The sequence below is a fragment of the Paenibacillus sp. JT31N11 genome (assembly GCF_056269285.1).
Genome location: NZ_JBWDNQ010000020.1, coordinates 57,672 through 102,864 on the forward strand (window position 1 = coordinate 57,672; position 45,193 = coordinate 102,864).

At 52.0% G+C, this 45,193-nt stretch carries 39 protein-coding genes (1 of these 39 running past the window's edge); 3 read left to right on the forward strand and 36 right to left on the reverse strand.

Features of this window, described 5'->3' with window-relative positions; genetic code table 11:
* From AC0YNV_RS35925 to AC0YNV_RS35965, 9 genes are all read right to left on the reverse strand, one after another.
* Positions 1-301, reverse strand: the start of a protein-coding gene (locus AC0YNV_RS35925) for an MGH1-like glycoside hydrolase domain-containing protein (protein ID WP_475772342.1). The gene continues 1,355 nt to the left of window position 1, outside the view; 301 of the gene's 1,656 nt are visible here — the first part of the coding sequence; it begins with the start codon at positions 299-301; its stop codon lies off the left edge, out of view.
* A gap of 95 nt (positions 302-396) precedes the next feature.
* Entirely contained in the window at positions 397-1,773 is a 1,377-nt protein-coding gene (locus AC0YNV_RS35930; RefSeq protein WP_475772343.1) for an extracellular solute-binding protein, read from the reverse strand.
* 108 nt (positions 1,774-1,881) lie between these two features.
* Positions 1,882-2,721 (reverse strand): carbohydrate ABC transporter permease, encoded by an 840-nt coding sequence (locus AC0YNV_RS35935; RefSeq protein ID WP_210045796.1) that lies wholly within the window; start codon positions 2,719-2,721, stop codon positions 1,882-1,884.
* A 13-nt stretch (positions 2,722-2,734) separates the two neighbouring features.
* Entirely contained in the window at positions 2,735-3,646 is a 912-nt protein-coding gene (locus AC0YNV_RS35940) for a carbohydrate ABC transporter permease (RefSeq protein WP_475772344.1), read from the reverse strand.
* A gap of 202 nt (positions 3,647-3,848) precedes the next feature.
* Positions 3,849-4,259: a MerR family transcriptional regulator gene (locus AC0YNV_RS35945; RefSeq protein WP_475772345.1), complete on the reverse strand. Its 411-nt coding sequence runs from the start codon at positions 4,257-4,259 to the stop codon at positions 3,849-3,851.
* 268 nt (positions 4,260-4,527) lie between these two features.
* Positions 4,528-4,695 (reverse strand): hypothetical protein, encoded by a 168-nt coding sequence (locus AC0YNV_RS35950; protein ID WP_475772346.1) that lies wholly within the window; start codon positions 4,693-4,695, stop codon positions 4,528-4,530.
* A complete protein-coding gene (locus tag AC0YNV_RS35955) occupies positions 4,676-5,005 on the reverse strand; it encodes a hypothetical protein (protein ID WP_475772347.1) in 330 nt (109 codons plus the stop codon). The genes AC0YNV_RS35950 and AC0YNV_RS35955 overlap by 20 nt, the downstream gene beginning before the upstream one ends.
* 314 nt (positions 5,006-5,319) lie before the next feature.
* Positions 5,320-6,909, reverse strand: coding sequence for a response regulator (locus AC0YNV_RS35960; protein ID WP_475772348.1), 1,590 nt, complete (start codon positions 6,907-6,909; stop codon positions 5,320-5,322).
* Positions 6,884-8,704, reverse strand: a complete 1,821-nt coding sequence (locus tag AC0YNV_RS35965) for a sensor histidine kinase (RefSeq protein WP_475772349.1) — start codon at positions 8,702-8,704, stop codon at positions 6,884-6,886. Before AC0YNV_RS35965 ends, AC0YNV_RS35960 begins: the two co-directional genes overlap by 26 nt.
* A gap of 220 nt (positions 8,705-8,924) precedes the next feature.
* Between AC0YNV_RS35965 and AC0YNV_RS35970 the strand changes: the two genes are divergently transcribed.
* Positions 8,925-9,350 carry an SRPBCC family protein gene (locus AC0YNV_RS35970; RefSeq protein ID WP_475772350.1) on the forward strand — a complete coding sequence of 142 codons (426 nt, stop codon included), beginning with the start codon at positions 8,925-8,927 and terminating at the stop codon, positions 9,348-9,350.
* Complete coding sequence (locus tag AC0YNV_RS35975) at positions 9,337-9,720, forward strand: ArsR/SmtB family transcription factor (protein ID WP_475772351.1); 384 nt, start codon at positions 9,337-9,339, stop codon at positions 9,718-9,720. Before AC0YNV_RS35970 ends, AC0YNV_RS35975 begins: the two co-directional genes overlap by 14 nt.
* 200 nt (positions 9,721-9,920) lie before the next feature.
* Here the strand turns inward: AC0YNV_RS35975 and AC0YNV_RS35980 are convergent, their stop codons facing one another.
* From AC0YNV_RS35980 to AC0YNV_RS36055, 16 genes are all read right to left on the reverse strand, one after another.
* Positions 9,921-10,796 carry a sugar phosphate isomerase/epimerase family protein gene (locus AC0YNV_RS35980; RefSeq protein ID WP_475772352.1) on the reverse strand — a complete coding sequence of 292 codons (876 nt, stop codon included), beginning with the start codon at positions 10,794-10,796 and terminating at the stop codon, positions 9,921-9,923.
* Between the two features lie 78 nt (positions 10,797-10,874).
* The gene (locus tag AC0YNV_RS35985; RefSeq protein ID WP_475772353.1) at positions 10,875-12,611 is read right to left on the reverse strand and encodes a cache domain-containing sensor histidine kinase; all 1,737 of its coding nucleotides are present in this window, start codon (positions 12,609-12,611) and stop codon (positions 10,875-10,877) included.
* Complete coding sequence (locus tag AC0YNV_RS35990; RefSeq protein WP_475772354.1) at positions 12,608-13,987, reverse strand: response regulator transcription factor; 1,380 nt, start codon at positions 13,985-13,987, stop codon at positions 12,608-12,610. The genes AC0YNV_RS35985 and AC0YNV_RS35990 overlap by 4 nt, the downstream gene beginning before the upstream one ends.
* A gap of 102 nt (positions 13,988-14,089) precedes the next feature.
* A complete protein-coding gene (locus tag AC0YNV_RS35995; RefSeq protein WP_475772355.1) occupies positions 14,090-14,983 on the reverse strand; it encodes a carbohydrate ABC transporter permease in 894 nt (297 codons plus the stop codon).
* Between the two features lie 17 nt (positions 14,984-15,000).
* Complete coding sequence (locus AC0YNV_RS36000) at positions 15,001-15,891, reverse strand: ABC transporter permease (RefSeq protein WP_475772356.1); 891 nt, start codon at positions 15,889-15,891, stop codon at positions 15,001-15,003.
* Positions 15,892-15,963: 72 nt separating this feature from the next.
* Positions 15,964-17,607: an extracellular solute-binding protein gene (locus AC0YNV_RS36005; protein WP_475772357.1), complete on the reverse strand. Its 1,644-nt coding sequence runs from the start codon at positions 17,605-17,607 to the stop codon at positions 15,964-15,966.
* Positions 17,608-18,118: 511 nt separating this feature from the next.
* Positions 18,119-19,090 carry an ABC transporter ATP-binding protein gene (locus AC0YNV_RS36010; protein WP_475772358.1) on the reverse strand — a complete coding sequence of 324 codons (972 nt, stop codon included), beginning with the start codon at positions 19,088-19,090 and terminating at the stop codon, positions 18,119-18,121.
* Complete coding sequence (locus tag AC0YNV_RS36015) at positions 19,087-20,148, reverse strand: ABC transporter ATP-binding protein (RefSeq protein WP_475772359.1); 1,062 nt, start codon at positions 20,146-20,148, stop codon at positions 19,087-19,089. Before AC0YNV_RS36015 ends, AC0YNV_RS36010 begins: the two co-directional genes overlap by 4 nt.
* Positions 20,115-21,113, reverse strand: a complete 999-nt coding sequence (locus AC0YNV_RS36020) for an ABC transporter permease (RefSeq protein WP_475772360.1) — start codon at positions 21,111-21,113, stop codon at positions 20,115-20,117. The genes AC0YNV_RS36015 and AC0YNV_RS36020 overlap by 34 nt, the downstream gene beginning before the upstream one ends.
* Positions 21,110-22,081, reverse strand: coding sequence for an ABC transporter permease (locus AC0YNV_RS36025; protein WP_210045812.1), 972 nt, complete (start codon positions 22,079-22,081; stop codon positions 21,110-21,112). The genes AC0YNV_RS36020 and AC0YNV_RS36025 overlap by 4 nt, the downstream gene beginning before the upstream one ends.
* A gap of 75 nt (positions 22,082-22,156) precedes the next feature.
* Positions 22,157-23,917 carry a peptide-binding protein gene (locus AC0YNV_RS36030; protein WP_475772361.1) on the reverse strand — a complete coding sequence of 587 codons (1,761 nt, stop codon included), beginning with the start codon at positions 23,915-23,917 and terminating at the stop codon, positions 22,157-22,159.
* Between the two features lie 596 nt (positions 23,918-24,513).
* Positions 24,514-25,422, reverse strand: coding sequence for a sensor histidine kinase (locus tag AC0YNV_RS36035; RefSeq protein WP_475772362.1), 909 nt, complete (start codon positions 25,420-25,422; stop codon positions 24,514-24,516).
* A gap of 14 nt (positions 25,423-25,436) precedes the next feature.
* Positions 25,437-26,195: an ABC transporter permease gene (locus AC0YNV_RS36040; protein ID WP_475772363.1), complete on the reverse strand. Its 759-nt coding sequence runs from the start codon at positions 26,193-26,195 to the stop codon at positions 25,437-25,439.
* Positions 26,192-27,112 (reverse strand): ABC transporter ATP-binding protein, encoded by a 921-nt coding sequence (locus AC0YNV_RS36045; protein WP_475772364.1) that lies wholly within the window; start codon positions 27,110-27,112, stop codon positions 26,192-26,194. The genes AC0YNV_RS36040 and AC0YNV_RS36045 overlap by 4 nt, the downstream gene beginning before the upstream one ends.
* A gap of 107 nt (positions 27,113-27,219) precedes the next feature.
* Positions 27,220-27,915, reverse strand: coding sequence for a response regulator transcription factor (locus tag AC0YNV_RS36050; protein WP_475772365.1), 696 nt, complete (start codon positions 27,913-27,915; stop codon positions 27,220-27,222).
* A gap of 83 nt (positions 27,916-27,998) precedes the next feature.
* Positions 27,999-28,676, reverse strand: a complete 678-nt coding sequence (locus AC0YNV_RS36055) for a MarR family transcriptional regulator (protein WP_475772366.1) — start codon at positions 28,674-28,676, stop codon at positions 27,999-28,001.
* A gap of 165 nt (positions 28,677-28,841) precedes the next feature.
* On the opposite strand from AC0YNV_RS36055, the gene AC0YNV_RS36060 reads away from it, so the two are divergent.
* The gene (locus tag AC0YNV_RS36060; RefSeq protein WP_475772367.1) at positions 28,842-29,459 is read left to right on the forward strand and encodes an NAD(P)H-dependent oxidoreductase; all 618 of its coding nucleotides are present in this window, start codon (positions 28,842-28,844) and stop codon (positions 29,457-29,459) included.
* Between the two features lie 212 nt (positions 29,460-29,671).
* On the opposite strand, the gene AC0YNV_RS36065 is transcribed toward AC0YNV_RS36060, so the two are convergent.
* The 11 genes from AC0YNV_RS36065 to AC0YNV_RS36115 all read right to left on the reverse strand — a co-directional run bounded on the left by AC0YNV_RS36065 (position 29,672) and on the right by AC0YNV_RS36115 (position 44,738).
* Positions 29,672-30,079, reverse strand: coding sequence for a hypothetical protein (locus AC0YNV_RS36065; protein ID WP_475772368.1), 408 nt, complete (start codon positions 30,077-30,079; stop codon positions 29,672-29,674).
* 261 nt (positions 30,080-30,340) lie between these two features.
* Positions 30,341-30,970 carry an RraA family protein gene (locus tag AC0YNV_RS36070; protein ID WP_475772369.1) on the reverse strand — a complete coding sequence of 210 codons (630 nt, stop codon included), beginning with the start codon at positions 30,968-30,970 and terminating at the stop codon, positions 30,341-30,343.
* Between the two features lie 57 nt (positions 30,971-31,027).
* Positions 31,028-32,659 carry an AraC family transcriptional regulator gene (locus AC0YNV_RS36075; protein ID WP_475772370.1) on the reverse strand — a complete coding sequence of 544 codons (1,632 nt, stop codon included), beginning with the start codon at positions 32,657-32,659 and terminating at the stop codon, positions 31,028-31,030.
* Positions 32,660-32,701: 42 nt separating this feature from the next.
* Positions 32,702-34,678 (reverse strand): IucA/IucC family protein, encoded by a 1,977-nt coding sequence (locus tag AC0YNV_RS36080; RefSeq protein WP_475772371.1) that lies wholly within the window; start codon positions 34,676-34,678, stop codon positions 32,702-32,704.
* Positions 34,675-35,913 (reverse strand): type III PLP-dependent enzyme, encoded by a 1,239-nt coding sequence (locus tag AC0YNV_RS36085; protein ID WP_475772372.1) that lies wholly within the window; start codon positions 35,911-35,913, stop codon positions 34,675-34,677. Before AC0YNV_RS36085 ends, AC0YNV_RS36080 begins: the two co-directional genes overlap by 4 nt.
* The gene (locus AC0YNV_RS36090; protein WP_475772373.1) at positions 35,910-36,710 is read right to left on the reverse strand and encodes an HpcH/HpaI aldolase family protein; all 801 of its coding nucleotides are present in this window, start codon (positions 36,708-36,710) and stop codon (positions 35,910-35,912) included. Before AC0YNV_RS36090 ends, AC0YNV_RS36085 begins: the two co-directional genes overlap by 4 nt.
* Positions 36,704-38,575: an IucA/IucC family protein gene (locus AC0YNV_RS36095; protein WP_475772374.1), complete on the reverse strand. Its 1,872-nt coding sequence runs from the start codon at positions 38,573-38,575 to the stop codon at positions 36,704-36,706. Before AC0YNV_RS36095 ends, AC0YNV_RS36090 begins: the two co-directional genes overlap by 7 nt.
* On the reverse strand, positions 38,572-40,398 hold the full coding sequence (locus AC0YNV_RS36100; protein WP_475772375.1) for an IucA/IucC family protein: 1,827 nt from the start codon (positions 40,396-40,398) through the stop codon (positions 38,572-38,574). The genes AC0YNV_RS36095 and AC0YNV_RS36100 overlap by 4 nt, the downstream gene beginning before the upstream one ends.
* A 21-nt stretch (positions 40,399-40,419) precedes the next feature.
* Positions 40,420-41,853, reverse strand: a complete 1,434-nt coding sequence (locus AC0YNV_RS36105) for an MDR family MFS transporter (RefSeq protein ID WP_475772376.1) — start codon at positions 41,851-41,853, stop codon at positions 40,420-40,422.
* A gap of 15 nt (positions 41,854-41,868) precedes the next feature.
* Complete coding sequence (locus AC0YNV_RS36110) at positions 41,869-43,242, reverse strand: diaminobutyrate--2-oxoglutarate transaminase (RefSeq protein WP_475772377.1); 1,374 nt, start codon at positions 43,240-43,242, stop codon at positions 41,869-41,871.
* Positions 43,243-43,619: 377 nt separating this feature from the next.
* Entirely contained in the window at positions 43,620-44,738 is a 1,119-nt protein-coding gene (locus tag AC0YNV_RS36115) for a sensor histidine kinase (RefSeq protein WP_475772378.1), read from the reverse strand.
* Between the last annotated feature and the right edge of the window lie 455 nt (positions 44,739-45,193).

Sequence of the window (45,193 nt, forward strand, 5' to 3'; positions counted from 1 at the left end):
ATGGGATAAATCGCGACAACAGCTCCGCATTGATGGTTCCCGTGCTCTCCAGCCAGCAGCCCAAATATATGCCGCCCTCATGCAGAACGGGATCAGCCCCGCCGGTTGGCACAATACAGTCCATAAGCTTGCGCAGAGCGGAGTAATAGACATCCTCGAAGCCTTGCGACGATGCGGCGAATTTCACGCCGCTGCGGGTCCATTCCTCCATTACCGGTTGATCCGATGCCTTGCCAAGCTCCCCTGCCCGCTCCTTGGGACTGGTTGTGCGAAGCCGTTCCAGCAGCAACTCATTGTCCACGATCCAACACCTCATTTCTTTCATTGATTTGTCCGGCTTTTTCACCGGTCTCCATAAAAAGAAAAGGCTGCAGCGCAGCAGCCCTTATCTTCTTATTATTCCGTGTTGCTGTTGAAAATTTTAACGACGCCGGTATAGAAGTCATTCACGGCTTCCTCGACCTTTTTCCGGCCGAAGCCGATCTCCAGCATAGTGGAATCCGCAAGCTTGGAATATTCCGTGAAGCCAGGAGGGTTATAGCTGACCTTAACCTGCTCCTCTGCAGCCGTTACGGAAACCTTGCTCGTATAGTCATACACGATTTGATCGATCGGCGTAGCATCCTTCGAGAGCAGATCGCGCATTTTCGACGTAACCGGCACGCCGCGGTCATTGCCCAGAATGGCAGCCGCATCAGGATCATTGATCCAGAAATCCATCAGCTTCGCCACTTCCTCAGGGTGCTTGGTTTTGGCATAGCCGGACATCCCCTGGCTGGATTCGAATACGATCGCTCTGCCCTTGTCGCCTTTTGGAACCTGCAGCAGCGTCAGCGGATCCTGGATCAAATTCTGATGGGCCGCAAATTGGTTAGAGGGAATCAGACCCATGGCAACCTTGCCGGTAACAATCAAGGATTTACTGGTATCGCCCGGAGGATTGGATACATGAAGCTCCGCCGGCACAACGCCGCCTGTCTGATGAGCCTTGTTCCAGAAAGAGAACCAGCCTTCGGCATCCTTCTCCTCAAAGCCGAGCGTGCCGGCTTCCATATCGTACAGCTGCTTGCCTTTTTGCTTCAAAGCGATGTCCATGCCGTCAACGGTGAAATCATACGTGCCGTAATATCCCTTGCCCAGCTTATCCGACAGCTCTTTGCTGATTGCGATATATTGATCCCAGGTCCAATCATCCGTTGGAACCGGCATTCCGGCTTTCTTGAACATTTCGGTATTGACGACCACACCGCGGGCATTCGCCCCTGCCGAGATATGGATAAGCTTGCCGTTAATCGTGCCGTACTCCACCATCGCTTTATCCATGTCGTCCAGGTTCAGCTGCTTGCCGACATAGGGCTGAAGATCGAGCAGCACATTCTTGTTGGCATAATCCACGACATTGCCGCCGAGGAAGAATACGTCCGGTGCCGTTCCCGATGCGAGCTGGGTATTGAGCTTGTCGAAGTAACCGGAGGATGGGGAGAATTCGCCGACAACCTTAATGCCGGGATTCTTCTCTTCAAACTTGCGGAGCGCCTCATTGGTACGGTCGGCACGCTTCTGGTCGCCCCACCACATGATGCGCAGCTCGACCTGCTTGCCTGCAGCAGCTCCGTTGTCTGCCGCATTGTCCTCACCTGTATTCGCGGCATTTCCGGTATTTCCGGTGTTACCCGCATTCCCCGTGTTGGGACCGCCTCCCGTACCGCCGGAGCAGGCCGTCAGCACGACCACCAGCAGCGCAAGCATCAATACCGATAATTGCTTCTTCATTTTGTTTTTCCCCCTTCATTTGTTTAACGCTTACATTTTCATCGTAATGCAAGTTCCGGAATGAATACATGCTATTTCGTTGGCTCTTGGCATCTATTATATTTGGGTTTATTTCAGACCGGTCGTCGCGATCCCATCGACAAAATGGCGCTGGAATGACAGGAATATGGTCATGATCGGAATTAAGGAGAGCACCGACATCGCCAGCAGCGCGCCCCAATCCGATGATCCGGACGGGTCAAACATGGAGCGGATACCGAGCTGAACGGTAAACAGCTTGACCTGGTTCAAATAGATCATCTGGCTGAAGAAGTCATCCCATGTCCAGATGAAGGTGAAGATCGCGGTTGTGATGAGCGCCGGCACCAGCAGCGGCAGAATGATTTTGAAATAAATCTGTGCCGGACCGCAGCCGTCGATGGTCGCGCTCTCATCCAGCTCAGCGGGAATGCCCCGGATGAATTGAATCATGAGCAGGATGAAGAAGGAATCCGTTGCCAGCCATTTTGGAACAATCAGCGGGAAGAACGTATTAATCCATTCAAATTGATTATACAAAACATATTGAGGTACAAGTGTAACATGATAGGGAAGCATGATGGTTACGAGCATCAGACTGAACCAGAGACGCTTGCCCTTGAAGTGAAGCCGGCCGAATGCAAAGGCAGCCAGCGAGCAGGTAACGACGTTGCCCAAGACCGACAGGACGGATATAATCGCCGAATTGGCGAAAAACCGACCGAACGAAATCCCCTGCAGACCTTTCCACCCGTTGATGTAATTATCCAGTGTGAACTGCTTGGGCCAGATGCCGGGGTCAGAAAAGATCAGCTGATTAGGCTTGAAGGAGCTGCTCAGCAGCCACAGCACGGGATACATCATAATCAGTCCCAGCGCAATGATCAGAACATGCCGGCTCATGCTTCCATATATTTTTTTCATTGCCATATGTGATCACCTCCTATTTTCCCTTATCGTCTCCATAAAATACCCAATACTTCGAGGTCACGAATACGATTGCCGTGAATGCCCCGATAATGACCAGCATGATCCAGGCCAGTGCCGAAGCATAACCCATTTCGAAGAACGAAAAGCCTTTCAGGTATAGATAAAGCGTGTAATACAATGTCGAGTCGATCGGACCTCCCCGTCCGTCCCCGATCACATAACCAGGCGTGAACACCTGGAAGGAATTGATGAGCCCCATCACCAGATTAAAGAAAATAACCGGCGAGAGCATGGGCAGCGTGATCTGGAAGAACTGCCGGGTCTTGCCCGCGCCATCCACCTCGGACGCTTCGTACAAATCACCGGGAATCTGCTTCAGGCCGGCCATAAAGATGACCATCGCCGATCCGAACTGCCATACCGAGAGCGTAATAATCGTGTACATGATCGTATCCGGATTGGATATCCAGGAAGGTCCCTGAATCCCGAACCAGCCGAGAAAATGATTGAACAGCCCGTCTCCTTCGAAGATTCGCCTCCATACAATCGCAATGGCCACACTGCCGCCAAGCAGCGAAGGAATGTAGTAGACGGTCCGGTAAATGCCCAATGCCCGGATTCCTTTGTTGAGCGCCATTGCGACCAGAAGAGCAAAAATCAGCTTGAGCGGCACCGAGAAGAGCACATACTTGAAGGTCAGCGATAAGGAGTTGTAGAAAGAATCGTCTTTCGTGAAAATTTCCTGATAGTTCCCGAATCCCAGCCACCTGGGAGGCGTGAGCAGATTGAACTTGGTCAAGGACAAAAACAAGGAGCCCAGCATGGGACCAAGCGTGAGACAGAAGAAGCCGATCAGCCATGGGAGCAAAAATAGATATGCGGTCCTGTTCTGACGCCAAAGGGCTGATTTACGAGTTTTTTGCATGAAAAAAGCCTCCTCCTTGCGCAACATGGATCGAACGGGCGATCCGATGATTCAAGCATACGGATTATGGCTTCGGGATTGAATTCTAATTCTTCGGCATATCGCTATCGTTTTTTTCAGGTTGCTGCCGCAGCACAAGAAAAAGCCCTGAACGTTGGATTGTCCGGGGCTGCTTGCTCTGTTCCATATTTTCGCTTCGCGGTCAACGATGGTGAACCTGCTCTTCAGTCACATCTGCGCTTAATCCTGAACGCTTCATCATATCTTGAAAGTGATCCATTTTGTATTTCATGATTTCTAAAGTAGCGTTCATTTCCGCCAATTCCGACTCTATTCTGAGTTTGTGCTCACAGAGCACGCTGTAGCAGCTTGAGTATTTTTGATCGGATGCCATCGTCATATACCGTTCAATTTCCTTCAGCGGCATATGAGTCCGTTTTAGATGGGTAATGAAGACGAAACGGTCGAGATCTCGCTTGTCGTATTCCCGCTGCCCGTTTTCCTTGCGCTTTGCAGGCGGCAGCAGCCCGATTTTCTCATAATAACGGATCGTGTCGTAACTGAGACCCGTATTTTTGGAAATATCTGCGATTGTAAATGTAGGCTCCTCCATCACTGGGCCCCCTCCTTTGCCTATTGACGCTTCCGGCTAACTTGTTCGTTTTCCCATCTGCATCTTACCCCATGGAGCTTACTCCATGTCAAGTTATTATATATTCTCCAATGGCGGTTAATTTGAGTCCACTCGCCTCTAGGACGACAGTTTATCTACTTGAGAATTCCATTATTCCCACTGAGCAAAACAAATGCCAGAGTTACCAACTTTTCTTATATTTGATTAATGTGTAGTCCGGGAACATTTCGTTACTTGTTATTTTGATTTAAGAAGTAAATGGAATTTCTTCTTTCGTTATGATTTCAATGATGTAATTAATAATTTCTCCGTTGTATCCAGTATATGGTTTGATTTTGAAAGTTCCTGCAACATCAGTTGATTCAACAGATGAACTATTCACAAAGGGTTCACTATCAACGCTTATAGAAATCACTTAAATAATCCTCCAGTTTAAATGCTTCATTTGAGAATTCTTGATTTATGACCATGCGTACTTTAAAAATCACATTACCTAATGGGCTTCTTGACTCAGAATACCCACGAGCATGATCTCTATATTCCGGATAAGTTCGATAGGGCAGATAAAGCTTCTGCAGTTTGGCTACCTGCTCTTCTAAAGACTGATTACGTTGCTCCAACGTACGGTTCTCACTCACACTATCACCATACACGAAACTGGATGTAACGAATAATGAAACTGCAACAATTGCAATCCAAAAAGACTTCTTCTTTAACACCATCAAAACGATCACTTCCCTCAAAATTTGTCGGAAGCCGGCCGGCTATCTATACGTGAATGCCATTATTCACTACTCTTGATAATTAGACTAAGGTCCTTTTCTTTTCTTGGAAATTGTCGTAAAATTTTCTTTCTTTTCATTCGACATAAAAAAAGCCACTCTGATGAGAGTGACCCCTAATAGCGCGAAGAATCGCAGAATTCCTTGCTCTGATTTTCACGAAGAAGAAAGGAATTACGAATGACCAAAACGTTAACGTTCTCAGCAACCTCAAAGAATACTACGGGTCCCCAATTAGAACAACAGGCTCATCCCTCTCAATCCTTACCCCTATTGGCAATCCGGAACTCCGAAGGAGAAATCCCATACATCCGCTTGAATTTGGAGCTGAAGTAGCTTGCATTGGAGAACCCGGTCAACTCGGCAATATCCCATAAGCCGAGCGTTGTCTCCTTCAGCAGTCTGACAGCCTGCTCCATGCGCACCTCCGTCACATACTGGATGAAGCTTATGCCTACTTTGGATTTGAACAGCTCGGAGAAATAAGAACGGTTGTAATTAAAGCGTTCCGCCAGCATGTTCAGATTAAGCTCGACCATATAATTCTGATGGATGAATTGTTGGGCGGCCTGCACGACGGAGAACTCCGCATCCTCCGAATCCGCCTGGGTCTTGTGGATTTTGCTGCCTAATGCGACGAGAAAGCTCTCCGCCTTCTCCACCGTATCGAACTCCAGTACACGGTCGGGCCTGATCCACAGCTGCTCCCTGCCCGCAAGCTCAACGCCCGCAGAGTGAGCCAGAGCATCCAGCAGAAAATAAAATTGAACAATCAATTTGACGAAACGCGCCTGGGATTGCCTGAAGGCCTCCGCCAGCTCCTTGTGGATGGTTTCCTCAAAAGCGCCCAGCTCTCCATTGATGATATACCGGTGAATCACCTTCGACATATCCTCGGTCAGCACCGCCTTCGCATCACCCTGCTCTTCGGATTTGCGGTCCATCCGGTTCTCCGAGAGATTCCACTCCAGCAGGGAAGACATGCAGCCCTCCTTCCAGGACTGGAAACCCGTAACCGGCTGCCCGATGCCAATCGTCGGATCAAACGCCAGCTGCTCCGCAATGCATGCGCGTAAAGCAGCCGCGAACACGGCAATTCCATGCTCGTCATCGGGCAGGATGAAATGCATCAGGCCCGGATAATTGGCATCGCGAAATACCTGAGGCTGTTCCGAAGCCAGATACGTCTGGGCGAATTCCCGGCAGACCATTTCGAAGGGCATATGAAATTTATCCGGGGTGCGAAGCTGCGCATCATTATGCACCGACCGCTCCCGAAGGCCTGCCGTCAGGAAGCGCACGCGCCTCTCATCCCAGTCGTCCAGCCCAAAGCGTCTGGAACGCTCGATCACATCGCCCTTCCGCTTCAGCTCCTCCTTGACAATATAGAGGATAAAATGCTCCTTCATTTCCTTAAAATACTGGGAAAGCCGCCACTGGACCAGCTTCTGCTCATCTTCCTCCTTGCGCTCGTCATCCAGCTCGCCGATTACACGCGTAAGCGCCGTCAGCAGTTCTTCCCTGGATACCGGCTTCAGCAGATAATCCCGGGCCTGATTCTTCAGGGCCGCCTTGGCGTAATGAAAATCCTCGTAGCCTGTCACGACAATGACCTTAAGGGCGGGATACTGCTTGCTGCAGGCCTCCAGCAGGGAAACCCCGTTCATGACCGGCATATTCATATCGGCAATCATAATATCGATCTCTTCCTGCCGAAGCTTCTCCAGCGCTTCAGCTCCATTGGCGGCCTCCGCCGCGACTGTGGCATTCAGACTGTTCCAATCCACCTTAAGCTGCAGGCCAAGTCTGATGTCCGGTTCATCATCCACGATCAATGCTCGATACATCCGGGTTTCCCTCCTGTGCAGGCAAAATTAAGGTAATGGTCGTTCCTTGCCCATAATAAGATTCAATGTTGAAGCTGAATAGAGCTCCATAATAAAGGCGGCAGCGGATCAGCACATTCCTCAGGCCGATCTGACTGGTTTCGTTGTTGAGCACATGATCAAGCTGCACCGAGGCGGATTCCGCCTGCAGCCGCTGGATGATTTCCGGCGGGATACCCGGCCCGTTATCAGCAACAGAGAGCGCAAGCTGCATGCCCTCCCTGCGGATTCCGATGCGGACAGCGGCGCCGTTCCGGTGCTGGAAGCCGTATTTGACGGCATTTTCCACCAGGGGCTGCAGAATAAACTTGATGACCTGCAAATCATCCAGCTTCCCCTCCTTAATCATGTTAATTTCCAACCGCTCGCGGAATCGAATCTGCAGGATCGACGTGTAGTAGTTCAGATACGTCAGCTCTTCCGTGAGCGATATCGTATCATGGTTTACTTTGAGCGAATAACGCATCATTTTGCCCAGCGACTCAATGACATGAACTGTGTCGTCGGTGCGCTTCTGCATGGACAGACTGGTCAAAAGCTCCAGCGTGTTGAAGATAAAATGCGGGTTGATCTGCATCAGCAGCGCCTTGTACTCCGCCTGCTGCCGGAGCAGCTTGAGCTCGAACTCCGTCTTGATATGATCCCTGAGCCGCCTGACCATATTGCGGAAGGCTTCGGTCACGAAGCCGACCTCATTGCGGATGCTCTTCTCCGGCGGTATCCGGTTCTCCGCCATGTCGAAATCGCCTGATTGAATGGAACGCATGGCCGCAGCCAGCCGGGAGAGCGGCTTCGTTATGCCAACGGACAGCCAGGTTGCCACCAGAATGGCCGCAATACATAATAAAGTCGTAAAAACGATAATATAAGTCCGGAGCTTCGTCAGTTTGGCATACAGCTCGCCCTCGGGAACGAAGCCAACCAGCATCCAGTCGTAGCGCTCCAGCTTTTTATAAACGAGCACATCAGTAGATCCGGACTTGTTGTGCAAATAAACCACGCCCTGAATCGACGGCATCTTGCGGATGTTCTCTACCTGGGCAATCGTCTCTTGATGCGTGTAATATTCATCCTGGGATAAAATAGGCTTTCCTTCCGCATCCAGCAGAAAAATTGTACCGCTTTCACCAAGATGAATGCCGTTTAAGGGCTCCAGCAAGAAGTCCGACTTTACATTGACTTTCATGAGGCTCTTCGAGAGCGAGGGCTCGAAGGTGCCGATCGGCAGCAGCAGACTGACGACCTGATAAGGCTTGATGCTGGTCTGCTCATCCGGGTCGTTATGAGCCGACACCCACTGCACGCTGTGATTCTTGAAATTCTGATACCAGTCCGTGGACATGAACGTGCTGTCCTTCACCACCTGATTATCCGCGCTGATCCGAAGCCCCCCCTGCCGGTAAACCGATACAGAGGATACGCTTGTATAGCTGTTGATGGTCTTGGTCAGAAACTTGCTCAAATCGATATTGTACAGCATCTTCTCGCCTTCGCTCAGATTCTTGTCCGCCATCGCATCATTCCAGTTCTTCGTTGTGTCGCTGTTAAACACGATAGAGGACAAATCATAGGTTTGCACCAGCGCCATATGGATAAAAGAACCATACTCGTCCATCTTCTCCCGGGCGGAGGATTCAATATAAGACCGGATAATAGAACGCGATTGATTGAACAGCAGCACCGACATCGTTCCTGCGGAGAACACAAGCAGCAGGACAAAGATGGCGATCAGCCGGTTCTTTAAGGAATAAAACAATCCCTTCAGCCCCTCTGTAAACCCGAATAAGCCTTATAATACCCATTCGGGCACAATCAAGCAATCCTCTTTAGGAACGGACAGGTGAATTGTTCATGTTAAACAGGCTCAGTATCGGCTTTGGATACCGTGATTGACACGAAACTAAATGGTGTCATATAATGATAAAGCGAAACCTAATAGTTTCCTATTTTTAAATAACACTATTGGAGGATTTCTCATGAATAACAATGCACAAGGATCACTGCCGGATATCCGGCAAACGCATGTATTTAACGCGCCTATTCAGAAGGTATGGGATGCCGTTGCCACATCGGAGGGAATCGCGGCCTGGTTTATGCCTAATGACTTCAAGCCCGAGGAAGGTTATGAATTTCATCTGGAGGCAGGGCCATTCGGGAGCTCTCCCTGCAAAGTAACGGAGATCGATCCTCCGAACCGCCTGTCCTTCCTGTGGGGCAAGGACTGGACGCTGACCTTCGAGCTGGCCGATCTCGCAGGCAAGACGGAAATCACCCTGATCCACAGCGGCTGGGATGTGGACAAGGTTACCGAATTCGGCCAGTCCCATACGCAGATCCGCGAGAACATGGCTCAGGGCTGGGCGGGTATTACTGCCGCATTGGGCAAATATGTCGAAGCGTGATGCGGCCGCATCCGCCCCGAAGCATGATGTATTCCAGGCGATCGCCGATCCTACCCGCCGCAGTCTGCTGATGCTGCTCGACGGGAAGGAAATGCCCGTCACCAGCATTTCCGGACATTATCCCATGTCCCGGACTGCGGTATCCAAGCATCTTCGCATCCTGACGGATGCCGGCCTGCTCCGCGAGCGGAAGGTTGGCCGCGAGACCCGCTACCGGCTCGATCCCGAGCCCCTGCTGGAGCTGAAGCGATGGCTTGCCTATTACGAGCGGTACTGGGACAACAAGATGTCCGCGCTCCGTCGTTATGTGGAGGAAGATACTGCGCAGGGCGGCCTTCCGCTTCCGGGAGAATCTCAGAGCGGGGAATAACGGAAGGGCCGTTCTCCTTCGAAGGGCTGCATCTTCTCAAAGAATGCCTGAATTCCTGCAAAATCACAGGAGTTCAGGCATTCTTTTTGAATATGGGCAAATAACGATCCACTGCAGCGGCGGCCAGTCCCGCAAATTCCCCGGCAGCACCGGTTATATGGGTATCATCAAGTGCCGAATAATAATCGGCTCTGTTCCTGCTAAACCTGATACTGCCTGATGAAATCAATCGCCTTGCGGATATCGGCTTCCGGGTTTTCCACTTCACGCTCGACGGTCAGATAACCCTTGTAGCCTATCTCGTCCAGAGCGGCAAAATAGGCCTTGAAGTCTACCTGCCCTTCACCGAGCGCGACCTCGCGGAAGTACTCCCCGGAGGAAACCAGCTTCGATACTTCCTTCAAATCCCATGGCTCATACCCCAGCGGCACATACACATATCGTGAATCAAATTCCTTGTACCGGATGCCGTCCTTTACATGCGTATGCACGATATAATCCTTAAGAATCCTCACCCCTTCGACCGCATCATACCCATTCACCATCACCAGATTGGCGGGGTCATAGTTGACGGCTACGCCGCGGGAACCGAGCGAATCCAGAAATCGTTTAAGATTCGCTGGCGATTCCGGTCCCGTCTCAATGGCAAAATACGCATTCAGGCTGTTGGCATACCCGTTCAACTCCGCGCATGCCTTCTGCATTTCCTCGTAAACCTCGCTGTCCGCATCTTCGGGAACAGGACCGATATGCGTTGTGACGATATTCGTTCCGAGCTCGACAGCCAGGTCAAGAATACGCTTGGATTTCTCGATTTTCATGGGATTGACGATCTTGTCCTGGAAGCCGTGGCCCCCCATCTCCCCGCACAGCGCACTGATCTCCATCCCGTGAGAAGCAAAATAATCACACAGCTCCCTGCGGTCAGCCGGCTTCAGATTCGCCGGGTCCATTTCCCCTTCCACCGCATAAATCTGCACGCCGTCCGCTCCAATCTCCTTTGCCCGAAGCAAACCCTTTCGAACGCCTAATCCAAAGCTGTCGACAATGACACCAAGCTTATTGTTTGCTAACATACTGCTCATTCCTCCCGGTTTTGTTTCAGAATGGCCTGCCGATGTTCCTGCTCCTTGCCTATCCAATCTTCACGCTGCTCACTCGTAATAGCCCCTGTCCTGAAGCTGATTCAAGGGAAGCCGCAAAAAAATCGTTGTACCCTGATCGATTTTACTGACAATATCGATTTGGGCCTCATTCCCGTAATAGACCTTAATCATGCTGAATACATACTGCAGCCCGATTCCGTAACCCAGGCTGCCGCCGCCCTTCGCGGGGCTTAACAGCAGGTTTACCTGCTCTTCGGTCATCCCGGCGCCGCTGTCGGATACATTGATATAGAGGTAGCTGCTATCCGCATGAATGCGGACTTCTATGGCGCCTTCTCCCGTTTCTTCGCCCATTCCATGATATAAGGCATTTTCCAATAAGGGCTGTAATATAAAACGGGGCACATAGGCATGATGAATGCCTTCCTCGATAGCGATCCTGACATCAAAGGTGCAGTCGTACCGTATACCCTGCAGCGCAATGTAATCCTGCATCGCCTTGATCTCGTCCTGCAGCAGAACAAAGCTGCCTTCCTTGCCCAGGTTATGATGAAGAATCCGCGTAAATATGGAAATCAAACGATAGATTTCCTCCTGATTATTCATGCGTGCAATCCATTGGATCGTGTTCAAGGTATTGTGAATAAAGTGGGGATTGATCTGATACAGCAGCTTCTCCACTTCCAGACGGGCCTTGTCCCTTTCCTTGCCCTCAATCTCCTTGAACAATACAAGCACATGATCCCGCGAGCTCTGAAACTCTCTCAGCAGGGAATCAAATTCGACGATGCCCGTCATCTTGATGATGGCCGGCGAATGATCCTCATTCGTAATCGTCAGCTGCATTTGTATTTTTTTTAGCGGCCGGTATACGATGCGCCATACAAGGGAGGCAAGCAGCACGCTCAAAGCCAGGCACAGCAGACCGGTTCCCATATAGGTGTAGAGCCATTTGCGAAATTCAATATTAAAGGCATGACGCTCAATGGCGACCCCCAGTGTCCAGCCTTGCTCACTGGTCTTATTGAACAGGATGGTGGAATGAAGCGCGTTATCCGTTACGGCCGTTCCAAGCGGATACTTCATTTCGTCGTCGCTATAGACGATGATGCCATCCTCATTGGTCAGATAATTGACAACGGGCATCCCGTATTTGGCTTTGGCCAGTATTTTTTCAAACAAGGACAGATTGGTCTCCACATAAATATAAATGGGCTTCTGATCCGAATTGGTCACATCAACCGGACGCAAAAAAGAAAACACCTGATTATCCCCGAATGTATAGGCTGTTTGATGAGGGCCATAAAATTCTCCCCCTTTAGTCCGCGCAAGCAGCGTCTGGTTGAAGAGATATTCCTGATTTACAGCCATAGTCTCAAAATTTACCGTTCCGTTCTCGGAAAAATAATAAAGCATCAAGCCTAAATCCTTATTGGTAAAATTAATCAGGTTCATGCTCGCGCGGATTTCCTGCTGGCTGCGAAACTTCGCTACGATACTGGGGTTGGACAGCATCGCATACAGGTCCTGGCCTACGCTGCCCTCCGCTGACAGCTGCAAGGAGGCGTATTCCATATTGCTCAGCGTATTCTCCAGAGAGATCGATATATTTTCAAGCGTGTTGTTAATCCCGCTCTCGATTTTGTTGCGATAAATATTCTGGATCGACAGATAGGATACGATTCCCAAAAGCAACAGCGGAATGAGCGTATAGAGAAACAGTATCGTAATCAGCCTATTCTTCAGCGAATGCCGCTTGACCTGACTCCCTCCGCCCTTCATCATGCGTCCCCGCTCTTCAGGAGATTCTTGCGGTAGTCGGTCGGATATTGTCCCGTGTGATCGCGAAACAATTTGCTGAAATATTTCTCATCCTTATAACCCACTTCCGAAGCGACCGCATACATGGGAATGCTGGTGAGCGCGAGAAGCTTCCCCGCTTTAGCCATTCGGAGTTCCTTCAAGTATTTGCCGAACGGCTTCCCCGTCAGTATCTGGAAGCATTCGCTGAAATACCCGCTGCTCATGAAGACTAAAGCGGCCAGTTCGTCACGGCTGACAGAAACATGCTGCTGCATGTAACCGATCGCCTTCACGATACTGACGATCACTTCGAAGGAGTAGGGAAAGGCCTGCATGCCTTTCAGCAAATCATTGCGTATGGCCTCAAGGAAACGCACATGATCATCCCAAAAAAACAAAGCATAGCATTCTTTCATGTATTCCCGGTGGATTCCCTCAGGGAAAATCTCCTGCCATGGGCAAATGGATGAATAAATGATGTTGAGAAGACGAGTCCGGTCGGGAATAGACTGCTTGCTGTCCTGGAGCAGCTTTTCAAAGACCGCATCCTGATAAACCCAGTGCAGGGCCTCCCATTCCTGGTAAACAGACGATTCCATCCCTTCATTTCTGTCGCCCCTATGAAAATCCAGTAACTGCTGCTGGGATATTTCATAAACCGTCTGGTTGACGGAGCCTTCAAAGAATAAGGTGGCGGAGACAGCTGCCTGAAGCGGCTTTTTATGCTGAAGCAGAGGGTTGTCCTTCATATCCGTGACGATGACCAGGCGTAATTCTGTTGAACCCAAGAGGTTCTGATGGAGCTGCTTCAATTGGCTTTCTTCCCAATCCAGGCTAAGCCACATTCCAACGCCAACAGCCAAGAAACGGTGCGTACCGGATTCTTCGGGTAGGCCCTGTGAGGGGGAAACCGAGAGATCGACCAGAATACCGCCAACCTTTTTCTCCCGGACCGGGGCTATCGCCCTGTGTGCTTCTTCCATGCGAATTCTGCCGGTAATGCGGGAGAGTACCTCCTCCACGCTTTCCTTCTCCAGCTGCGTCTTCACGATATAATCGATGGCACCGACACGCATGGATTCCTGAATATGCTCAAATTCCTGATGGCAGGTCAGCACAACGCTCCAGACGCTCGGGTATTGCAGCTTGACTCTTCTCATCAATTCGAGCCCACCCATAACGGGCATCGTCAAATCGGCAATAAGCAAATGGACCTCATGGTTCCTCAAATAGGCCAAAGCCGCTTTTCCATTGCTTGCCTCACCTACAATCTCAATGCCAAAGCGAGCCCACGGGGTCGTGGTGATAAGGCCCTTTCTGACTAATTTCTCGTCATCCACAATTAATGCCTTGATCATGGCTGGCTCTCACTCCTTTATGCAAATGCCCGTGAAATAGGTCGAATGGGTTGTTCTAGCTATCATAGCCACAGTCGCATTTATTTTCAAGGAGCCGCAAACTCACTCTTTTACCGAGCCCATTACAATTCCATGGACAAAATAACGCTGCAAAAAGGGATATATGATCAGAATCGGCACCATCGCCACGACCAGCTTCGCCGCATTCAGGGTTCTCTCGGAAGTATTCATAACCTTGATCAACTGTTCGGTGGTTAAGCTTTTTATCAGCTCGGGATCGATCCTGACGACCAGCTGTTGAATATAGGTCTGGAGCGGATATTGCTCCGGCCGGTTCATGAAGATCAAGCCATCCAGAAAAGCATTCCAATGGTTAACGATGCTGAACAACGAAACGGTGGCCAGCGAAGGCAGCGCGAGCGGCAGGTAGATCAGGATAAGCGTTTTCCAGGGGCCGGATCCATCGACCACCGCGGCCTCCTCCAATTCCTTGGGCAGGCTGCGGAAGAAATTCATCACCAGAATGACGTTGAGCACCGGCACCGCTGTCGGGAGAACCAGGGCCCAAATGCTGTTCTGCAGGCCCAATGAGGTGACAACGATGAATAATGGAATAAGCCCGGCAGTAAACAGCATGCACACAACCAGAAACCACATATAGATATTGCGCCCGGGAAACAGTTTCGGCTGCTTGGACAGCGGATAGGCCATCAGCACCGTAACGGCAAAATTGATCGCCCCGCCCAGGAGCACCCGCTTAACGGAAACGCCGAAGGCCGTAAAAAATTTCTCATCTCCCAGCACGATCTGGTAGGAGCTCAGATTAAACCCGACAGGAAAGAAACGAACAAGCCCCGCATTAGCCGATGCTTTCTCACTGAAGGAAAGCACTACCGTGTACCAGGTCGGGTATAGACTCAGCAGGGTGACGACAGCCAGAAAGAGAAGGATTCCCGCGTCGACAAGCCGAACGGATAACGTTTGTGATCTTACCATGATCGATTCCCTTCCAACTAGAATATTCGGTATTTGGCAAATCTGGCGGCTAACAGATACGAAACAATGATGAGAATAATGCTGACGACCGATTTCAGCAGCCCAACGGCGGTCGCAAGACCGTACTGCTGCTCCAGAAGACCGATTCGATAGACATACGTGTCGATGATATCGCTTGAAGAATAAACAAGCGGATTATATAAATTAAATACCTGGTCAAAGCCCGCATTCAATATATTTCCCAAGCTTAGGGTGGATAGCAGCACAATGGTCGGGGCAATACCCGGCAGGGTGATATGGAGCAGCCGCTGCATGCGTCCCGCGCCGTCAATAGCTACAGCCTCGTACAAAGCCGGATTAATGGCCGTAAGTGCGGCCAAATAAACGATCGTATTAAATCCGAATTCCTTCCATACATCGCTTCCAACCAGAATACCGCGGAACCAGCTATTGTCGGCCAGGAAGATCCTGCCCTCGAAGCCAAACAAGCCAAACAGCTGATTGACGACGCCATCCAGTGAAAAGATGGATGCCAGCACGCCCGACAAAATGACCCAGGACATAAAATGCGGCAGGTAAACAATCGTCTGCACCCAGCGCTTGAACCAGCTGAGGCGTACCTCATGAAGCAAAAGAGCAAACACAATCGGGACGATCAGATTGGCAATCGTCTTGAGAACGGCAATAATCAGGGTATTCATAAATACACTGCGGATATCCTTCAGATGAAACATGAAATCAAAATTATCAAAGCCTGACCATTCCTGTTTCCAGACCGATTTGCCCGGTATGAAGTCCTGAAAAGCAATGGCAATGCCAAGCATGGGAAGAACGCTGAAAATAATCAGCAGAATCATGCCGGGAAGCAGCATCGCATGATAATGAAGATAGGTCTTTTTGTTTTTCATCGCTAACCACCGTCATCCAAATTTTGTGTAAAAAAGGCGCCGATCCCGGACCTGACGCCTTTTTGAGAAATTTTATTGCTTGGCGGCCTCCTGGACCTCTTTGACAATGTCGTCTCCGCCTGCGCTCTTCCAATCGGCTACATATTGATCAAAGGAATCGAGAGGCGCCTCGCCCACAATAATTTTCAGGAAAGCTTCATTCTCCATTTTTTGCAGAATGGCCCATTTCTTCTCCATCGTCTTCGTTGTGCCGAAGAACTCGCTGCGGGCGATATTGATATCGCTTCCTTCGACTACCGCAGAGCCGACATACCTTGCGGTCGCTTCACTCCAGGCGCTAAGATCCTTCTTCGGCGATTCCTCATTGATTTTCCAGGCTTCATACCACTTCTGCACTTCGCCGCTGGCCTCCGACTCACCCTTGGAGTCGATCAGCTCTTTCAGCTTCAAGTAACCTTGATACACGATATCTTCATAGTCGACACCCAGCGAAAAGGGAAGGGCGCTGGAATCAACCACAATGCCTTTGTACAGATCGGCAGCATCAGGATCCACGTTTTTTCCAATGGCCAGCATCTCGTTCAGCACCTTCACAACCGCTTCGGGATGCTTGTAATCCTTGTTCACCACAATGAAATTAGTCGATGGATTCTGATCGTAAGTGTTGAACTTTCCGGCTTCGTCAAGCGGCGAGGTAAGAGCAACCCATTCCGCCTTGGAATCATTCTTGACGGAATCCTTCAAGGCGCCGTATGGAAACCACCAGGGCGCGAAAGCAATTCCCACCTGTCCTGCTGCGACCAGCTCGTTCGGGTCCTTGCGGACGATAAACTCTTTGTCAATCAGACCATCCGCATACAGCTGATGAAGCTTGTCCAGCGCCGCCTTCATCTCTGGAAAGTTCGAGCTGTAACCGATCTGACCCGATGCATCCTTCATCCATTGACCCTTGTAGGCATGGAGGGCGCCGAGAATCGGATCAAATCCGTGATTGGTGTTCAGCCCTGCCAATACGGGCACGCCTGTGAAGCCATACGTATCTTTCTTGCCGTTGCCATCCGGATCGTTCTCTACGAAGGCTTTGGCAACCGCAATCAGATCATCCAGTGTCTTGGGAGGCTGAAGGCCTTCTTTCTCCAGCCAGTCCGCTCTGATCCAGGTCAGGTTGAATTCGCCGCCAATATTGGTGGAGGGAAGCGCCATCAGCTTGCCGTCGAAGGTTGCTTTGGACAACACCCGATCATCATAGGAATCATAGACTTCTTTGACCAGCGGACTGGCGGTCGTTTCATAAGCGCTGGTCAAATCAGCAATCTGCTCCGTTTCCACGAGCTGCTTCAGCTGCTGCTCATTGACGGAAAACATGTCCGGCAAATCGCGTGTGGAGATGGCAAGCGATATTTTCTGCTGGTAGGCTTCAGGCGTTTCGACCAGCCAATCATTCTCGACCTTGATATTGAATTTTTTCTCCATAAATTGGTAATAAGCATTGTCGTCGAAGGTTTCTCCGGCAGGCAGCCCGGAATTTTTGGAATTGATCACTTTGGCTACCGAGAACGTTACAGGCTCCTTGTAGGCGGTGAAAGGTCCCGCGCTTGCTTCGTCCGCCTGCGAATTTCCTGCGTTTTTGTCTGTATCCGCATTATTGTTGCTGCCGCAAGCCGTTGTTGCCACCATCATTACTGCAATAAATAAAACAACCCATTTTCGATTCAACCTGATTGCCCCCTTAGTTAATTTATGCGTATTTAAAGGTTTCCTAACGTTAGTATAGAGGCTGGAGGGAAGGACCCGGGAGAGAATCTCGTCACACCAGGGGGGAATTTCAACCGTTTCTTTGCCCGGTGAGGGGATGTTAGCAGGAGCAGCTAGTATCGAAAATAATCGGGCAAGAAGACACTGTCAGGGAATAATGGGGTTCCCTGACGGTTCTTTTTGTTCGTCAAAGCAGCTATTGCGTTGTCCCAATAACCATTCTCGTCAAAAATTATTCGCTTCAGTACCCTCTGCTCCATACCTCTAATCACAAAAATCGCAAAGAGGATGAAGTCCTGCTTCACCCTCACAAGAAAGGTCTGCCTGAGCTCCTGTAAGCCATAGGAGTTCAGGCAGACCTTTTGATTTTTACAGCACTGGCTCTGAAGAAATTGCAATTATGCTTATATTCCCCTCGCCTTGCCTGCCTTGGCACCTGCTTCAGTATAGGAAAAGCAAGTGGATCGCAAGGTCATAACGGATAATGGCAAGCCACCTGTCTCTCCCCGTCTGCAGACTGGAGGAGAGGCTCCTCCACTCTGCAGCGATCCCGGGCAATGGGACAACGCGGGTGAAAACGGCAGCCCGAAGGCGGATTGGCGGGAGACGGCACATCCCCCTGCAGAATAATCCGTTCGTTCTTGCGGTGCAGCACAGCCTGAGGAATAGCGGAAAGCAGCACGGACGTATAAGGATGCAGCGGATGCGCAAACAGCGCATCCGTCGGGGCCACCTCCACCATTTTCCCCAAATACATGACACCGACGCGATTGGATATATGGCGCACCACATTAAGTCCATGGGCAATAAACAAATAAGTCAGCCCCAGCTCCTTCTGCAGCTTCATCATCAGGTTCAGCACTTGAGACTGTACGGAAACATCCAGTGCGGATACCGCTTCGTCCGCTATGATGAATTTGGGATTCAGCGCGATTGCGCGGGCAATGCCGATACGTTGGCGCTGTCCGCCTGAGAACTCATGCGGGTACCGGTTGCGCCGGCTGACATCCAGCCCAACCAGCTCCATCAGCTGCACGACCCGGTCATCCTTCTCCCTGGACGACATTTTCCGGTGAATGCGCAGAGGCTCGCCTATGAGATCCCTAACCAGAAAGCGCGGATTCAAGGAGCTGTACGGATCTTGAAAAATAATCTGCATTCCCTCGCGGAGCCGGCGAAGATCCTGGCTGCCTACCTCATGAATGTTCTGACCGTCAAACCGGATCTCCCCGCCGGTTGCCTTCTTCAGCTTCAACAAAACCCGGGCCAATGTGGATTTTCCGCAGCCCGATTCTCCGACCAAACCGAATGTCTCGCCGGGCCGGATGCCGAAGGAAACGTCATCGACCGCCTTCACATGGCCAACTACGCGATTCAGCAGCCCGGTCCTGATGGGATAATACATCTTCACATGCTTGGCTTCCACCAAATACGGCTGGTTCATGGAAGGCCCACCTCCGTCCCGGTTCCATTCACAGCTTCCGTCGTCTGCTGCTCTTCTGCGGCAGTGGCCGACTGAGTGGCTCCAACCGTATCGCGGAGCCAGCAGGCGGCCTTATGTCCGGTCGCAGATTCCAGCAGAGGAGGCTCCTTTTCCCGGCAAGTCTCCATCACATACGGACAGCGGGAGTGAAAACGGCAGCCGGAAGGCAGCTTGCTGATGGGAGGAATGGCACCCTTAATCGTATATAATTCTTCTCCGCGATTCCCATCCATGCCAGGGATGGATCGCAGAAGTCCCATCGTATAGGGGTGGCGGGGATGCCCGAAAATCTCCTCTACCGTCCCCTCTTCCACAACGGTTCCCGCATACATGACCGCAATCCGGTCCGCGACTTCAGCCGCCACTCCCATATCATGAGTGATGAGCAGCATCGACATCCGGAATTCCCGCTTTAATTGGAGAAGCAGCTCCAGAATCTGGGCCTGCACCGTCACATCAAGCGCCGTCGTCGGCTCATCCGCGATCAGCAATTGCGGATTGCAGGAGAGCGCCATGGCAATGACGACCCGCTGGCACATCCCGCCGGACATTTCATAGGGATACTGTTTCGCACGTATTTCAGGAGCGGGAATGCCCACCAGCCGAAGCATCTCCACACTTCTATGCCATGCTTCCTTCCGGTTTAAATGCTTATGAACCTGAAGAACCTCCGCAATTTGGTCCCCTACCGTGAAGACGGGATTCAGCGCGGACATCGGATCCTGGAATATCATGGCGATTAAGCTGCCGCGAATCCGCAGCATTTCGCTCTGCCTTTTCTGTGCCAGATCCTCTCCGTTAAATAGGATCTGACCGTCCATGATTACCCCGCCGGCATAATCGACGAGCCGTACAACAGAGAGCGCGGTGACGCTTTTCCCGCTGCCCGATTCGCCTACCACGCAGAGAGTCTGCCCTTTATCCAAAGTGAGCGAGACGCGGTCCGTTGCCTTGACCATGCCCTGGTCCGACAGAAAACCGGTTGTCAAATTCCGGATTTCAAGTATTGTTTCCGCCATTGGTCCAGCCTCCTTCGCGGGATCGTGGTCTTCCTGGGGTCCAGCCCGTCGCGGATTCCATCCCCGATAAAATTCACGGACAGCACGACTAACAGGATGCACAGGCCGGGATATACAGCTTGTATAGGATCAACAAGCATAAATTCCTGCGCGTTGCTGAGCATCAGCCCCCAGCTCGTGTCCGGCGTCTGAACGCCCAGGCCCAGGTAGGATAAGGCCGATTCGCTCAGGATGGCTCCGCCTACCATCAGCGTGGCCGTCACAATGATCGGAGCGGACGCATTGCGAAGAAGATGGCGGAAAATAATGCCCCAGCTGGTCACGCCGGTCGCCCTTGCCGCCTCCACATACTGCATCTCCCGCAGCTGGAGATAGTTGCCCCGGACAAGCCGCGCCACCCCCATCCAGCTGGTGAAGGCCAATACCATGATCATGTAGGACATTTTCGAACCAAAAACGGCCAGAATCAAGATATTGAGAAACAGCGAGGGAATGGAATTCATGACGTCTACCAGACGCATGGCTATCGTATCCACCCAGCCGCCAAAATACCCGGATACCGCTCCAATCAGCGTACCGATCACGACGGACACGAAAGCAACGGCAAATCCGACAGAAAGCGAGATTCGGCTGCTGTATAACAAACGGGAGAATATGTCCCTTCCCAGCTCGTCCGTCCCCAGCAGATGATTGTCCGTACCGGCCGGCAGGTTAGGGAACATCATGTCAATCCGGGTAGGATCATAAGGAGCGATCCATTTGGCCAGGAAAGCCGCCAGGATAAACAGAAGCAGTACCGCAAGCCCCGTAACGGCAAACGGATTATGCAGAAATTTCTTCCAAGCCGCCCTCCATGGCCCCGGGGGGCGCGCTTCCACCAAGGCATCTTGAAGATCTGCCGGCGGTCTTGGCTCCGGATTCCAGTTTCCTTGCGGGAGAGGCTTCCCGTGCTCCACTTCAATCATAATGAGGCTCCTCCCTCCCGTCCCAGTTGGACCCTCGGATCTACCAGCGCATAGAGGATATCCGCAGCAAGATTGCCGATAACGACGATGACCGATACGATCAGCGTGATGGACATCAGCACGGAGTATTCCCTTGCCACCGCCATCTCGACAAACAGCCGGCCCATTCCGGGCCAATTGAACACACTTTCCGTCAGCACGGCGCCCCCGACCAGAATGGGCAGATCGAGTCCGAGGACTGTAATAATCGGAATCAGAGCATTCCGCAAGGCATGGCGGAAAATGACTCTGCGTTCTTTCAATCCCTTCGCCCTTGCCGTACGGATATAATCCTGATTCAGGACCTCCAGCATGCTGGACCGGGCATACTTGGAGTAGGAGGCCAGAAATCCAAGCGCGAGTACGGTCACGGGAAGTACAAGGTGAAGGAGCAAATTGCCGAGATTGCCTTCCATCCCCATCGTCCACATATCGGACAAGGGCAGCCAATTCAGCTTAACGGCGAAATACTCCTGCAGCAGAATCCCAAACCAGAACGTCGGCATGGCGAAACCGATATACGAGATGAAGGAAGCTGTGTGATCGGACAGTCCATATTCGACCGTGCTGTTATAAATCCCCCATGGAATGGCAATCAACAAGGAAATAAACCATGCCGAGCCCATCAGTACCATTGTGTTGAGCACGGTCGGCCACAGAATATCGCCGACTGGAATATGATTTTTGAAGGTGTGCCCGAGATCCCCCTGCAGCAAATTCCCAAGCCATATAAAAAATTGGACGGGAACGGAGCGGTCAAGCCCCAGATTATGCGCCTGAATTTTTGCCGCTTCCGGCGACATTCCGGGACCGAGAAACACCTGGGTCGGTCCGCCCGGCGCCGCATGGATCATGGCGAAGGTCAGCACCGAGATCAAGAACAGCACAAGGACGGATTGCAGCAAGCGGCGTATTAAATACTCAGTCATTGAAGCGTCCCCCGATTCCTGTACAAGGGAAGGCATCATATTACCTTCCCCTGTCATTTTGGCTGCTTGGCTTGGTTACTTTTTGTCAGACCACCAATTGATGGCGTGGAACAGGTACCCGTAAGCCAGGGAAGATTCAGGACGATCCTCCTCATCCCAATGAACGGTAGTGGAATCTACGCCTTGGGGAAGACCGTATTGATACAGGAACACATAAGGCAGGTCGGTGGAGATTTCTTTGCCGATTTCGTGATAAATACTTGTCCGCTCGGCTTGGTCGACCGTCAGCTGCCCTTTCACCCACAACTCATCCAGCTTCTCATTTTTGTACCACCCGCTGTTTTGTCCGGCAGGCGGGAAATACTTGGACGAGAAAATGCTCTCCGCGTCCGGGTCGGGATTGGACAGCGACCATGACAGGAGAACGGCCGGGAACTTGCCTGGCGTAACATTCTGGTCGATCCAGGTGGCAAAATCGATGCCTTTGGGCTTGACTTCAATCCCGACATCCTTCAGGTTCTGCTGAATGACTGCCGCCACCTGCTCACGACGGCTGTTGCCCGCATTATATTGCAGCTCGAAGGAGAAGCGGTGCCCATCTTTTTCCAGTATCCCGTCTTTCCCGGCCGCCCAGCCATCCTCTGCCAGCAGACTCTTCGCCTTCTCTGCATCATACGTGTAGTTAACCGCCTCATCGCCTGGATCTGCCCATGACCCGGGCAGGAATGGCGAGTTCATCAGTCCTCCGGATCCCTTCAGTACATTGTCTACCATACCTTGACGATTAATGGCGTAGGCGATGGCCTGCCGGGTTTTTTGCCCTTTGAACGGGGAATAGTTGTCCGGGAAATTCTCGTCTTTAAAGTTAAATGACACGTATTCATACGTCGGACCCGGCTCCAGGATGATGCTCAGGTTGTCATGTTCCTTGACCGCATCGATTTGAGTGACCGGGACGGCCTGCGTCATTTGGACATCGCCCTTGATCAGGGCTTGAACCTCTGTATTTTGATCCGCATAGATCTTGTAAATGATCTTGGCTATATGCGGCTTCTTTTCTCCCCAGTAATCCGGATTTGCTTCAAGGGTAATATATTGGCCTTGTTTCCACTCGGTCCACTTCCACGGGCCGCTGGTGACCGTTTTGGCGGGATCGACTCCGTAAGGATTCGTCTTGAGATCCTTGAGGGGGACATCTTTGAGTATGTGTGCGGGAAGAATGGAGATAAATAGCGAGAATTGAAAAGGAGCATAGACCTGCTTCAATTTAATATCGACCGTCTGATCATCTACTTTAGTAACGGATTCAATCTTATCGTACATGCTGATTCCCGGTGATGCCGCTTCCGGATTGCGAAGCGTATCGTAGGTATATACGATATCGTCGGCGGTAATCGGCTGTCCGTCGCTCCATTTGGCCGTTGTTTTCAATTTGACTGTATATGTTTTTCCATCCTCGCTGATTTTCGGCAGCTCCGCACCGATCGACCAAGGCTCAACCGCCAGATTGGCATTGCGGTCCAGATCGTACAGCTTGGCAAAGATCAGGGTTTCGATATCTCCGGAGGATGTATCATTAATGTACAACGGATTTATGGAAACAACATCGGAGAACGTGCTGATTGTCAACGTTCCTCCTTCTACAGGCGCACCAGGAGTTTCTGAGCTGTCAGCCGGGGCGGCTGGTTCGTCAGTTGTATTGTTTGCGGGGGCCGTAGTGGACGGTTCTGTTGTTTCGGAGTTCGCCGGGCTGTTGGAATCGGTGCATCCCGCCAGCAGAATACCAATAAGCGCGATAATGGACAAGCAGGACATCCATGCGGTAACTTTCTTCATAAATTAAACCTCCTCATAGTAAATAAACTCCCGGCTTACGCCGAGGCTAATTGGAGCCATTCCGCTCCTTAATAAATAAAAAATAAAGACTACATATACCTAACATAAAGAAAAATAAACCTATCATTTATGTAACATTAAATATCACCTTTCCTTCCCGATACATAATGTATCATATAAAATAGACGCTGTACATAAATTTCCAATCAAAAATACGCCATATTATGCAATTAAATTTGTCCTATTCATAAAACCACTTGTCATCTGTCATAAGATTAGTATATAAAACATTAAGATATGTTATTTTAACTGACATTCTGGTTGAATCGTTTGATTTTTAAGTAAGCGCTTACCATTTTGTTAACAATGCTTCCAACAAAATCTTGCTGAGCTATCTATTTTACTATCCGCCACCTTTCATCCCTATAGATTTTTTTAACCAGGTTAGCTGATAATCTCTCCCTTACCTCTTGTAAAATGGTTTACTTTCCTGAAATATACCAAATTTAACGAACGTTTACCATACAAATAATTTAATTTTCTAAATAATCTAAAAATAACTGATTTAACTTCAGTCATTCGCCCAATCCGTTCATTTATGGCAGCTTCCAATTGCAGATCATCAGCAAATGACCGCCCTGCAGCTCGGCGTTCAGGCTTCCATTCATCTTCTCCATCAGACTTCGCGCAATGGATAAGCCAAGGCCTGTTCCCTTGCCCGATCTTGTCTGATCCGCTGTGTAGAACCGGTCGAATAAAACATTCAGATCGCTGCCGGTCAGATGTCTGGCCTCATTGGCAATGGTCAATACGGCCGTACCCTGGCGCATCTCGAGAATAATCCTGACCTGACCGCTCGTATGTTTAATGGTATTAAGGAGCAGGTTCTCAGCAACTCTCCTGACGGCCGATTCGTCCGCATACAGGATGATATCGGACTCCGGCAGCTGAAGATCCGGCGTTATATGATATTCATTGAACTGGTCGTACAAGCCCGTGACGATATCCGGGAGCAGAATGTTTAATCTCAGCCGTTCATGCTTCATCGGATAATCCGGGGATTCAATAACCGACAGCTCAAAAAAATCATTCAACAGCACCTGCAGACGCTTCGTTCTGTTTTTGACGATGCCTACATATTCCTGCTTTTCCTCTCCGGTTATTTCATCCGACTCCAACAGCTGAATATAACCGAAAATCGACGTAAGCGGTGTCCGGATATCATGTGAAATATTGGCCACCGCCTGCCTCAGCTCATTCTCGGTACGCCTTCGCTGCGCGTCCGCCTCCACGACGAGATCCGACTGCCGGTTAATCTCCGCCGCGAGGGTTTCAATATGCCGATCGAAGAACGTCAAATCCAGTTTTTTTCCTGTCCGCCCATCATTGTATGCTTTGAGCTTGCTTGTCATTCTTTTCATTTCCCGCTTCACAAGCCAAAGGCGGATTAAACAGGCAGCCGCCGCGATAACCGAGATGATCGTGATATAGAGCATGCCCTTCATCCGCCTTCCGCCTGCTATTTGATTTCTTTTCTCCGGTAAACCAGAACGCCAAGCGCCCCGAATGCCGCAATCGTCAGGACGGGGACCAGCAGGATCTCCAGCAGCTCACCGCTCCCGAAATGAAATTTTGTGATTTCGAGCAGCAGCTTGAACACCGAATAGTCATAGATGGTGCCCAGGAAATGAACAAATTGGCCCAAACCGGGGAGAATGGAATCGATCATCAGAAATAAAAATATCAGGAAACCGACCGTCTTGCCGCTGTCCGTGAAGATCGTCGCGAACAATGCGGCTATAGCGCCAAAAGCAGCCGCATAAAGAAGCATCAATCCTATGGTGCCCGGGATATAACCGGCGGCAGCTTCCGCTGGCAGCTCACCGAAGCCGGACAACACAGTGGTGATCAATGTGCTGACAACCGGGAAAATGATGGAGATGACCAGAGTCCCGACCGTGAAGCCAAACAGCTTGGCTATAAAAATCCGGATCCGGCTGCTGCCCGACGATGCGATGGTTTTCATGACACCGGTCGAGTATTCGCTGGAGATGAAGAATCCAGCCAGAATGGCCGTTCCGAATTTGATGATATAGGTATTTCCAGCCATGCTCTCCAGAAAGAAATCCGCTCCGTGAACGATTCCCCCGTCTGATTGATTATCGATGTAGATAATAATCGGGTAAGCTGCCGCGATGAAGAGCAGCAGGTAAACCAGCATCCGGAAGGCACGGTCTTTGCGCAGCTTGAACAATTCCGCCATAATCAGGTTGCTCATGTCCGCGCACCCCCGATCCGCTTCGTGAAGAAGCTCTCCAGATCCTCGCCCATCGGCATGAACTCTTCTATTTCCAGACCCGAAGCCGCAAGTGCGGTCGAGATTTTCCCGGGATGTTCGAGAAGCGCGTACAACCGGATAACACCGCCAGGCATCACTTCAAAATCCGTCGTCGCAAGCTTGTTCTGAATAACCGAGGCCGCCTTGGCCGGGTCATTCACCTTAATGTGCACATACTGCTGGCATTTCTCGTTCAATTCCTTCGCCGTCAGCTGTTCCAGCAGCTGCCCGTGATGAATAATCCCATAATGGCTGGCCAGCAGATACAGCTCGCTGAGAATATGACTGGAAATCAGAATCGTGATGCCTCTTTCACTGTTCAACCGTTTGAGCAGCTCCCTCATTTCAACCACGCCCATAGGGTCCAGACCATTGGTCGGCTCGTCAAGAATAAGGAACTCCGGGTCGCCCAGAAGCGCAATCGCCAGACCCAGCCGCTGCTTCATCCCCAGCGAGAAATTTTTCGCTTTTTTCCTGCCGGTACCCTCAAGCCCGACAATTTCAAGCGTTTTCCGCACATTTTCTTTGCCCGGAATGCCCCGCAGCAGCCGGTTCGCTTCGACATTCTCATGCGCCGTCATTTGGGGGAACAACGCCGGACTTTCAATGATCGACCCGATCCGCTTGCGCGCGGCCACAAGCCTGCTTCCGCCGGTCTCCCCGAACAGCTCGAGCGTGCCTTCAGTGGGGAAAGCAAGCCCTGCCACGATGCGGATCAGCGTCGATTTGCCAGCTCCGTTCTGGCCGATAAAACCGTATATGGACCCTTTCCTGATCGACAGGTTCACTTTGTCCAAGGCATTGCTGCCCTTGAAGCTCTTGGTCAAATTATGGGTTTGCAGCAGATACTGACTCATTCCTCCTGGCCTCCTCTTATGTGATAGCTCAAGTATAGAAACGAAAACATAAGAGGAGCTAAAGACAATCCTTAAGAAAGTCTTAAGCTGCTTAATGGATAAGCCACTCAGGGCTTAAGCCGGTATCCCATTCCCCATACCGTCTCGATAAATTCTTCGTTCGGACTTGCTTTTGCCAGCTTGCTCCGCAGATTGCTCATATGGACGTTAATCGTATTATCATCGCCGAAAAACTCTTCTCCCCATACGCTTTCATACACGTTCGCCTTGGTAAATACCTTCTTGGGCGAGGACATGAGGAGGGCCAGTATCTCATATTCCCTTGCCGTCAATGACAGCAGCTCAGCGCCTAAAGTGACCGATTTTGCTTCCGGATCAAGAATAATCGACTTATAGGCCAGTTGACGGCTTCGTGCATCCGACGTTGAATCGCGCCTGTATCTGCGCAGATGGGAGTCAATCCGGGCCGATACCTCCTCGATGTCGAAGGGCTTCGTAATATAATCGTCCGCGCCGGTCCGCAGCATGGCAACCTTCGTCCGCTGCTCCTCCTTGGCCGAAATCACGATTACCGGCATAGGGCCAAGCTCATGAATCCGGGCCAGCAGCTCCTCGCCGCTCATGCCGGGGAGCATCAGATCAAGCAGCACCATATGCCATGGCTGCTTGTCCAGATAGAGCAGAGCTTCGGTTCCGGAGTAGGCCGGCTGGGGCAGATAACCGCTTTTTCTTATAATATTGCACAGCAGCTGGTTGATGTCGTTATCATCCTCCACCACCAGGATTTGTATCATTTTGTCCATAGGAATCAGTTCACCTTTAGAGGGAGAGATTGTTGGAGACGTCCTTCAAGCACAGGGAAGCAAGTTTTCTCTTGATCCCTTTACTAATCAAAGGAGGTAAAAAATACATCATTGAGAATCGTTTTTGCTTTTTTCAGGCTGCGGGTATCCAGTTGTTTAAGCATGTTTACGATCGCATTCATTTCCTCGTCTTCCTCTGACTCATGCCGGGTCGTCGAGCGTGTTTTCTCAAGCTCTGATTCCCCGGGTTCCGAATTTACCCACGATGCCTGCAGGGTGTCCTCGAAGCCCCGGATAAGAAATATCAATTCAGCCTCGTCATATTTCCGGAGAAATCGGGTTATCCCTATATTCATCTGCTTATGCAGGGCTTGATGAAGTTGAAATATTTCTTTGCCCAAGGGAGTCGTGTGGAAGAGCACTTCTTTCTTATTATCCAGAAGATATTCCGTGCGGATAATTTGCTGCTGCACTAATTTTCTGGTGATCTTGGACACGCTGCCTTTGGGGATTCCAAACTGTCTGGAAATGGAAGCTCCATTCACCGGCTCAAGATGTCCAATGGCATCGATTACGTGAAGCATCATGACCGTGGATTCCTGGAGGAAATCAATGATCGCGGGATTGTCGCAGTTCCGGATCAACCACTCCTTTTCTTCGTCATCCTCCGATTGAAACCGCTTATGCAATTTGGGAATTGTCTCGATTAATTTCTTTATTAGAATGTCCTTGTCAGGCAGATGACCGGCAGAATGGAACATAGAAGGTCTCCTCGCAAGCTTTTCTTATGCCCAGTTTAACAAACAGCCAGGAATAAATAAAGTTTCCCGGAAACAATATTGACAGAAAGGAAATATAAACGTATTATTGTTTCCGTGATACAATTTTATATTCTGGAAACAATAATTCAAAGAGGAGATTTCTATATGAATGTCGTCATTATCTTCGATCATCCGTACGGAGCGTCCGCATCCGAGAATATTCCCCATCGCAGAAGCTATTCCGCGGCTCTCTTGGCCGCCGTTATGCGGGGCCTTGCTGCCAAGGGCCACAAAATTGATCTTATCGATTTGTCTACAGACGGATTTAATCCCGTCATGTCTGCCGAAGAGCTTGCCTCCTGGCGGCAAAAGAAGACCACAGACCCCTTCGCTGCCGATTACCAGCGGCGTCTTATTGCCGCGGATCATATTGTCTTCATCTTTCCGGTCTGGTGGGAGACGATGCCGGCTCTCACCAAAGGATTCCTCGATAAGGTATTCGTAGAGGGCACGATCTATAAGGAAACCAAACCGGGAAGACCATTCCACAGCCTGCTTCCAAATGTTAAAGGAGTTTCCCTCTTGACCGTAATGAGCACTCCCGACTTTATCTACCGGTGGTTGTTCGGAAATCCCGTTACCAAGATTCTATTCCGGGGTACTTTCCGCAAAATAGGTATCCGCAAGCTTCGCTGGTACAACTATACGGGCATGAAAAACCGCAGCCCGGAGACGAGGCGGCAGTATCTGCTAAAAACAGAGCAGCGGTTCGCTCAATTGTAATTCATTTTAACAAGAGATGCCTGTCGGGCGCCTTCCCTTGACAGAGGAAGAAGTTTTTTTCACCATAGCAGTTTCCCGGGTCCCGGCAGCTTCCTCCTGTTACCCTATCTTAAAGAAAACTTTATGCAAGCAAGCATTAACACTATAAAGTACTCCGCGAAAACAAAAAAACTACCCTCCGTATAGACTGGAGGATAGCTGTGAAGCAGAATTCAGGCTGATCTTCTCAATTTCATAAATTGCAGACAAGCGACAATAAGCAATTCGCTTAACGCCATGGCAATCAACAGGATACCTACGGAAAAGATCGCAATAAATCCTGTAAACAACAGTAAAGCGGCAGAGGTCATATAACCGGGAATGTATTTCCTGATTGACGAGAACAGCCCGACGACGGCACCGAGCACAATCAGAAACCAATAAAAGACTGCAGGAATGGCCGTAATGATTCTCTCATCCTGAACATAGTAAACCAGAAAAACGAGGAGAAAAAAAAGAAAGACCCCATTTACCGAAATGAGAAAATTCGGGGAAACAGGATCACTCTCCTCTTTGCTCCGGACGGAAATAAACATGGAGGTCAGGACGAGAAGTAAAGAGGCAACAGGAAGCATCCACACAAAGATCATCCTTTCGTAAGGTGCCTTGGTAACACATATGCTGCAGCACTGGAATTCTATACCATTAGTGTAACACGAATATGTCATTATTTCCGATAAGAAAAACAATTTTTACAGGTCTATGGCGGCAAACCAGGCTTCTCACAGAGCTTATTGGCATCAATTGAAATAAAGGGCAGGCGTTCCCCGTGGAAACGGCCTGCCCTCTCAATATCCTTTATCGTTAGATGCCGGTGAAAATCCGGCAGCATGGCACCACAGTTATGTACCAGCCGGGCCGGTATCACTTACAAAACCGTACTCCCGCCTTTTCACTTCCTCCCAGCGCTGCTTCTCGATCGCCTTAAGGCCGATTTCACCGGCGTCGCGGGGGTTCACGACGAACAGGCCGTCATCGTCGCCGACGACCAAATCTCCGGGCTGCACACTTACGCCGGCTACGCTGACCGTTGTGTTGACCTCGCCTTCAAGCTCCATTGCGCGCGTCGTCTTGGCGCTGATGCCCCTGGAATAGACGGGGAAGCCGAGCTTCGTAATGGCGCGCACATCGGTGACGCAGCCGGATACGACCACGCCGGCAATTTGCTTGGCCATGGCCGCATAGGTTCTGAATTCCCCCCAGCACGCCCGGTCGTCATCGCCGGACATGTCGACGACCAGAACGTCGCCCGGTCTGGCTAGCTCCAGCGCGTGTCGAATCGCGGTGGAATCCAGATGCGGAATACGCACCGTGACCGCATTGCCCAGAAGTTGAATTGGCCGAAACAAGGGCTGCAGTCCATGGATGAAACCAAAATCGGTAAAGTGTCCGATGGTGGACGGACTGACCGCCTCATACATTTCCAACAGCTCCGGGGTTACGCCCTGGACCCTCGGTTCGATACGGAACATGAATACACATCCTTTCTTGACAATCCATCTTGTAAAACTCCCTCACCGTGTTCGCCGTCATAATCTCGCCGGACTGGACGAATCGGAACCGATCAGCTGACTGGTCTTATCCAGCAGCAAATCATGGGACAGCGACGTATAGCAGGTGTAGAGATGCCTGGTGTTGTAAATATCATAAACATTCCCGCCGCGCACAGCTTTGAGCTCCTTCCAGCGCCTGCTGGCAAACAGCGCCTCTGCCTGCCGGCGGATCGCCTCATCCATTTTCCGGGTGCCGTCATGCTTATGGCTGGTCAACAGAATCCGATCCGCGTCATATCCCGCAAGCTCCTCCGGAGTTATTTCCCTGTAGTGCCTGATCTCGGCTACGCCCTGGGGCATATTCAACTGCAAATCCCCATACAGCACCGTGCCCAGATTGCGCTGGCCGTAAATGCAGAGGGAATCCTCCCCGATACCGACGATCAGCATCGTTTCGTCGCCGACTATGCGGCGCACCTGCTTGCGGGTTCTCTCTGCCTTGTAATCGTAGCGCTCCAGCCACTCCTCCGCTTCCTTCTCCTTGCCCACAATTCTTGCGACTGATTGAAAATGGATCCGCCAGTCCTGGAAGAACGGCAGGGTGATAGTAGGAGCGATCTGGTCAAATATTTTCTCTTTTTGCGATTTCTCAAAATCCCGAAATTCGCAGGTAACGATCAAATCCGGCTGGGCTGTCATCAGCTTCTCCAGATCCGGCTTATAGCCGCCAATAGCGATCGTATTGCGGAACTGGGTCGTCACGGGATATCCGTTATTGATCACAGCGGCGTAGGGTTCAATGCCGAGCGCCACGAGGTGGCCTGTCAATAAGTGCTTCAGCGAGGCTATTTTCTCCGAATATCTGATCTTGTTCACATACGCGGAGGGCGAGCGTCCCGTCGCCGCTTTGAATTTGCGGCTGAAATAAAATTCATCGCTGAAACCGACGCTGTGGGCAATCGTCCGGAAGGAATCGCGGGAAAGCACCAGCGACTGCTTCGCCTGATTGATACGGATGTCCGTGAGATATTCCATCGGACTTTTGCCGACCTTCTTCTTGAACGCGCGCGAATAATAATCCGCGCTCATCCCGGCCATAACCGCGAGTTTATTGCGGGTAATCCCCTCATGGTAATGCTGTTCCATATAATCGAGCGTCAGATCCAATGTCCGGTTCGGGCTAGGACTTTGCTCGCGCAGCGTGTCCTTGAACAAGACGCAGATCATTTCCTGGAAGAGAATATTGGCCTTCATCCGGTCCCAGGAATCCTTGCTGCGCAGCTTGCGCTCTATCTCCCCGGCCTTATCGGACAGAAATTCAAAAATAGCAATAGCCAGCTCAATCGGACCGTCCAGCGCCACAGGCACGAAACGATTCTCCGCAGCCTGCACCGCGCGAAACCGTATTTGATAATAATCCGTGCTCCGCCCCGGGTCGACGACCAGCTTCAGGCTCGCGCCGGGAGCCGCAAGAAATACCTTCTGCCGGTGCAAAGCGCAGATTTGACCGTCGACGATAATCTCCCCTGCTGCTTCCTTGAACAGCAGCAGGGTATGCATGGAGGCTTCACGCTGAAAAAAAGATTGCCCCGCACTGATATGCTCTATCTCTTCCAGCTTGTATAAATAGGAGGCGAACAATTCGAAACGGTCGTGATCCTTTTTCATGATTTAAGCCTCACACTCCACTAATTGAGAATAATTCTCAATTTAACGAGAATTATTCTCATTATATAGAAGAGGTGCCGATTTATCCAGATGATGAAAAGGATTTTGCACAATTCCTTTCCCCGAAGGCATGCTGCCGGGAACGCCTTCCTGTTCCAGCAGCGGCTTCACGATAAGCTTGAGCGGCCAATCGTGGCGGGCAAATAAAATCTCTTCCATTTGTGAGCGGACCTCCACCTGGAACGGGAGAGACCCCATGGCTGCTTTCAGACTCTCCTGCAGCGTATGCCACAACGCTCTTTCTTCCACGGAATAGATGGCGGTCAGCATATCGATAATGGAATACAAATTGACCTGGATACCCAATGTCTGCATGTAAAACAGCAGCTTCTCCGGCGTTTCGTTATACAGGCTGTTGGAGTAGCCCGGTCTGATCCGGTATTCCGGATCGCCAATACCCTGCGCTGCAAGCCACGGCAGATGAAGACGGACGGAGTCGTGATCGCGGAGCAGCATCCCTTCGATTCTCCCGTCCTTCCAGACCAGGACACTGTTCTGCCCATGGATCTCCGGAAGCAGGCCGATCCGGTACAAGCGCAAATTGATATCGAAGAAGGCATCGCATACTTCCCCGAACAGCTTCCTGACGGAAGCCTCATTGGCCTCCAGGCCGCGGACCTTCATCCAGACATCGAAGAAATGCCGGTCAGCGCCAGTCATCCGCGCCGCCAGCGCAGACATCGGCACCAGACGCACTCCGGAATCGGCGGCAAGCTCCGGCGGATAGGTCCGGATCATGGCCCCCAGATGCCGCGGGGGATCGTCGAACAGACTTCCGCCTTGGGGCATATACCCCCACCACTTGGTCTCCTCGCACAGGAACAGCCGTTTCCCCAGCACATCGTCGCGCTCCTTCGCCTGCGACAGCAGCCCCTGTCCCCGCTCCCCGTTCATCAGCTTGACGGCCGGAAGATAGCGGGAAGCGCCCAATGAAAATACGCTGAGCGGGAGTTTAACATAGTGATGGCCTCCGTCCTTCGGCGCCAGCGACCTGACAGAGGAGGTCGCCTGGAATATGCCCGCTTCAGCATCCAGCGGGATACAGCTGCCCGTTTCAAATGCCGGCGAAAGCTGCTGCGGAAGGATACTCATTTGCCAGGGATGAACGGGAAGGGCGATGAACATTTCCGGCGGCAGCCCCCTTTGGGCCATTTCCCGGTATACAAGACCGCGTTCCACCTCTGAGAGCAGCAGCTCTGCGGGAGTGGCCGCAGGATCACCGGCCGAGGCACCCGAACCGGCCACGATGCACTCCCGTCTTACGGCGATCCAGCGCATGGGGATATCCCCGCCGAATTCCGCGATATACCGGCGGTAATCCTCCTGGGCAAGGCCCGTCTTGGCTTTGGCCACGGGATGGAACGGCCTGTCCCGCAGCGAAGCATACCGCTCCAGCTGCTGGAAGAAGGCCGCCGGGGACAGGCTCAGCAGATCCTGCCCCGGAATGCTGCTGCCCAGGGACCATGAGAGCTGGCGGACGGTTTCCTCAAGCAGCTGCAGAAAACGGCCCACGCCTGCCTGCTCCCGCTTGTCCTTCTCCAGACACAGCCTTACGACCAGCTCCATCAGCCGAACGGGCTTCAGGCGCTCTATGGCTGCTCCGGAACCATCCGCATCCGTCCCAATTCGGTACACTCCGCCCGCCTTGACATAACGGTAGGGCTGAACGACTGCGGCCCGGATCGGAAAGAAGACATATTCGCCCCTTTCTCTGCCGGTCCACCACCGGTACATCAGCGGATCATCCGGTCCCGCCTGCGCTGTTGCCGCCGGCATCCCGGCGGCATTACCGGCGACCGCCTCCCACTGCCTGCGGGAGAGCGCCTCCGCGTCCGCTTGCTCCCAGAAGCCTTCCGCCAGCAGACTGTTGATCAGATCGGTCATTACCTGCTCCTCGGCATCATTTGCCTCCTTGACGTCTGTATCCAATGCCTTCTCCTCTGTGCTTGTCGATTTCATTCGCTTATCTTTCCCCCTTCATATTCATTGTCAAGATACAGCCTCCCGGGATGGGGATGGCTGAGAAAATCATGATGCGAGATCGTCCAGCCATACGCTCCGGCAATCGTGAACAGCAGGACATCCCCGATCCGCAATCGCTCCACCGGAACATCCCCGGCAAGTATATCCTTAGGCGTACACAGCTCCCCGGCAATCGTTACCTTGCTACGCACCAGCTCAGGCCTTGCAAAAGGATAATCCCAGCGTTCCGCCGGAACTACTTTAAAGGGATGATTATGCTTCCATGACGCCGGCAGCCGGAAATGATGCGTTCCGCCCCGGATTATGCCATAATGCTTGCCGTGGCTGGTTTTCAAATCAATAACCTCGGCCGCATAATAACCGCATTCCGCAACCATGTAACGGCCGGGCTCGAACAGCAGCCGTACGCCCGGAATGCGGTGTGCGTCCAGCACCCCCCGAAGCTCGCTCATGAACGTCTCCCATGCAAAATGGCGGAAGGGCTCGGTATAGGAAACCCCGAAGCCGCCGCCAGCATTGACATACTTGATTGACAGCCCAAACTGCCCGATCCAGCCCTTGACCCGCTGCAAATAGGTGGCAACGAGCCTTGCATGCAGCACCGCATCCAGGTTATTGGATATCGAATGCATATGGAAGCCTTCCAGCTTCACATGCGGCAGCGTCCTCAGCAGCGCGATCGCTTCAGGCACCTGCGCTTCGTCCATGCCGAACTGCGTGGCGCGGCCAGCCATCGTCACGGTCGCCAGCGGAACCTCCTCATGCAGATTGATCCGCAGCAGTACCGACACCGTCTGCCCCCTCCGCTCCGCAATCCAGGCAATCCGGCGCAGCTCATGCAGGCTTTCCGCATGGATCAGCATCACGCCGCGCTCCATTGCCTCCTCAAGCTCCGCGTCCTTCTTCCCCGGTCCACCGAACAGCACCGGAATATCCGCGGAAACCTCGCGGATCATGCGGACCTCACCGATCGAGGCCGCCTCGAAGCCGTTCACCACAGGCGCCAGACATTCCAGAATCCGGCGGTCGGGATTGGCTTTAATGGCATAAAACAAGCTGGCCTCCTGCTGCGGAATATCCCGGACCATTCCCTGCACATGCCTGCGCAGCGCGTTCAAATCGTAGATAAAGGAGCATACAGGGCCGCTCCCTCCATGAATCAGCTCTCTGAGGCCGGCTTCCACCCCGCTGTCCAATACCGCATTGCTCATGATTTCTCCCCCTGTCCAATCGGGTCCCTGCTGCTGGTTTTGATCCCGTTCAGCCTTGATTGCAGCGCCCGGAAAGCAATGCCCCGCTCATCCCCCAATACAAACGCCGATGCTCCACTATCCCGCCAATACTCGTAATCCCCGTCAGCCCGGGGAATGGCGCAGTAGGCAACGCCCTGATCCCGGGCAGCACGCAAAATCCGGTTCAGTCCTTCTCTCACTTCCCGGGCGCCGGTCTGCCAGGGAACGCCGAGGGATTGCGACAGATCGGCCGCACCCTCCAGCACCATATCGATGCCGGGAACAGCCAGAATTTCCAATGCGCGCTCAACGCCCTCACGGCTTTCAATCATGGGAACAAGCATAATCTCCCCGTTCGCGCGGCGCATATAATCGACGAGATCAACCTTGCCGAACATGCCGGGTCTGCCGCTGTTCATGCTGCGGCTGCCTTCGGGGCAGTATTTGGCAGCCCGAACGAGCCGCTCCGCCTGTTCGGCGCTCTCCATATGCGGCACGACAATTCCCTGCGCTCCGCTGTCCAGCACCTGCAGAATCAGCTTCGGGTGTACCTCGGGAACTCGCACCAAGGCGGTAATTCCGGCCGATTCCGCAGCCCGTATCATATTTTCCAGCGTCTCCGGATTGACCATGACATGCTCCATATCGATAATGACAAAATCAAATCCGGCATAGCCGATCATTTCCACCGCAACCGGAGCCGGAATGGAAGCGAACAAGCCGAATGCCTGTTCACCCGCGCGCAATTTGGCCTTTAACCGGTTGGACCTCAGCATGAGGACGGCCTGAAAGGGTAAAGCGGGTTGCGGCCCCCTCTGAACCGGAATTCCCCATCGCCGAACAGCCGTCTTTTGGTCAGCTCTTCGATCTGCACCGTTTCTTCGAATAGGTCAAACAAGCGGTATCTTTCCTTGTGCTGCGGATGCTTTTGCTGGTAGTCGACAATGATTTTTGCCGTTGCCGCCCAGAAGCGGTCCTCCCCCAGCTGATAGTGCTCCTCCAGAAACATCGCAAGCTCCGACAAGCAGATGAAGAAGAAAGCATCGTAGGAGAAATCCCTGACATCCGCAGGGCTGGTGGTCTTAATGAAGGAATTGGGATTGACCAATGCATGGCTCGCCGGCTCCGGGTTCAGATCGGGACAACGCTCCGGCTCAGTCAGATGCGAGACCGAGAAGCGGACGCCATCGTGAAAATCCTTCAGCGCCACCCGCTGCGGCAGTCCCTGCTTATGGAGAAGAATGATATTCTGTCCATGCGATTCCATGCCGATGCCGTGTGCGTAGAGCATATGAATGACTGGAGAAACGGCAGCCCGGAGCATCTGCATCGTCCAGTTCTCCACGCCGTAGGCCCGGATCCAGGGATCGATCAACGGCACGCCGGACGGCTCCACATGGCACAGCCCGTTGAAAGGAACGGCATCCTCATCCTTTTGCAAATAATGATGGAGGCTCTCTCTCCATACCGCGCCAAGCGTGCCGTAAGCCTTGTTCCGGTTATGCTCAGGCAGCCGCCCATAATCGTAGGTGACGCCCAGCACTTCCCGCAAAATAACGAAATTCAGCTGTCTGGCATAAGCGTCGTTCTGAATCAGGCCATGCAGCCAATCGGTAATAAGCGGGCCATTCAGCACCGTGTGGCCTGCCATGATGCGGCTGGTGGACGTGTTGGTAATACTCAGCGACAGCTTGAGATAGGCTCTGCTCCTGGATGTAAAGTTGGCGAGCGTCCGGATCGACTGCTGCGGGCGGTAGAGGTCGCTGCTTTCCCCCAGCATGATGATCTCCTGCCCGGCCAACGCTCTGTGAAACTGCGGAATAATGATATTCGCCCACTGCCAGGGGTGGACGGGCATGAAGTAATAATCCTCCGCCTGTCTTCCTTGACCGGCAATTATGGAGCTAAAAAGGGCATATTGCTCGCCGCCCAGTTCCTGCCCGATATATTCCCCGTAGCCGATATCCTCCGAATGGGCCATGCGGCTGCTGCTGCGGGCGACGGCAATCCAGACGGGCCTGTGCAGCCTCTTGAATTCAGGGCCATAAGCAGCATTATCGCCAAGCGTAAAGCCGATTCTGGATTTGTAGCACGGATGATAGGGATGGCCGTCCTTGATGTTTCCCTCCAGCTCGTCATAGCTTTGCTGCTCCCCCTCAAGCTTCATGACCGGTTCAAAAGCCTGGGCCTGCACATCCTTCAGCAGCGTCTGCGCAAGCTCCTCCATGAAACGCTCCAGCCGCTCTCCCTGCTGAACCTGCGCAAGCACCTCGGTGACGAACAGACCGAGCTGCGCATTCATGGCTGCACCTTCCCCTGGCACCCGTCTTACCGGAACGCTCTCCAGCCGGACCCGCCCGAAGCTGGCCATGCGCCGGCCTTGCGCTTCATATGCCACAAGCTCGCCTTCCTCTGTTCTGCCCGGAAGCCTGAACACGCTCCGGCTGCCTTCTGCGGGCAGGCCGCTGCTGTCGCTGGCCGCAATTTCCTCATAGATCACAATCTCTTCATAAATCAGAGCCTGGATCAATTGGCGGATAATCCGCTGCTCGACATGAAGCAGGTGCCCGGAGCCCAATGCCCGAACCAGATCTCCCCCCGCTGCATCATGCAATTTATCTATCGTTTCGGTTGATATCATGCCTGCACCCCGCTTATATTCATTGGATTCGGTATCGGGACAAACAGGGGGCGTTCCCCCCTGGACTTGAAACAGCTCGTAAAATTAGCTTTGGCCGGCAGATGGGGACTGAGCAGCAGATCGTTCAGATAGTAAAGCAGTTCCCGGCTTGCCGTCTGCTTCTCCTGCTGCAGCAGCTCCTGCACAATTCCCCAATAACGCCGTTCATCGGCCTGCCCGTAAGCGGCAAGGGTATGAATAAGCGAGCCAAGATGATTCACGAAATAATAATATTTGGTTCTCATCCAGGCCTCGGATTGTTCATACAGCACAGGACTCTCCTCCGGGATAAGTGTCCCGATCCACCCTGCCTCCGCTGCCCTGGCGCGGTGAATGCTTACGCCTTCGAGATCCCGCACGTAGTAGCAAGCCGGCATCCCGTCCACTATCGCAAGCAGCGAATTTTGCAAATGCGCCTCAAAGCTGATGCCCTGATCCGCAAGCAGCCGGAGCAGCGGCAGCATCGATATCCGCAAGCAGGCTTCCAGCCATAATCCCAGATCAGGCAGCTGTCCATGCCCGGTCTGCCGGATGGCGGCGATCAGCATGGGCTCGGCTTCGCCGGGACAGGTCTCAAGCAGCGCTGCCATAACATAGGTATGCGACTGCTGAAGCTCCATCGGGCGGTAGAGGACGTTGAAGCCCGCTTCCGCTTGCGCGCGCATCGCGGCTCCCTGCTCCGATCGTTCGAACAGGGACTCATCGAGCAGCACGCTGCTGTATCCGGTTTCCGTCAGCACCTTGAAGCCGTCCGACTCTATCCTCCCGCGGATAGAACGAATCACCCGCGCGGCGTCCATCGTCCGCATGCACTGCTCCTGTGTATTGTCCCGGACCAGATTGGTAATCCGGACATGTAGAGGCAGCTTGAAGCCTCTGCCGCTGTTCTTATCCCATACTGTTCTTACCGATGAAGTCGGATATACGGCAGGGCCCAGCACGCCAAAATCAATTAAATCTCCCCGCTGCATCAAATGCTCCGCAAACGGCTGCCGGAGCAAATATTTGGCCTGCCAGGGATGCATGGGCAGCAGCCTGTACCTGTCCCATTCCGCGCCCAGCCACTGCCTGGCATGAAGAATCACCGCCGGGTCCACCATCTCCTCTTCCCCGGCAAGCCGCTGCTCCCGAACATAATTGCAACGCAGTGCTATATAGTTCAGCTGGAAGGAAGCGCCCATCTCAGGGCTGAAATACAGAAGCTCATCATCTCCGAAGCCTTCCGAGCTTTTCGGGAAAGGATGGAAGGGATGGCCCAGAAGCAGCGACTGCTCGGAGCGGATGAAATCCCATTTTGCTGCCGCTGTCTGCTCGGCTGGCGTATGCTTCATCGCATATTCGATATAGATTGTCATTTTGTGAATGCTGTTATCAATCCGCGCCTTCATCTGTCCGCGCTCCGGCCCTAAGGCATCACGGCTCATTTCGTCCAGCAATAAGGCCATCAGGCTTTTGGCATCGAGGCTTCTGGATGTACGATCCCCGTGCACCTCATAGAAAGACGAGCCGTAGACATGCTGCCCCATAACGGAGAAGTACGTCAAATAGCCCCTGATTCCCTTCCCCAATACGGGAAGTCGTATGATCATTTCTTCGACGGCCTGTCTGCTGCCTTGCTGTTCCGGCACCGGTTCCGCTATCCGCGGATCATAGGCGCCGGTCTCCCTCAAATAGCTGTTCAGCAGCACGCGTACCGCCGTCCGTTCCGCCAGCTCCTCGCTGACCGATGAGGCGGATGCGGCACCGGACGCGGCAGCTGAGGCAAGTGTTGAGTATTGCGGCATTATTGGTGCTCTCCCTTCCTGTCAGGTTTTCGTTGTGGATACGGCAGAGTGCTTCTCCTCCGCAGCGGCAGGCTTTCTCATGAAGAAGGCGGCCGGCAGGGTCAGAAAAACAAGAATGCTGAGCGCAATAAATCCCTCATTAATCGCCTGCAGCGTGCCTTCCACGGGTGAATAGCCGCTGGTCAGCAGCTGCGCCTTGCGCACCTCGTAATAGATTGACACCAGCACGATCCCGAGTGAAGACACCATTCTTCTCGACACATTATTGATCGCCGAGCCCTGCGATACCAGATGATCCGGAATCGCGCTCAGGCCTGCCGTCGTGATTGGCATATTGGACAAGCCCAGCCCCACGCCCCGCAGCAGCATGAGCACAAACACCACCCAAATCGGTGAACTCAGCTTCAGCATCCCGAGCATTGCCGTCGCGGCGCATGTTGTCGCGAGGCCAGCGAGCGCAATGCCTCTGGGCCCCTTGAGGTCGAGCCGTCTGCCTCCGACGTTGACGAACAGGCCGGTTGTAATCGCCGACGGCAGAAAAACAAGACCGGTCATAATGGAGTCATACCCGTACACATTTTGCACAAGCAGAGGAATCAGGAAAATGCCTGCGAACATGGCGAGCGCCTGGACGCATGCCACAATCACGCTGAGGCTGTACATCGGCACCTTGAATATCCGTATATTCAAGAGCGGCTGCTGCTGGCTGAGCTCGATGCGGACAAACAGGATCAGCAGGCACACTCCGGCAGCCAGCAGTGTCAGCTGGAAGGGAGCCGTCAAATCCGCCAGATCGGAAATCCTCCCAAGCGCCAGCAGGACAGCGCCTACGCCCAGAGTGACGGCGGCAAAGCCGAGCCGGTCGAACGTGCGCGACGGGTCAGGCGGCTTTTGCTTCAAATAACGCATTCCCAGCAGCAGGCCAAGCAGGCCCGTCGGCACATTCATCAGAAAAAGCCACTGCCAGCTGCCAAATCCAAGCGCTATTCCGCCGACTGTCGGTCCAATCACCGGAGCGACCATGACGGCGATGCCCCAGACACCCGTCACCCTGCCCCGTTCCTCTTTGGGGGAAGCCTCGAAAATCATCGCGAGCGACAAGGGAATCATCAGCCCGCCCGCTATCCCCTGCATCCCCCGGGATATAATGACGGGAAGAAGTCCCCAGGATAATGTCCCCAGCAGCGAGCCGGCCACGAATAAACCCAGCCCCAGCAGATAAATTCTTTTTTTGCCGAACCGGTCTCCCAGATAGCCCGTGAGCGGCATCGTGATGCCCATGGCGAGGAGGAAGATCGTAATAATCCAGCTGGCTGATACGGCATTAATATGGAAAACCTCCATAAATTCGGGTATCGCCGGATTCAGAGAGCTGTTGTTCAGAATAACCGTGAAGGTTCCAAGCAGAACAGCGAGCAGAACCTTCCCCTGTTCAGATTTCAGGCTGATTCCCATTCTATCCGCTCCCGCTCATTCCACAGAGAGAGCCGCAGAGGCTTCCAGAACGGCTTCCCCAAAGATGCGGGTAATGTCGTCGATCTGCTCCTCCGTTACGATCAGCGGCGGCAGGAAGCGCATAACCGAGGAATGCCTGCCTCCCACCTCCAGGATCAGGCCCCGCTTGAGGCATTCCTGCTGAATGCGGCTTGCCAGCCTCGGATAGGCCGGATAATGGCCCAGCTGGTCTAGCCCGCCGTTCTCGTTGACCACTTCCACGCCGACCATCAATCCTCTTCCGCGGACATCGCCGATACAGGCGGCCTGCTCCTTCAGCCCGTTCAACCGGCTCATCAGCTGCTTGCCCCGTTCTTCCGCTTTGGCCGGTATGTCGTTTTCCTTGACATATTTCAGCGTAGCCAGCCCTGCCGCCATGGCCATCTGGTTGCCACGGAAGGTTCCGATATGTGCCCCCGGCTTCCATACATCCAGCTGATCATTGTAAATCATCACCGACAGCGGCAGGCTTCCGCCAATCGCTTTGGAGAGAACCAGCACATCCGGAATGATGCCCGCGTGTTCAAAAGCAAACAGCTTCCCCGTTCTCCCGATTCCGGTCTGCACCTCGTCTATAATGAGCGGAATATTATGCTCCCTGGTAATCCGGCGCATCTCGCGGATCCATTCGACCGGCGCCGGGATCGAGCCTCCTTCTCCCTGCACCACTTCAAAAATCATCGCGCATGGAGCCAAAATTCCGCTTTCCGGATCGTTCAGCAAATTCTCGATGTAGCGGCTGCTGAGCAGATGGGTCTGATCGCCGCCGGCCCCGAACGGGCACCGGTAGGCATAGGGATACGGCAGAAAATGAACATCCGGCATCAGGCCCTGCACCTTCTCCTTCTGTCCCGGCGTGCCGCTCAGGCTCATGGTCGCATGCGTCGAACCATGGTATCCGCCCTGGAAGGACAGGATGCTGCGTCTGCCGGTTGCGGTCTTCACCAGCTTGATTGCCGCTTCAATGGCATCCCCGCCGGTTGGTCCGCAGAACTGAATGCGCGCGGACCGGGCGAATTCCTCCGGCAGGCTGGCAAACAGCTCGTCCACAAAATGCTCCTTCAGCGGTGTCGTCAGATCCAGTGTATGAAGCGGCCTCTTGTTGTCGATCAGCTGTCTGATCGCCTCGATGACGACCGGGTGATTGTGGCCAAGCGCCAGCGTCCCGGCTCCGGCAAGGCAATCGTAATAGACTTTGCCGTCCATATCCTTGATGTGGATGCCCTCCGCTTCAAGAATGGCAATCGGAAGCCTCCGGGGGTAGGACCGGGCGCTGGATTCGCGGGCCTCCTGACTTTCCAGATACATTTTGTTTTTCGATTGTTCCATAACGGATGCTTCAACCATCATAATCTCTCCTTCCAATTTGTGTGATTCTTAGAATTAGGCGCAAAGCTTCAGCAGCTGTAAATTTTGATATTGATTATCATTATCAATGTTGTTCTGACACGACTCCCCTCCGGAATTGATTTATCCTGCTTTCTTCATTCAATTGAGATTCATTCTCATTACCTATTATATGGGATATATCTCCATTAGCCATGGACATTTAAGACCTCTATTTGGACAATAGCAGACTATAGAAGGCCCGATTTATTTCTAAAGCCCCGCGTTTCAGGCAGTTGGGAGAATACGGGGACCATTAAAATTACCCCGCCCTGAACGCAAAAATAAAGCTGATACGAAATCAGCTTTGGCCGTTATTCTGTCATTTGGTTGTGATGAGGCTATAGCGGTTTTTGGAAGGACAAGGTGAATGTTGTCTCAAATTCCGTTGAACTGAACATAATGTCCCCGTTGTTGCGAAGCATGATTTCTTTGCAGATGGCCAGGCCAAGACCTGTCCCGTATTCTTTATTCGTTACAAAGGGCAGGAACATTTCACTTTTCATTTTCTCCGGTATTTCAGGACCATTATTCCAGATAATCATATAAAAATGATCAGCATCCTCACTGCATACGATACTTATTTCTTTGCCGTGCTCCATCGCAATCAGTGCATCGATCGCATTATTGATAATATTCGATAATACCTGCTGGATGGCCGTTTTCTGAACATTGAAGATGAAGTCATTCTCATACGTGGTGGTGAAGCTGATATCTTCACTGATGATTCGGGGATTTAATAAAGAAAGGGTTGTTGCGACTACCGCGGAAACGGGGAAGTCCATCATCTCTTCTTCGATTTTGCGATTTCTCGAGAAGCTTAAGAATCCTGTAATTTGCATATTTATCGATTCAAATTCATTTTCGATAATGCCGATATAGTGACCTATTTTATTCGATATTTCCGTTGAGATATTCGACCGGATTAATTTCAGGAAACCCCGGATAGCTGTCAAAGGGTTCCTTATTTCATGAGCCATGCTGGATGCCATCTTCCCGATCAGCTGAATCCGGTCCTCATGAATTTCGTTGATTTTGGCGTCCTTGTCTGTGATGATTTTCTTGGAAAGCTGCCAAAACTCTTCACATACTTTCTTATCGAAGGCATCCTGTCTGGTCAGCAGCAAAATAATAAGCTCCAATGCAGCATTGGAACCGTCATAAGTATATAAAATTTCGATAATCGCGTTTCTCCAGCAGTGGGAGCTGATCAGAACATGGGAGATGGGAAGGTCCTCGTGAATGGATTTCCTGCACCACTCCGGGATCGTATCGAATAAAGCATGGTTTTCAATAGGATGCTCAAGCTCCGTACTGAATTGAAAAAATAAATTCACCTGCGTATTCAGATCGGAAAAAGAATAAAAATCCGGACAATTCTCGTGGATGGAACCAAACCAGTTGGAAAATAATTTTTCCTTTTGCTCGAAGAGATAGGCTAACTCCTTCTCAAAACTCATGTTAAACCCTTCTCCCGCCCGTATAATCACCTTTTTTTTCATTATATCAGACTGCATAACTATGAAGTACCCAAATGTTGCATAATCTTACAGTTTATTTCCGAGAGATTAAAAATAGTGCAAATGGACAAGCTTTTCCGGCAAGAAGAAAGGATTGTTGCCATCCGTTGGCAGAACAGCAAGCATCTCCTTACCTCGTCCTATAAAGCGTGAAACTTAATGACGCTAAAAGTTTAAAACAGGGCTCCCACGTTTTGTTTGCCAGGGAAAAGGAAATGCTAATCCGTAAGAAGAATTTGACATGCGCCAATCTCTTTGACGGCCCCGTCATTCGGTGGCGCAGCAAGTTTCTTCCCTCAGAAATATAAGCAAAGTATGGAGGAGTCTTATACTTTCTTATATTTCAAGAAGAAACGGCTGTCGCCGTCATTCGGTGGCGCAGAAAGTTTCTTCCC

What these genes read in the sequence shown, in the direction of transcription:
- AC0YNV_RS35930 (WP_475772343.1), bottom strand. Translation starts at nt 1,773, where the DNA reads ATGAAGAAGCAATTATCGGTATTGATGCTTGCGCTGCTGGTGGTCGTG.
- AC0YNV_RS35935 (WP_210045796.1), bottom strand. Translation starts at nt 2,721, where the DNA reads ATGGCAATGAAAAAAATATATGGAAGCATGAGCCGGCATGTTCTGATC.
- AC0YNV_RS35940 (WP_475772344.1), bottom strand. Translation starts at nt 3,646, where the DNA reads ATGCAAAAAACTCGTAAATCAGCCCTTTGGCGTCAGAACAGGACCGCA.
- AC0YNV_RS35945 (WP_475772345.1), bottom strand. Translation starts at nt 4,259, where the DNA reads ATGGAGGAGCCTACATTTACAATCGCAGATATTTCCAAAAATACGGGT.
- AC0YNV_RS35960 (WP_475772348.1), bottom strand. Translation starts at nt 6,909, where the DNA reads ATGTATCGAGCATTGATCGTGGATGATGAACCGGACATCAGACTTGGC.
- AC0YNV_RS35970 (WP_475772350.1), top strand. Translation starts at nt 8,925, where the DNA reads ATGAATAACAATGCACAAGGATCACTGCCGGATATCCGGCAAACGCAT.
- AC0YNV_RS35975 (WP_475772351.1), top strand. Translation starts at nt 9,337, where the DNA reads ATGTCGAAGCGTGATGCGGCCGCATCCGCCCCGAAGCATGATGTATTC.
- AC0YNV_RS35980 (WP_475772352.1), bottom strand. Translation starts at nt 10,796, where the DNA reads ATGTTAGCAAACAATAAGCTTGGTGTCATTGTCGACAGCTTTGGATTA.
- AC0YNV_RS35985 (WP_475772353.1), bottom strand. Translation starts at nt 12,611, where the DNA reads ATGATGAAGGGCGGAGGGAGTCAGGTCAAGCGGCATTCGCTGAAGAAT.
- AC0YNV_RS35990 (WP_475772354.1), bottom strand. Translation starts at nt 13,987, where the DNA reads ATGATCAAGGCATTAATTGTGGATGACGAGAAATTAGTCAGAAAGGGC.
- AC0YNV_RS35995 (WP_475772355.1), bottom strand. Translation starts at nt 14,983, where the DNA reads ATGGTAAGATCACAAACGTTATCCGTTCGGCTTGTCGACGCGGGAATC.
- AC0YNV_RS36000 (WP_475772356.1), bottom strand. Translation starts at nt 15,891, where the DNA reads ATGAAAAACAAAAAGACCTATCTTCATTATCATGCGATGCTGCTTCCC.
- AC0YNV_RS36010 (WP_475772358.1), bottom strand. Translation starts at nt 19,090, where the DNA reads ATGAACCAGCCGTATTTGGTGGAAGCCAAGCATGTGAAGATGTATTAT.
- AC0YNV_RS36015 (WP_475772359.1), bottom strand. Translation starts at nt 20,148, where the DNA reads ATGGCGGAAACAATACTTGAAATCCGGAATTTGACAACCGGTTTTCTG.
- AC0YNV_RS36020 (WP_475772360.1), bottom strand. Translation starts at nt 21,113, where the DNA reads ATGATTGAAGTGGAGCACGGGAAGCCTCTCCCGCAAGGAAACTGGAAT.
- AC0YNV_RS36025 (WP_210045812.1), bottom strand. Translation starts at nt 22,081, where the DNA reads ATGACTGAGTATTTAATACGCCGCTTGCTGCAATCCGTCCTTGTGCTG.
- AC0YNV_RS36030 (WP_475772361.1), bottom strand. Translation starts at nt 23,917, where the DNA reads ATGAAGAAAGTTACCGCATGGATGTCCTGCTTGTCCATTATCGCGCTT.
- AC0YNV_RS36035 (WP_475772362.1), bottom strand. Translation starts at nt 25,422, where the DNA reads ATGAAGGGCATGCTCTATATCACGATCATCTCGGTTATCGCGGCGGCT.
- AC0YNV_RS36040 (WP_475772363.1), bottom strand. Translation starts at nt 26,195, where the DNA reads ATGAGCAACCTGATTATGGCGGAATTGTTCAAGCTGCGCAAAGACCGT.
- AC0YNV_RS36045 (WP_475772364.1), bottom strand. Translation starts at nt 27,112, where the DNA reads ATGAGTCAGTATCTGCTGCAAACCCATAATTTGACCAAGAGCTTCAAG.
- AC0YNV_RS36050 (WP_475772365.1), bottom strand. Translation starts at nt 27,915, where the DNA reads ATGGACAAAATGATACAAATCCTGGTGGTGGAGGATGATAACGACATC.
- AC0YNV_RS36055 (WP_475772366.1), bottom strand. Translation starts at nt 28,676, where the DNA reads ATGTTCCATTCTGCCGGTCATCTGCCTGACAAGGACATTCTAATAAAG.
- AC0YNV_RS36060 (WP_475772367.1), top strand. Translation starts at nt 28,842, where the DNA reads ATGAATGTCGTCATTATCTTCGATCATCCGTACGGAGCGTCCGCATCC.
- AC0YNV_RS36070 (WP_475772369.1), bottom strand. Translation starts at nt 30,970, where the DNA reads ATGTTCCGTATCGAACCGAGGGTCCAGGGCGTAACCCCGGAGCTGTTG.
- AC0YNV_RS36075 (WP_475772370.1), bottom strand. Translation starts at nt 32,659, where the DNA reads ATGAAAAAGGATCACGACCGTTTCGAATTGTTCGCCTCCTATTTATAC.
- AC0YNV_RS36080 (WP_475772371.1), bottom strand. Translation starts at nt 34,678, where the DNA reads ATGAAATCGACAAGCACAGAGGAGAAGGCATTGGATACAGACGTCAAG.
- AC0YNV_RS36085 (WP_475772372.1), bottom strand. Translation starts at nt 35,913, where the DNA reads ATGAGCAATGCGGTATTGGACAGCGGGGTGGAAGCCGGCCTCAGAGAG.
- AC0YNV_RS36090 (WP_475772373.1), bottom strand. Translation starts at nt 36,710, where the DNA reads ATGCTGAGGTCCAACCGGTTAAAGGCCAAATTGCGCGCGGGTGAACAG.
- AC0YNV_RS36095 (WP_475772374.1), bottom strand. Translation starts at nt 38,575, where the DNA reads ATGATATCAACCGAAACGATAGATAAATTGCATGATGCAGCGGGGGGA.
- AC0YNV_RS36100 (WP_475772375.1), bottom strand. Translation starts at nt 40,398, where the DNA reads ATGCCGCAATACTCAACACTTGCCTCAGCTGCCGCGTCCGGTGCCGCA.
- AC0YNV_RS36105 (WP_475772376.1), bottom strand. Translation starts at nt 41,853, where the DNA reads ATGGGAATCAGCCTGAAATCTGAACAGGGGAAGGTTCTGCTCGCTGTT.
- AC0YNV_RS36110 (WP_475772377.1), bottom strand. Translation starts at nt 43,242, where the DNA reads ATGATGGTTGAAGCATCCGTTATGGAACAATCGAAAAACAAAATGTAT.
- AC0YNV_RS36115 (WP_475772378.1), bottom strand. Translation starts at nt 44,738, where the DNA reads ATGAGTTTTGAGAAGGAGTTAGCCTATCTCTTCGAGCAAAAGGAAAAA.